At 43.9% G+C, this 56,350-nt stretch carries 39 protein-coding genes and 1 pseudogene; 16 read left to right on the top strand and 24 right to left on the bottom strand.

What is annotated here, in order from left to right:
* From EI162_RS02150 to leuC, 7 genes and pseudogenes are all read right to left on the bottom strand, one after another.
* Positions 1–481 (bottom strand): annotated as a pseudogene (locus tag EI162_RS02150) (RNA-guided endonuclease TnpB family protein); the annotation flags it as partial.
* A 355-nt stretch (positions 482–836) separates the two neighbouring features.
* The gene (locus tag EI162_RS02155; RefSeq protein ID WP_192522791.1) at positions 837–2,051 is read right to left on the bottom strand and encodes a L,D-transpeptidase family protein; all 1,215 of its coding nucleotides are present in this window, start codon (positions 2,049–2,051) and stop codon (positions 837–839) included.
* Between the two features lie 414 nt (positions 2,052–2,465).
* Positions 2,466–3,569, bottom strand: coding sequence for a 3-isopropylmalate dehydrogenase (gene leuB / locus EI162_RS02160; RefSeq protein ID WP_192522792.1), 1,104 nt, complete (start codon positions 3,567–3,569; stop codon positions 2,466–2,468).
* A gap of 140 nt (positions 3,570–3,709) precedes the next feature.
* Positions 3,710–4,447 carry a hypothetical protein gene (locus tag EI162_RS02165; protein WP_192522793.1) on the bottom strand — a complete coding sequence of 246 codons (738 nt, stop codon included), beginning with the start codon at positions 4,445–4,447 and terminating at the stop codon, positions 3,710–3,712.
* Between the two features lie 140 nt (positions 4,448–4,587).
* Positions 4,588–5,238, bottom strand: a complete 651-nt coding sequence (leuD, locus tag EI162_RS02170; protein ID WP_192522794.1) for a 3-isopropylmalate dehydratase small subunit — start codon at positions 5,236–5,238, stop codon at positions 4,588–4,590.
* A 46-nt stretch (positions 5,239–5,284) separates the two neighbouring features.
* Positions 5,285–5,698 carry a hypothetical protein gene (locus EI162_RS02175; RefSeq protein ID WP_192522795.1) on the bottom strand — a complete coding sequence of 138 codons (414 nt, stop codon included), beginning with the start codon at positions 5,696–5,698 and terminating at the stop codon, positions 5,285–5,287.
* A gap of 75 nt (positions 5,699–5,773) precedes the next feature.
* Complete coding sequence (leuC, locus tag EI162_RS02180; protein ID WP_192522796.1) at positions 5,774–7,192, bottom strand: 3-isopropylmalate dehydratase large subunit; 1,419 nt, start codon at positions 7,190–7,192, stop codon at positions 5,774–5,776.
* Positions 7,193–7,574: 382 nt separating this feature from the next.
* On the opposite strand from leuC, the gene EI162_RS02185 reads away from it, so the two are divergent.
* A complete protein-coding gene (locus EI162_RS02185) occupies positions 7,575–8,438 on the top strand; it encodes a LysR family transcriptional regulator (protein WP_192522797.1) in 864 nt (287 codons plus the stop codon).
* A 484-nt stretch (positions 8,439–8,922) separates the two neighbouring features.
* Positions 8,923–10,422, top strand: coding sequence for a sodium/proline symporter PutP (gene putP, locus EI162_RS02190; protein WP_192522798.1), 1,500 nt, complete (start codon positions 8,923–8,925; stop codon positions 10,420–10,422).
* A gap of 92 nt (positions 10,423–10,514) precedes the next feature.
* Here putP and EI162_RS02195 read toward each other — a convergent pair whose 3' ends face one another.
* The 7 genes from EI162_RS02195 to EI162_RS02225 all read right to left on the bottom strand — a co-directional run bounded on the left by EI162_RS02195 (position 10,515) and on the right by EI162_RS02225 (position 27,211).
* Positions 10,515–12,092 carry a surface lipoprotein assembly modifier gene (locus tag EI162_RS02195; RefSeq protein WP_192522799.1) on the bottom strand — a complete coding sequence of 526 codons (1,578 nt, stop codon included), beginning with the start codon at positions 12,090–12,092 and terminating at the stop codon, positions 10,515–10,517.
* Positions 12,093–12,218: 126 nt separating this feature from the next.
* Positions 12,219–16,688, bottom strand: coding sequence for a transferrin-binding protein-like solute binding protein (locus tag EI162_RS02200; protein WP_192522800.1), 4,470 nt, complete (start codon positions 16,686–16,688; stop codon positions 12,219–12,221).
* Positions 16,689–17,346: 658 nt separating this feature from the next.
* Positions 17,347–21,075, bottom strand: coding sequence for a transferrin-binding protein-like solute binding protein (locus EI162_RS02205; protein WP_192522801.1), 3,729 nt, complete (start codon positions 21,073–21,075; stop codon positions 17,347–17,349).
* 291 nt (positions 21,076–21,366) lie between these two features.
* The gene (locus EI162_RS02210) at positions 21,367–22,752 is read right to left on the bottom strand and encodes an OmpP1/FadL family transporter (RefSeq protein ID WP_192522802.1); all 1,386 of its coding nucleotides are present in this window, start codon (positions 22,750–22,752) and stop codon (positions 21,367–21,369) included.
* Between the two features lie 483 nt (positions 22,753–23,235).
* Complete coding sequence (locus tag EI162_RS02215) at positions 23,236–24,717, bottom strand: outer membrane protein transport protein (protein ID WP_192522803.1); 1,482 nt, start codon at positions 24,715–24,717, stop codon at positions 23,236–23,238.
* Positions 24,718–25,235: 518 nt separating this feature from the next.
* Positions 25,236–26,726 carry an OmpP1/FadL family transporter gene (locus EI162_RS02220; RefSeq protein WP_192522804.1) on the bottom strand — a complete coding sequence of 497 codons (1,491 nt, stop codon included), beginning with the start codon at positions 26,724–26,726 and terminating at the stop codon, positions 25,236–25,238.
* Positions 26,727–26,950: 224 nt separating this feature from the next.
* Entirely contained in the window at positions 26,951–27,211 is a 261-nt protein-coding gene (locus EI162_RS02225; protein ID WP_192522805.1) for a SlyX family protein, read from the bottom strand.
* Positions 27,212–27,369: 158 nt separating this feature from the next.
* Between EI162_RS02225 and EI162_RS02230 the strand changes: the two genes are divergently transcribed.
* From EI162_RS02230 to EI162_RS02255, 6 genes are all read left to right on the top strand, one after another.
* The gene (locus EI162_RS02230; protein ID WP_192522806.1) at positions 27,370–29,310 is read left to right on the top strand and encodes an ATP-binding cassette domain-containing protein; all 1,941 of its coding nucleotides are present in this window, start codon (positions 27,370–27,372) and stop codon (positions 29,308–29,310) included.
* A 504-nt stretch (positions 29,311–29,814) separates the two neighbouring features.
* Entirely contained in the window at positions 29,815–30,399 is a 585-nt protein-coding gene (petA, locus tag EI162_RS02235; RefSeq protein ID WP_192522807.1) for a ubiquinol-cytochrome c reductase iron-sulfur subunit, read from the top strand.
* 7 nt (positions 30,400–30,406) lie between these two features.
* A complete protein-coding gene (locus EI162_RS02240) occupies positions 30,407–31,627 on the top strand; it encodes a cytochrome b (protein ID WP_413038364.1) in 1,221 nt (406 codons plus the stop codon).
* Entirely contained in the window at positions 31,627–32,334 is a 708-nt protein-coding gene (locus EI162_RS02245) for a cytochrome c1 (RefSeq protein ID WP_192522808.1), read from the top strand. Before EI162_RS02240 ends, EI162_RS02245 begins: the two co-directional genes overlap by 1 nt.
* Positions 32,335–32,541: 207 nt before the next feature.
* Entirely contained in the window at positions 32,542–33,156 is a 615-nt protein-coding gene (locus EI162_RS02250; protein ID WP_192522809.1) for a glutathione S-transferase N-terminal domain-containing protein, read from the top strand.
* Positions 33,157–33,293: 137 nt separating this feature from the next.
* Positions 33,294–33,731: a ClpXP protease specificity-enhancing factor gene (locus tag EI162_RS02255; RefSeq protein WP_192522810.1), complete on the top strand. Its 438-nt coding sequence runs from the start codon at positions 33,294–33,296 to the stop codon at positions 33,729–33,731.
* A gap of 105 nt (positions 33,732–33,836) precedes the next feature.
* Here EI162_RS02255 and dcd read toward each other — a convergent pair whose 3' ends face one another.
* The 7 genes from dcd to EI162_RS02290 form a co-directional block, all read right to left on the bottom strand.
* Positions 33,837–34,412: a dCTP deaminase gene (dcd, locus tag EI162_RS02260; protein WP_192522811.1), complete on the bottom strand. Its 576-nt coding sequence runs from the start codon at positions 34,410–34,412 to the stop codon at positions 33,837–33,839.
* Between the two features lie 162 nt (positions 34,413–34,574).
* Positions 34,575–35,675, bottom strand: coding sequence for a DUF2804 domain-containing protein (locus EI162_RS02265; RefSeq protein WP_192522812.1), 1,101 nt, complete (start codon positions 35,673–35,675; stop codon positions 34,575–34,577).
* 116 nt (positions 35,676–35,791) lie between these two features.
* Positions 35,792–37,015, bottom strand: coding sequence for an iron-sulfur cluster carrier protein ApbC (apbC, locus tag EI162_RS02270; protein ID WP_192522813.1), 1,224 nt, complete (start codon positions 37,013–37,015; stop codon positions 35,792–35,794).
* A 178-nt stretch (positions 37,016–37,193) separates the two neighbouring features.
* Complete coding sequence (mgtE, locus tag EI162_RS02275; RefSeq protein ID WP_192522814.1) at positions 37,194–38,543, bottom strand: magnesium transporter; 1,350 nt, start codon at positions 38,541–38,543, stop codon at positions 37,194–37,196.
* Positions 38,544–38,741: 198 nt separating this feature from the next.
* Positions 38,742–39,542: a 3-hydroxybutyrate dehydrogenase gene (locus tag EI162_RS02280; RefSeq protein ID WP_192522815.1), complete on the bottom strand. Its 801-nt coding sequence runs from the start codon at positions 39,540–39,542 to the stop codon at positions 38,742–38,744.
* 241 nt (positions 39,543–39,783) lie between these two features.
* Positions 39,784–40,413 (bottom strand): 3-oxoacid CoA-transferase subunit B, encoded by a 630-nt coding sequence (locus EI162_RS02285; protein ID WP_192522816.1) that lies wholly within the window; start codon positions 40,411–40,413, stop codon positions 39,784–39,786.
* A gap of 178 nt (positions 40,414–40,591) precedes the next feature.
* On the bottom strand, positions 40,592–41,305 hold the full coding sequence (locus EI162_RS02290) for a CoA transferase subunit A (protein WP_192522817.1): 714 nt from the start codon (positions 41,303–41,305) through the stop codon (positions 40,592–40,594).
* A gap of 318 nt (positions 41,306–41,623) precedes the next feature.
* On the opposite strand from EI162_RS02290, the gene EI162_RS02295 reads away from it, so the two are divergent.
* The 6 genes from EI162_RS02295 (at position 41,624) to EI162_RS02320 (ending at position 50,490) form a co-directional block, all read left to right on the top strand.
* Positions 41,624–43,039, top strand: coding sequence for a GntP family permease (locus tag EI162_RS02295; RefSeq protein WP_192522818.1), 1,416 nt, complete (start codon positions 41,624–41,626; stop codon positions 43,037–43,039).
* Positions 43,040–43,450: 411 nt separating this feature from the next.
* On the top strand, positions 43,451–45,541 hold the full coding sequence (gene metG, locus EI162_RS02300) for a methionine--tRNA ligase (protein ID WP_192522819.1): 2,091 nt from the start codon (positions 43,451–43,453) through the stop codon (positions 45,539–45,541).
* 743 nt (positions 45,542–46,284) lie between these two features.
* On the top strand, positions 46,285–47,289 hold the full coding sequence (locus tag EI162_RS02305; RefSeq protein ID WP_413038365.1) for an ABC transporter substrate-binding protein: 1,005 nt from the start codon (positions 46,285–46,287) through the stop codon (positions 47,287–47,289).
* Between the two features lie 106 nt (positions 47,290–47,395).
* Entirely contained in the window at positions 47,396–48,439 is a 1,044-nt protein-coding gene (locus EI162_RS02310; protein ID WP_192522820.1) for an ABC transporter substrate-binding protein, read from the top strand.
* 286 nt (positions 48,440–48,725) lie between these two features.
* Positions 48,726–49,625: an ABC transporter permease gene (locus tag EI162_RS02315; protein ID WP_192522821.1), complete on the top strand. Its 900-nt coding sequence runs from the start codon at positions 48,726–48,728 to the stop codon at positions 49,623–49,625.
* A gap of 70 nt (positions 49,626–49,695) precedes the next feature.
* Positions 49,696–50,490: an ABC transporter ATP-binding protein gene (locus tag EI162_RS02320; RefSeq protein ID WP_192522822.1), complete on the top strand. Its 795-nt coding sequence runs from the start codon at positions 49,696–49,698 to the stop codon at positions 50,488–50,490.
* A gap of 24 nt (positions 50,491–50,514) precedes the next feature.
* On the opposite strand, the gene EI162_RS02325 is transcribed toward EI162_RS02320, so the two are convergent.
* Together EI162_RS02325 and EI162_RS02330 are read right to left on the bottom strand one after the other, a co-directional pair.
* Positions 50,515–51,192 carry a response regulator transcription factor gene (locus tag EI162_RS02325; protein WP_192522823.1) on the bottom strand — a complete coding sequence of 226 codons (678 nt, stop codon included), beginning with the start codon at positions 51,190–51,192 and terminating at the stop codon, positions 50,515–50,517.
* Between the two features lie 72 nt (positions 51,193–51,264).
* Positions 51,265–53,415, bottom strand: a complete 2,151-nt coding sequence (locus EI162_RS02330; protein WP_192522824.1) for a PhnD/SsuA/transferrin family substrate-binding protein — start codon at positions 53,413–53,415, stop codon at positions 51,265–51,267.
* Positions 53,416–53,587: 172 nt separating this feature from the next.
* Here EI162_RS02330 and EI162_RS02335 point away from each other — a divergent pair, with 172 nt between their 5' ends.
* Positions 53,588–54,964, top strand: coding sequence for a cytochrome c (locus EI162_RS02335; RefSeq protein ID WP_192522825.1), 1,377 nt, complete (start codon positions 53,588–53,590; stop codon positions 54,962–54,964).
* On the top strand, positions 54,964–55,902 hold the full coding sequence (locus tag EI162_RS02340) for a c-type cytochrome (protein ID WP_192522826.1): 939 nt from the start codon (positions 54,964–54,966) through the stop codon (positions 55,900–55,902). Before EI162_RS02335 ends, EI162_RS02340 begins: the two co-directional genes overlap by 1 nt.
* Positions 55,903–56,049: 147 nt before the next feature.
* Here the strand turns inward: EI162_RS02340 and EI162_RS02345 are convergent, their stop codons facing one another.
* A complete protein-coding gene (locus EI162_RS02345) occupies positions 56,050–56,307 on the bottom strand; it encodes an IS30 family transposase (protein WP_263972250.1) in 258 nt (85 codons plus the stop codon).
* Positions 56,308–56,350 lie beyond the last annotated feature (43 nt).

The raw sequence follows: 56,350 nt of genomic DNA on the forward strand, positions 1-56,350 counted from the left end.
CTTGCACCAACTCACAGGTGTTGATGTTGTATAGGGCTAAATTATAGCTATCCCACACATCAATAGTGAGTTTTTTACCTTTAGCGAGGCTTAGCTGAATGGTAGATTTAAGGCTTTTTTTACCTGATTGACGGGTTGCTAGGTGTTTAATGGCGGTCTTTTTAAACGGTATCCAACCTAAGTTTCTGCGTTTGGCTTTAGGATTATTGGTACGCCAGTTGAGTTTGGCTTTTTTAAACTGCTTACGAGATTTGGTATGGATTTCCGCCACTGCTTGCAAGGTTTGGCTGTGCAGATTTAGGTATTCACCCGCACCTTTGGTGTAAGCTGCTAAGTCGTAGGCCGAAAAGAATTTGCCGGTACGTTGAAGGTGCTTAAAACTAAGCTCATTGACGTAGTTCCAGACAAAGTTAACCGACCCAGCCAAGATATTTAGCTGATTGGTGTGTTTGTCTTTGATGCGTAATTTGAGCGTTTTCATGGGGTAATTATGGTCTCAATGAGTGTGGTTATCAAGGTGGTGTCAATGCGAGATGACAACGGTTGACGCCTGATATCCACGCCATAGAAGGACGTGGTTTTACGGCGCTTTTTGATAAATGGGGATTTGTCGAACAGCTTCTTTATCGCTGATAGCTTATATACACACAAACGCTTGAGTGGTTTAACTGATAATAATAATGAAAATGCCAACCTGCTCATTATTGCCTATCAATATTTTAGTTTTCTAATACCTGTTTTTACCATAAAAAATACCGCTACACATATGAGCGGTATTTTTGTGTCTGGATTTTATGGCTTTTTAAGACAACAATCTAAAAATAAAAATCAAAAATTTATTGGAATTCCACAGTCGCACCATCTTTGATAACACCTAAGAGCGATAACGCATCCCAGTTGGTTAAACGTATGCAACCTGCTGACGCTTGGCGGCTAATGCGATCAGGGTCTGGTGAACCATGAATACCATACGAAGGTTTACTCAGACCAATCCATACCGAGCCTACTGGGTTATTAGGCCCTGGTGGAAGAATAGATTTGCTACCATCATCAGCTGTATAAGTATAGTTGGGCTCATGGACTTTCACTTCGACCGTATGAGTGCCTGTTGGCGACGGCGTTGCGGTGCTACCTACTGTGGTCGGATAGCTGGCAATCAAATTGTCTTGGTCATCATAAGCATATAAAGTTTCAGTGGCTTTATCAGCGACTACTCGGCTGACAGGCTTGGTATTAGGGTTACCTGGATTATAAACAGTGATGGTCTCGCCCGCAGTAAAACTGGCGTTAGGGTTCAGTGTCTTGAGATATTTCTCGCTGATGTGGAATTTCTCCGCCAGCCCCTCTGTAATACGCTCATAATACATCCCATCGAGCTTGGCTTTTGCATCAGTATCAGCAGGTATCTTTGTGGTTTTGATATTGACGTCCGACTCACTTAGCTGATAACTCACTAGAACTGGTTGTGCTGTAAGCTGCTCATCCTTAGTCAATACTTGCCATGTCTCGCTATTTAACGTATCAGTCACCGCTAAACCATTTGTTTTTTGAAATGCTTGCATGGCTTTTCTGGTATTTTCACCCCAATAACCATCAATATGACCAACACCATTATGATGCCAATTTAATAATGCTTGCAATTTTGTACCCGTACTGCGGTCAATCTCGCTACCTGCTGTCCAAGTAGCGGCATTAACTTTTTGGGCAACTTCTGGCAAATTGTCTGTCGTATATTTTATCGTAGGTAGTAGTTTATTCAGTGACGTTGCTGTCTGGCTATCGCCTGTTAGCTTTTGACTGACCTCATTGGTCACCGGACTACTGTCTTTTATCGCACTGCCGTCTTTTATCGCACTGCTGTCTCTTATCGCACCCCTGTCTTTTATCTCACTGCTATTTTTTACCATATTAGTAGCGACGTTACGATCAATACTCATGCTATCCGTAGTATTTTTACCATCAGTGGTTGCGGCCACACTATGACCCATAAAAACTGCCGTTGATAGACCAATAACAGCTATCGCTCTGCTAATCTTCGTTAATTTATACATATTATGTCCCTAATGTTTAAAAAAAAATTTTATAAAAGTAATTCTTCTTTTATGATTTGGCCGTCAAGGCTTGTTATTTTGAGTTTTAATGCTTTAATAGCCGATTTTGCTAGGATAAGGTTTTTACCACTATTTTTTTGCAGCAGTCATTTATCTTTCTAGTCGTTTATGTGCTGTTAATAATGTCATATCCCCCTGTGAGGATATAACAGCTTTATGTTAATAAAACCCTTGTCCTGCGGTGTCTGTGTTAAAAAAGGTACTTTTTTGGGAGTATCTGGTTTAGTGTGTTACCGTTAGCAAATTTTTCAATCAAGCACAAAAAAACCCATAACTTTCTCAGCAAGTTATGGGTTTATCACTATAAGTATTTAAAAAATCAGCTCATATTAACGCAGTGTCTAGCGGTGTCTATTAGACCAGTTTGGCCAATACCGCCTGACCTATTTCTTTACAGCCCACTTGCTTGAGGCCAGCTTCACTATTATCCAAAATATCTACAGTGCGTAGACCGTCGTCTAGGACGTCGCTTACCGCTTGCTCAATCGCTTGCGCGGCTTCTTCTTGCTTAAAGGTATAACGCAGCATCATGGCAACCGATAAAATAGTTGCTAATGGATTGGCCTTATCTTGCCCTGCGATATCAGGCGCTGAACCATGACATGGCTCGTACATCCCTTTACCAGCTTCATCAAGACTTGCTGATGGTAGCATACCGATAGAGCCTGTGAGCATCGCCGCTTCATCAGATAAGATATCACCGAACATATTGCCCGTTACCATGACATCGAACTGTTTAGGGTCTTTGATCAACTGCATGCACGCATTGTCAGCATACATATGCGATAAAGCCACATCGCTATAATCTGCTTGCTGCATCTCAATCATGGTTTGCTTCCACAGCTCGGTAACTTCTAAGACATTTGCCTTATCCACTGAGCACACTTTTGCTGCCGTACCTGCTGCTTGCGCCCGTGTTTTCGCCAAGTCAAAAGCCACCTTGCCGATACGCTTAATCTCGCTAGTACTATACACCATAGTGTTATAGCCTTGCTGCTCACCGTTTTCTAGGGTACGGATACCACGTGGCTCACCAAAATAGATACCGCCAGTCAGCTCACGAACGATCAGCAAATCTAAGCCTGAGATAATCTCAGGCTTGATGCTTGAGGCATTGGCAAGCTGCGGATAAAGCTTCGCCACACGCAGGTTAGCAAATAGACCTAACTCACCACGGATTTTAAGCAGACCACGCTCAGGACGCTTACTGCGTTCGATACCATCCCATTTTGGACCACCAACGGCTCCTAATAACACAGCATCTGCTGCGCGGGCACGGGCTAACGTCTCATCTGGCAAAGGCTCGCCAGTTGCATCGATAGCCACACCGCCAATCAATCCAGACTCCAGTGTCAAATCTAACGCAAACTTTTGATTGACCGCATTGAGCACATCAATGGCTTGAGTCATGATCTCAGGGCCGATACCATCGCCCGCTAATGTTAAAATCGTTGCCATACTGGTCCTTTTGAATAGTTTTTATTAACTTAGGTGGTTTTTTATTGATTTATTATCGCCAAATATAGCTAATGGCTTAAAAAAATGCTTTAAAAATCAATGTTTTAAAAACCAATGTATCGATGACGACACTTTAGCTCTTATACTTTAGCCTTTTTGGCTTTAGAGGTCGCTGGTACTGTCTTATTCATACTGGCTTCTACAAACTCACCCTGATGCTCGGTGCCCAGCTCTTTACAGAATCGGCGCTGTACCTGATTACCTTGTAATAGCTCAATACATAAAGGCTCAGGTGATGCTGTGTCAAGCAAGCTACCAGAGCTTTCACGAGACTTTTCTTGATAAGCGCGTAATTGGTATGTACCTGCCTCGACAAAATCATGAATCATCGCAAAACGTTCGACATAACCCACGTTATTCTCTGGATAAAAATTGACATGTATTTCACGCTTGGCAGGTTTTACTCGAGCATAATAATTGGTCAGTCCTGGCATACCAGATGCTGATAATGGCACAATTTTTATCGAGTTTTTATTGGCCAATGGGGTCATATCCATCTTTATAGACTCTTGCGAAATAGGCGCTTGCGAACGCTCATTATTAACCTCTTTCATCGCGACCAGCATACTAGCATTGAAGGGTTTGTGTGTATCAGGCGCAATCACCAGAGTGCGGTCTATTTGTACAATCTCACAGTGATAAGTGCCTATACAAGCAAGATTTACTTCACCATCGACAGCTTGAATATTCCCTGCCCACACCTTTGCTTCCTCGGCTTCATCTATTTTCTGATAACCAGTTAATAGCTGACAGCCTGATAGCAATAAGCTTGCAGTAACAACAGTACTGGTCCATAAAGCATAACGTTTTTTATTCATAATGGCGGCTACTATTCATAAGAGAGATAATAAAAGTTTGTCAAAACTACCCTTCATTTTAGCCAGTTCACCGCCATAACTCAACGCTGCATTGCTACTGTTGAGCGATTTTATGAGCAGCGACCTATATATTGGTCAAACTAAGCGTGTACTTCATTAAATATCCATGGTGTTTTTTGCATCATTTTATGCTCATAACCTTTAATAGCATCACTATGCTGTAAAGTCAGGCCGATATCATCGAGACCATTTAGCAAGCAATGCTTACGAAAGTCGTCGACCTCAAAGGCATATTCTTCACCCGTTGGTGTAATGACCACTTGACGCTCTAGATCTGCTGTTAGCTCGTAACCTTCATTAGCAAAGGTAGCTTTCATTAAGGTATCAACGATTTCCTCGTCCAATGCAATTGGGAGCATACCGTTTTTAAAGCAGTTATTATAAAAAATATCTGCAAAACTTGGGGCGATTACCGTACGAAAGCCGTATTCAGACAACGCCCAAGGCGCATGCTCACGACTAGAGCCACAACCAAAGTTTCTACGCGCCAGTAAAATATTAGCACCTTTATACCGTGGCTGATTTAAAACAAAATCTGGATTGATTACTCGCGTGCTGTTGTCTTGACCCGGATAACCTTCATCAAGATAACGCCAATCATCAAATAAATTGACACCAAATCCAGTACGTTTAATGGATTTCAAAAACTGTTTTGCAATAATTTGATCGGTATCGACGTTTGCGCGATCAAGTGGGCAAACGATACCCGTTTGGGTGTTATAAGCTTGCATGGTTTTTCCTTAAAATATCGATTACTAACGTAAATTTCCTAGCTGCTTAATGAAGCTCAAAAGAGCGTGCCATTTGTTTAACAATACTTGTCATTTTAGTTTTTTCACTCTCAGGATAGTTCAGATGTAATACTACTTCCTGACCATTATTAACCTTAATAACATGATAGAAAACTTGACCATCCTCTCTATAGCCACTTACCGTATAGGTTTTATCTTTTAACCGCTCGTAAGTAACTGTCATGCCTGTTTTATATCGATGCTGCTTTTCTTTCAGATAATCACTATCTGTATAAAAGAAGACATTTGGTGTATTACTCCCAAAGACCAAAATAGTGGCATTGGAGTTGGGCAACTTAAAATGACGACCATCACCATTATCCGCTTCTGGCAACCATTTCAATTGATTTGGCACATCGACACAATAGGCAAATCTTCCATTACAGTAATCACGAGCCATCGCTAGCTGAGAGCTGCTCAATAAGCAAAATAAAACAAGCAGCCTCTTCATCTTTGTGCTCTATACAACTGTAAATTAAAACGTCCGTACATCTACAAAGTGACCCGCTAGCGCTGCCGCTGCCGCCATCGCTGGACTGACCAAATGCGTACGACCGCCAGCGCCTTGACGACCTTCAAAGTTACGGTTTGAGGTCGAAGCGCATTGCTCCCCTGGCTCAAGCTTATCGGCATTCATCGCCAGACACATTGAGCAGCCCGGCTCACGCCATTCAAAACCCGCCTCGGTAAACAAAACATCCAAACCTTCTGCCTCTGCTTGCAACTTCACTTGACCAGAGCCTGCGACAACGATGGCTTCTTTCACAGTATCGGCAACTTTACGACCTTTGATGACCGCGGCGGCATCACGCAAATCTTCGATACGCGAGTTGGTACATGAGCCAATGAAAATACGATCCAGCTGGATATCGGTGATTTTTTGACCAGCTTCTAGACCCATATAGGTATAAGCGCGTAACCAGCCCTCTTCTTGCGCTTCGTCTGCAGCTTGGTCAGGGGTTGGCACTGACTGGGTGATATCGACGACCATCTCAGGTGATGTGCCCCAAGACACTTGCGGGGCTATTTCGCTACCATCAATCTCAACGATGGTGTCAAATACTGCATCATCATCTGAATAAAGTGTGCGCCAGTAAGCTTCTGCTTGCTCCCACTGTTCAGCGGTTGGGGCATATGGACGACCTTTGACGTAATCAATAGTAGTGTCATCAACCGCAACCATACCGACGCGAGCACCTGCCTCAATCGCCATATTACAGACAGTCATCCGTCCTTCCATGCTCATATCTTCGAATACTTGTCCAGCAAATTCGATGGCGTGACCTGTGCCGCCAGCCGTGCCAATATGCGCGATAATAGCCAGCACCACGTCCTTTGAGGTCACGCCAGCACCAAGCTTGCCGTTAACGCGGACTTGCATGTTTTTCATTTTTTTGGCGATCAAGCACTGAGTGGCCAATACATGCTCAACCTCTGATGTGCCGATACCATGTGCCAAGCAGCCGAGCGCGCCGTGGGTCGCGGTATGCGAGTCACCACAAACGACGGTCATACCGGGCAAGACCAAGCCTTGCTCAGGGCCGACTACGTGCAAGATACCTTGACGGGCATCATTAATGGTAAATTCAGCGATATTAAATTTGGCACAGTTGTCGTCCAATGTCACTACTTGCAAGCGTGACACCTTGTCTTTAATACCAGGTACACCTTCTAGGCGCTCTTTGGTCACTGTTGGCACATTATGGTCAGGGCTGGCGATATTGGCTGACAGCCGCCATGGCGCTCGATTGGCCAACTCCAAACCTTCAAAAGCTTGCGGGCTCGTCACTTCATGTAGCAGATGGCGGTCGATATAAATCAGGCTCGAACCATCATCACGCTTAGTGACTTCGTGAGCGTTCCAAAGTTTGTCATATAACGTTTGACCAGCCATGTTGCTATCCTCATTGGTTGCTAATTGCTTAGTTTTTCACTTACTTGTATGTTTCGCCTGCTTCTGTGTCTCGTATTCTTACTAGGACGTGAGCTAGAATTTGGCTCAACGCTGTTCATAATATAAACATCGCTTGGCATAATTCTATAGTTATTACTGAATAACGGTTAAAAAATAAGCTTTATATCGCGACTTACGCCGTAAATATAATAAATATGTCACAATACGTCTCGATGTCTTGTGATTATAGCAGGCTAATTCTATAATAATAATTGATGATTTCTTTCTAGACACAAACTTTTATTTCTAATACATTATTTATCATATCCGCCAACTTTTATTTATAGCTCGCTAAGTAACCCAAGTTACTAAGGAAACTCGTTTGAACACCACAAATTTGACGACATTCGTCACCGTTATGCACACAGGCAGTATCTCAGGCGCAGCAGAAAAGCTGTTTATCACTCAGCCTGCCGTCAGTAAACGCATCAAAAATTTGGAAGATGAGTTTAACATTACTTTGTTTGATACGGTAGGTCGTGGAATTGTCCCAACCCAAGCGGCTAGTGAGATGCTCCCTCATGCCAAGCGCTGGCTTGAAGACTATGAAAACTTCAAAATAAACCTGCAGCACTCTCAGCACATTGTGTCTGGTAAGCTGGTCATCGGCACCAGCCACCATATCGGTCTGCATCACCTAGCGCCTGTACTCAAACACTTTATTCAAGCCTATCCTGCCGTCCAATTAGAAGTTCACTTTGTCGATTCAGAAAAGGCGCATAAAGCCGTGCTGGATGGTGATTTATCATTGGCCTTTGTCACGCTGCCACCAGTTTATGATAAACGCTTGACCTATCACACGCTGTGGTCAGACCCACTTTACTTTATGACGGGCACGCTATCGCCTTTAGCGACCAAATCCAAAGTGACTTTAGAGCAATTGGCACGTTACCCTGCTATTTTGCCATCAGCCAATACCTTTACCAGTCAAATTACCTTGGCTGAGTTTGCCAAGCACAACCTAAAGCCTTATGCCACGATGAGCACCAATCCACTCGAGTCTATCCGTATGTTAGTTTCTGTGGGACTCGGCTGGTCAGTATTACCTCAAACCATGATCAGTCAGGACTTAGAACGTATCGACATGGCAGACAACATTGAACTGCAGCGCTATTTAGGTGTGGTCATCAATCCGAAACTGACACAATCTAGCAGTGTTACTGCCTTACTTGCTCCTATTGAATAAAAGTCATTAGAGTCTTCTAGACCGTTTCCAAGAGCGCCTTGCATTTTAAAAAGTACTGAATTCGCAATTAAGGCGCTCTTACGTTATAATACGCCTGACGTTATTTCTATAACAAAAACTTACTATAACCACACTGATATACATATATTGAACACTTCGAGTAAGATATGATGGCTAGCAGTAGGGTTTTATTTAATGGTTTTAAATGATTGGTTATATAGGCGGCTGATATTAGTATTTAATTGGCAGATGCGAGCAATCAAGTTAAGCAGGTAATGCTCTTATTGCTCAAAGCACTACTGATAAGTATTGGCCCTAAAACAGCATCAATCATATAAAACTAACAGAAGATATTGAATAAAAGCCATTATGTCCTACTTAATGGCTTTTTTTGTCTTTAGATATTGTTTTGGGTATCGTCTTGTAAGACTTAATTTTCTCGTTAAAAATAATGACAGCCAACAACATTGGTTAAGGATTTTATATGAACGGAGTTTCTAGTGGCGTGCTGGTATCACTTGGCGCCTATTTTTTGGTAATGATTGGGATTGGCATTTACGCCTACTTTAAACAAGCTAATGATACCGAAGGCTACATGCTTGGTGGCCGTAGTCTCGGCCCTGCAGTGACTGCACTGTCAGCAGGCGCGTCAGATATGTCGGGTTGGTTATTATTAGGCCTACCAGGTGCCATGTATGCTGACGGTGTTGTCAGTGCTTGGATTGCCATTGGTTTGACATTGGGTGCGTTTTTAAACTATATCATCGTGGCGCCGCGCCTTCGTGTCTATACCGAAGTCGCAGATAACGCCATTACTTTACCCGATTATTTTGCCAACCGCTTTGAAGATAAGTCGCACATGCTGCGCGTCATCTCAGCCGTGGTTATCATTTTATTCTTCACTGTTTATACCGCGGCAAGTTTGGTCGGCGGTGGCAAACTCTTTGAAAGCTCGCTCAACCTCTCTTATAGCACAGGCCTTTGGGTAACGGCTGGTGTGGTCGTCGCTTATACGCTATTTGGTGGCTTCTTAGCCGTTTCAATGACTGACTTTGTACAGGGCATCATTATGCTGTTTGCAATGGTCATTGTACCTATCGTTGCTTTGACTGACCTCGGTGGTGTTGGAGCAACAACAGATGCCATCAGAGCCATCGATCCAAGTATGTTAGATATTACTAGTGGTGTTACTTTTCTTGGTGTCGCCTCTTTGCTCGCTTGGGGACTTGGTTATTTTGGTCAGCCACATATTATTGTCCGCTTTATGGCGATTCGCTCAGTAAAGGACGTCCCAACTGCGCGTAACATCGGTATGAGCTGGATGATCATCAGTCTTATCGGTGCTTGTGTAACAGGTATTGCTGGTCGCGCTTATGTACAAAAAACAGCGATGACATTAGACGATCCTGAAACAATCTTTTTGGTATTTACCCAATTCTTGTTCCATCCATTGGTGTCTGGTTTCTTATTAGCAGCTATTTTAGCCGCCATTATGAGTACGATTTCGTCACAACTATTGGTGGTATCAAGCTCACTAACTAAAGACGTTTACAAATTATTCTTTGATAGAGAAGCACCAGAAGCTCGCCAAGTATTGGTCGGTCGTATCTCAGTAATAGTCGTTGCCGTAGTCGCGATTTTACTTGCTTCTAACCCTGATAGCTCTGTATTAAGCCTAGTCTCTAACGCTTGGGCAGGGTTTGGTGCTGCATTTGGACCGTTGGTTGTCTTCAGTCTAACCTGGCGCGGTATGAACCGTAACGGTGCTGTTGCTGGTATGGTTATCGGTGCATTGACTGTTATCCTATGGGTCTATGGTCCTTTCGAGATGAATGGTATGCCATTAAACAGCTGGTTATACGCTATCATTCCAGGCTTTATTTTAAGTACTATCGCCATCTTTGCGGTGAGTATTATGACAGGTGGGCCAAAAGCATCTGTTACTGCGAAGTTTAAAGAAATGGAAATGAACTTGAATAAGTAAAAAGTTACTATTTATTGTCTTATAAGTACAAAAAAACCTCGCTATAATTTGGCGAGGTTTTTTATTATGCGCACATGGCAATGGACATGTTTTTAAAAGCTTTTGGTTAGTAACACGGTCGCAGATTTTTCATCACGATCATCATAGTAAGCAAAATTACTTGAGGTGGTTTCATAATCAAACACTAAGCGCGGGGTCAAACCATATACCGTAAAGTCGCGTTTCCACACTTGCAAACCTAAGGAAGCGGTTTTGTCTTTTCTGGTTGAGCCAGGCTCACCGCCTACCGCATTGTAGTAGCCTTTCCATGCACCGCTTCCTTCTGGGTAGGCATCTCCAGGATTGTCATATTTTTTTATTCCATAGCCTGCTGTCGCTAATGTCGAGAGACCACGCTTCCATTCACGTCCCCAACCAGCATTCACAGAATTACGATCGTAACTAATAATACTCGACTTGGGTACATCATTGTTATAATTACCAAGCCCACCATAGAAATATTCTTTAGCATCTTTAATATAAAAAGCATTCAACCCCAAGAATCGGCCATCTGTTTTGCGATTTGAATTGCTATCATCCTCAAAGTTTTCTTTAGAAACAATGCCTGTAGCTGACAGCTTCAATTTAGGCTTGACCCAGCGTGAGCCACTGACCGTTACCCCTTTACGTAAACTGTAAGGCTCTTCATCATAGTAACGTTTGGTTACAAATGGCGTCACAGAAACATCGTTTTTCGCATCATCATAGCCGACACCAGCAGAGGCTGTGAATAGATAATCGTTGTAATCAGTTTCATCCCAATAGCCTTTTAACGAGGCATTACCACCTATCGTTGCATAAAAGTTATCAGGTAAGTTAAAGCGTTTATTTGCACTGCCGGACACCTGTATACCGTTGGCAGACTTTTGCTCAATCGAGCGCCCTAAGTCAGATTGAATAGATGACGATGGTGCATCATTAATATTACTATCCCTTACATAGCTGGCAGAGGCATTGAATCGCCATTTTTCTGAACTATTTATTTGAGACAATGAGTTTTTCACTCTGACCATGACAGGCGCTGGCAAATCAACAGACTGTAGTTTTAAAAGCTGATCTTTTGCCGCCGCATATTGCTTATCTGCTTGCATGGCGATGGCCATATTCAAGCGTACTGGATGGAAGTCTGGATCTTCCGCTAACATACCGCGATAAATAGCGATGGCTTGTTTGTTTTTCGCTTCACTGCGATAGACGAGTGCATCAGCAAACTTGATAAGCATTGGATCGTTGATCTCTAACGCTTTGTAATGGGGAAGTATCTGCTTGACGGTCACCATATCTTGCGCAGCTAATGCATCATTCAAAAACTTGCTAAACGCTGATGGATTGGCTTTTAAGGCTTCTAAGTTATAAGCAGTTGCAGCGGCAAGTTGTTGACGGCTTCTGATAGCATTCTGTGCCTCTGTATCAGAGACGCTGGTAGAAGGTGCAGTAGGATTAGAGACTGACGTTTGGTTCTCACGTTTGAGCAGCTCAGTAGCTTGGTCGAGATCAGGTCCTATCTCTGGTGCGTCTGGTGCGGCTGGGGTGTCTGGAGCAGCTGGAGCAGCCACAGCTGGCATAGAAACCGCCATCATCGATAGTAAAATAGCGGCTGTGAGAGGTTTGCGCATATATTGATTATTCATGGGTATCCTTACCTAAGTACGATCTATAAATTTCCAAACATAAGTATCCTAAGGGATTTTAGTCGTTTAAGCGAGAAAAAAAGCGCCCTAGGACGCTTTTTCTTTACTCTGTACAGTCACAGCGATTTATTGCTTTTCGGCACCAAAGGTTCCTTGGAATTTAGTACCGGTTCCAGCAACAGTCCCTTTACCCCCTTGGTCTGCAGCATCTTGATAAATACCACCTAAGAACTGTGCATCTTCGCCGTAGAAACCACCAGCGGTATCGATACCATTTTTATTGCCAGCAAAGGTGTTGCCTGTGATGTCTGCATCGATTTTTATTTCATTGCCAGCAGGCATATATTTATAGTCACCATCATCAAACGCTAATGTACCATCAACTGAGCCATTAACGAAGTCAACATTGAAAGCAGAAGTTCCATTCTCTGGCGCAGTAGAAGCGTTATCATCCAGATGAATATTTTCAATATAAGTCGCCATACCATGATACTGAGCTGTACCATCGTTGACATTCTTCAGGTTATCCATACCTGCTTGAGAAGTCAGATAGCCTTCTACATAGACGTTGGCAGCGCGTGAGACATCGCCTGCAGCTGAATCGAAGTTACCATAAACATGACCAACCTGCATTTGTGAATCAAAGTTCTCATAAACAGCGTTATATTTATAAGTTGGATTAAAAGTACCTTTACCTGCATCTACTTTGATTTGGCCACTTGAATTGGTCAAGGACACTTCAATAGGTGTTAGTACAGAGTCAGGCTTGACCATATCGGCACGAACCACACCAGTATTGAAGCTCTTGAAGTTATCACCTTTACGATTATCCACTGGTACTTCAGAACCATTTTCCGTTTTCAGTTCAGTCCAAGCAGATTTATCATCGCGAATTTCAACATAGCCGATAGCATTATCAAGCTGACCTTGGCCAAATGGTAACGTTTTCTCTTTACTACTCAGTGCTGTAGACTGAAACCCTGTCATTTTCGACTCTGTTGGATCTGGCACTACTTCGACCGATGGATCTAGCTTGTTGGCGCCATAAGTGCCTTTGATATAGTTGGTACCTTTGGTTTCTCTTTCGTAGACACCACCTAACAGCCCAGCACCTTTTCCGAAGAAACCACCGACAGTATTGACAGCCGCGCTTTCCTCACTAGCAAAGGTGTTATCAGATATAGTTGCTGCAATATCAACTTGCTTATCAGCAAAATCTAGCTCACCTTTTACTGACTTGGCTACAAAATCAACGTCGAATTTAGAGCTACCATCGACTGCTATTTTCCCACCTTCTACGTAGGTAGCTACCCCTTTATAATTGGCCTTACCTTCATTGACGTTGGTTAATTTATCCATATCTCCAAGGTTGGTGGCATTACCTTGTACGTAGGTAGCAGAAAGATTTCTGTCAAAAGCTATACCATTTTTGACTCTACCGTCGACATGGCCAATTTGCATTTGATCATCGAAGTTTTTATAGACTGAGGTATAATTCAAATCTCGATTGTAAATGATCCCTGTTCTGGAGCCTTGGACATTAACATTGCCTGTATGTACTTTAAAACCATTTTTGTTATTGTCATAAACCTCGTCTTCAGCGCCATTATTAACACCTCTTAGCTCAACGTCTATCGGTGCTAGAACCGCTTTTGAGTCTATCTCATTAGCTCGAATTCTTAGAGTATTGTAGCTAGCAGAGTTATTATCAAAGATTCTATCTGAGGCATCTAAAGAAGTACTCTGAACACCAGAAATCTTAGAGTCTGGTGCACTAAACTGATTGGCAGCTTCTAAAGCTTTTTCTTCTGCCGCTTCAGCTCTAGCGATCGCTTCATCTCTTGAAGTTTCAGCACTAGCCTTAGCTTTTAAGGCATCTTCTTTAGCCTTGTCTGCTTCAGTTTTGGCAGTTTCTGCTGCAGCCTTAGCGTCCTCTGCTACTTTTTGAGCCTGTAGCGCTTTTTCTTTAGCTTCTTTTTGAGCTTGAGCATCACCTATTGCTTGTTCAGCCGCTTTTTCTGCCGACATTTTAGCCTGTTCAGCAGCGACTTGTGCGGCTTGAGCAGCAGCTCTTGCCGCCTCTGCAGTCTCTGCAGCTTGTAACGCTGCGGCTTCCGCGACTTCTGCGGCTTCTGCGCGGGCCAATGCAGCGGCTAGACCACCATCTCCTGTACCAGCATTCGCTAAGGCATCTTCAGCGGCAGCCAAGGCGGCTTGAGCTTTAATAGCATCCGCTTTGGCTTTGTCAGCAGCGGCTTGAGCTGCATTCGCTTGGGCATTAGCATCGGCGATAGCAGCTTGAGCGTTATCAGCATCGGTTTGAGCGTCTGCTGCCGCTTGTTCTGCTGCGGTTTGTTTGTCACTCTTGGCACCATAGGTACCCTGAGCGCCATTACCTTCGTAGACACCGCCTAGGTACTGTCCATCACCGCCAAAGAATCCACCTTCGGTGTTATAGCCAGCATTATCATCAGCGGTACCTGAGAATTGGTTGCCATTGATGCCAGCGGTTAAACCAATCTTACCGGCCTTATCAAAGGTGAGATCGCCTTTGACGTTTTGAGCCACAAAGTCAGCAGTGAATACTGATTTGCCAAATTCGATATCATTACCAATGCCTAGCTGACGATGAGTGGCATCACCTGTGTAACCAACTTTACCGTCGGTTGGCATGTTCGCCGCTTGAGTTGCACTACCAACGACAGCGACGCCATCTACAGGAATTTCAGTGCCTTGGAGTTCTGCGGCACCATCGATGTGAGCAATGCGCATGTCATCACCATAGTCTTTATACACTGAGGTATAAGTTAATGGCAACTCTCCTAAAGCAGTTGTAATAGAAGTACTGTCATCATGGCTTTTGAACCCATTAGCAAGCTCGGTATCTCCTGCACCTGAAATATTGACATCAACTTTAGGTAGTAGATCTCCAGAAGCTACGTCAGCACGAGCTATGACATTATTTTCACCAATCTCAAAATCACGGGTCGTTACTATAAAGTCACTTGGTAAACCCGCAGCTGTTGTACCTACATTAATAGACTGAGCACCTGACTTCTTAGTTTCAGGAGCATTGTTGATTTGTGCGGCAGCTAACGCATCCTTGGCGGCTTGCGTTGCTTGGTTGGCAGCAGCTAACTGTGCTTCGGCGGCGGCAGCGGCATCAGCTTGAGCTTGCTTGGTAGCAATGATTTTAGCATTTGCTGTGTCTAGTGCCGCTTGGCGACGATCCACTTCTGCCTGCAGGGCTTCGGTGTTGCCACCACCTGAGGCCAGTGCGTCTGCTAGGGCTTTTTCGGCGGCAGCTAACTCTTCTTGTGCAGTCGTTAACTCGCCTTTGGCTTTATTGGCTTCGGCTTGGGCTTTTTCTGCCTTTTTCTTTTCAGCTTGGGCTTGGGCTTGGGCAGCCGTTGCTGCTTGCTCTGCGTTTTGTTTGGCTAGTAATGCTTCCTCAGCTTTCTCAGCTTCTAATTTAGCAGTAGCTTCCGCTGCTTCTATACGTGTTTGAGCAGCGGCGGCATCTTCCTCTGCTTTTTCAGCACGTGCCTGAGCGTCTGCCGCCTCTTTTTTGGCAGCATCAATTTGGGTTGCGGAGGCAGTTTTGACAGCGTCAAGTTTGGCTGCAGCTTCTTTAAGGGCAGCATCTGCAGCATCCGCAGCAGCTTTTGCAGCCACTTTTGCAGCAGTAATTGCTTTAGCTTCTGCAGTTTCGAGTGCGTCTTGGGCATCTTTTGCAGCTTTCTTAGCCTCAGCAATCTGGCTCGCTGATGCTTTTTCTATATCTGCAACCTTCTTATCAGCCTCAGTCCTAGCAGCTTTCGCATCTTTAACTGCTTTTGCTGCTTTTTCTTCTGCTGTCTTAGCATTAGCTTGAGCCTTTTTAGTTTCAGCTTCTGCGGCTTTGGTTTTTACTTGCGCTGCTTTTTTCGCCGCTATTTCAGCTTTTAGCGATGCTTCGACCTCTTTAGCCTTGGTTTCTGCTACTGTTGCACGATTATCTGCTGCTTTGGCTTTTTCTTCAGCGGCTTTGACTTTAGCGACTGCATCGGCTGCTGTTTTTTTAGCATCGTCCACTTTTGTCTTAGATGCCTTCGCAGCGGCTTCGATTTTCGTGACAGCCTCCACTCGAGCTGCTTCTGCGGCGGTTTTCGCTTTCGCTGCCTCTTCTTTTGCAGCATCAATTGCTTTTCTTGATGCTTCTGATGCTTTCTCTGATTCTTTACCAAAACCTGCCTCTGCTGCTTTTAAAGCTGCCTCTGCTACTTTGGTTTTTGCTTCTGCTACTTTAAGCGCTTCTTCTGCAGCTTTGGTTTTTGCTTCCGCAGCTTTAATCGTTTTTTCTGCTTCAGTAGTAGTACCAACCCCACCTCCATCAGATCCACTACCGCCTGAACCTTCACCCTCAGCCACTCCTCCAGTTCCGTTATTATCTACTGGGATTGTAGGAGTGGGTTTAGGTGTAATAGCGTTATCTCCACTGCTAGAGGAGCATGAAGCCAAAATAACGGTAGTCAAAATAACCACACTGGCCTTGAGTGGGGTCTTTAGTGTTTTTGCTGTAGATACAGCCGATACTGAATAACGGTTAGGTGACATTCGTCTTCCTCCATGAAGAATTAGTGATATTCTATTATTTAACCCTTGAAGCACAACATAAATCCGGTGCTTTGAATAGATAAACAAATCGCCTACAAAAAGTCAAACTTTATTATTCAAATATTTCTATAGGTAACTTTTAGTTACTAATTAGCTTAAAAACACCTCTTAACCAAGATAAGATGTATCGAAATTATGGACTAAAAATATAGTTTACATCAGACACTATTTTAAATTAATAAATATCCTTGATAAGAATTAGCCCAACAAACCCTTAGAATATCGAATAAAAACAACTGTATACTGAATTAAATAAGCTATTAATCTTTATAGTTATATATCTAAATAAATGTTTTAAATTAAAAAACAGTGTATTGAGCTTGCCTATTTTAGTAAAAACCAACCTATATACTTATAGAATATCTTTTTAAAATTTTGCTCTATCCAGCATCAAAAACCATAGAAACCCTCCTGAAGTTTGATAAATATCACATACTATTACTAAAAACCTGACTTTATAGACAAACATTAGTTTAAAAATACACGGTATATCGTTTTAATCGTTTTATTCTGATAGCTTTGATGTATGAAACATAATTTAAGGCATAAAAAAAAGCACCCTAAGGTGCTTTTCTTATTCAAAAGCTTTCATATTAATTTATTGCTTTTCAGCGCCAAAGGTACCTTGGAAGGTTGTTCCGGTTCCAGGAGTAGTACCCGTTCCTGGTACGCCGTCTTCACCATCAAGTTGAGCTTCTTGGTAGATACCGCCTAAGAAATTAGCATCCTCGCCATAGAAACCACCTGAGGTCTCAACATTACCCTCTCTACCAGCAAAGGTATTACCTTCAATATTAGCCTTAATATCAATATTTTTGTCAATATCAGCAAAGTCTAATTTGCCTGATAAAGAGTTATTGACGAAATCAACGTCAAAATTAGATTCGCCATTGACCACTGGATTGTTTATAGCGCCTGAACCTAAATGAATATTATCCATATAGGTCGCGACACCAGCATATTGAACATTACCATCGTTGATGTTGTTATCAATATTATACTGAGCTTGCTGTTGCATGTAGTCCATATCAGCTTGAGCAGTACTGTTGCCCACTACGTAAACGTTGGCATAACGTGATTTCACACCACCGAATGGATTCTCTTTACGAAGATCTCCGTAAACGTGACCTATCTGCATCTGTGAATTAAAGTTCTTATATACAGAATCATAGTCATATTTTAGTTCAATATCACCAACAATAGATCCAACTTCCTCGAAAGTGACCGTATTCTGACCATCAGATTTCATGAAACCACTATCAGCATCAAAAGCGATATCACTGTCTCTAACGGTTGTAATTGTAGCTGTTTGCTTGAATTTGTTAGGTTTAACAATATCAAGACGGGCTTCAAACTGATCATAGCCTGGCAAGTTATCTATAGTATTATCTTCAACTATGGTCGGCGTCATGTCTTCGCCTTCACCAGTTGTCTCAGTAAAAGTTTCATTGTCTGTAACAAACTGACGGAAACCAATCGCATCCTCAGTACCCAATCCTGATTCGCTACTAATGGTGTTACTCATAACGCCAGTCACATCTTCGTTAGCTGGATCACCAGGATTGACAGGGGGTTCTGGCAACTCTGGCTCTACTGGGGTATCTACGTCGGCTGGTGTACCATCTTTCTCAGCGCCAAAGGTACCTTGCGACTCATTACCTTCGTAGATACCACCGATGTAATTAGCATCTTCACCGTAAAAAGCGCCTTCTGTGTTGTAGTCACCTTTTTTACCTGAGAACTCATTGCCATCAATAGCTCCTTCCAGCGCAATATCACCCGCTTGAGCAAACTTCAGTGTACCGTCGACTTTTTTGTCAACAAAGTCAGCGGTAAACTCTGAGCTACCATATTCAATCTCATTGTCTAAACCGACTTTGCGATTGGTGGCGTCACCTGCATATTCAAACTTACCCTCTGTCGGTAAGGTCGCTGTCTTATTACCCACTACAGCTACCCCATCTACAGGGACTGTAATTGCTCCACCTCCTGCACTGACGGCACCGTCAATATGAGCAATGCGCATCTCACCATTTTCACCAAAGTCTTTATAGACTGAGGTGTAAGCTAGATCGCCTTCTGCTAATACAGTGGCTGTATCCTCGTGAGATTTAAAGCCGTTGGCTGTGTCAATATCATTTTCTCCAGAAACCTTAATGGCTATAGGTTCTGGAACTACACCTTCAAGCGCTAAGTCGGCACGAGCATCGACATCAGAAGTACTACGGATAGCAAAGTCACGAGTTGTTGTTGCTTTAACGCCTTGACCTAGACCGCTTGCATCGACAGATAGATGCTGAACCCCTGATTTCTCTGTTTCGGCTTCAGACTTATATTCATCTGGATTGTTTATTGCATCTAACTTATCTTGCAACTCTTGAGCTTTCTTTTCCGCTGCTGCTGCTTCTGCTGCTGCTGCTGTCGCTCTATCCTCGGCTGCCTTAGTATCTCCTTCCGCCTCCTTTTGAGCGGCTTTAGCTTTTCTAGCTTCTTCTTTGGCTAGGTCTGCTGCTTTGTTAGCTTCGGCTACATCTTCTTTTGCAGCTGACTTTGCAGCTGCCACTTTGGCTGCTGCATCTTTTTCAGCAGCTTCTGCCTCTGCTTTAGCGGCGGCAGCGGTGTTTTTAGCAGCTGCTGCTTCTGACTGAGCTGCCGCGACTTTATCTTGTGCCGCTTTCACTTCTTCTTGTGCTTTTTCTGTAGCTTCCTGGATTGCAATTTTTGCATCTGCTTCGGCTTTCTCAGCTGCTTTCTCAGCCGCTTCTGCTCTATCTAAAGCATCTTGAAGTGCTTCATCATCACCGCCACTACCTGCATTATCCGCAGCTTCTTGGGCTTTCTTTGCAGCTTCTTGGGCTTTTGCAGCGTCAGCCTGGGCTTTTTCTGCAGCGGCTTGCGCTTGTGCCGCTTGATCTTTAGCATTGGCTAAGGCTTCTTCTGTAGCATCTGCCTTTCCAGCCGCTTCTTTAGCATCTTCCTCAGCTTTAATTTGAGCGTCAGATTTCGCTCCATAAGTACCTTGAGCGCCGTTACCTTCGTATATACCGCCTACGTATTGACCATCGCCACCATAGAATCCACCGTCGGTATTATAATCGTCTTTGCTCCCTGAGAACTTATTACCATCAATGTCTGCTTCTAAACCAATGTTCTTATCACTAAAGGTTAAGTCACCTTTGATATTCTTGGCTACAAAGTCAGCGGTGAATACTGAGGTACCAAATTTAATATCTTTATTTTGACCAGTTTCACGATAAGTTGCATCACCCGTGTAACCAACTTTACCTTCTGTCGGCATGTTCTCAGCTTGGGTCGCATTACCCACCACAGCAACACCGTTGACTGGTAACAAACCAGCAGCAGCACCATCAATATGGGCAACTCTTAAGTCATCGCCAAAATCTTTATAGGTTGAGGTATAAACTAGATCGACTTCACCTAATGAAGAAGTATTAACTTTGGTCGTATTTTCAAAAGATTTGAAGCCATTAGATTCCGCTACTACATCGTCGTTATCACCACTAACTTTTAATGCTACCGGATCAGAAACTAAGCCACCTGAAGCTTCATCTGCGCGTGCATCTACTTGGGTTTCATCTGTGATATCAAAGTCACGAGTAGTAGTCGTTAATGCCCCCTGGCCTAAACCAGACGCATCGATACTGATGTGTTGGACACCAGTTTTCACAGATTCTGGAGCATTTTTAATCTCTGCATCCTGTGCTGCATCCTGTGCAGCTTGTTGGGCTGCTTGGGCTGCTGTCGCTTCTGCCTCTGCTTTTTGCTGAGCAGCTTGTGCAGCGGCTTCAGCAGCTTGCGCGTCTGCCTTTGCTTCTTCTGCTAGCTTGGCTTTGCGGTCGGCTTCTTTTTGTAGGGCCTCTGAACCCCCACCATTTGCTAAAGCGTCTTCTAACGCTTTTTCTGCTTCTTCTTGTGCTTTAATAGCTTCTGCTTTGGCTTTTTCAGCCGCAGCGGCGGCAGCTTCAGCCTCTTGCTGAGATTTGATAGCCGCATCTGCTTTTTCTTCAGCTGCTTTTTCAGCGGCAGCTATTTGCTCAGCCGCCTCTTTCTTCGCAGCCTCGGCTTCTTCTCTTGCTTTTTTGGCTTCCTCTTTAGCCTTTTCAGCCTCAGCTTTTGCTTTTTCTAGTGCTGCATCAGTCGCGCCAGGTATTGGGCTGAAGACATCATCAAGATTATAAGAAGGATCGTCAGTTGTATTACAGGCGGCGAGTATCATTGATGTTAAAAGCACAACACTGGCTTTTAAAGGGGTTTTGAATTTTTTAGCTGTCGATACAGCTGAGATTGAATGACGGTTAGGTGACATTCTTCTTCCTCCATGGATGATTGATAGATATTCCTTTATCTACACATTGCCACATTAGTATTTGGGCAATATATATAGATAATAAAACTCAGTTCACTAAGTCAATTTATCAAAATCGAATAACCATTCGTAAAATATAACGCAAGCGTTCATTTTTAAATTATTCGATATTTTTATGCATAATTACTTAGTATCAATAAAATTTTTACGCTTGATAACACTTACCTAACCCATTGGTTAAGTAAGATCTCTTCTAGTATTTATGGTAAAACAACATAGCCAGGTGATAAGTTACTGGCTTTGATAAGAGAGTTTTACACCAGCGATATAACCATCATTGTCTTCGGCTTTACTGACGATACTACCGTTGGGTAGCTGACCTGTTGCATCACCAAATTTCAGATATTTGCCACCGACTGACACGGCCCACTCAGGAGTCACGTTGTATTTCACACCACCACCCAAGCTATAATAACCGTCAATAGTACCCAATGAGCTGACAGGATCGCCTGCACCAGAGTCATAACCAACTGTTACGGAACCCGCTAGCTTTTCATTAAAACGTTTGGCCAAACCAACATCTACTTTCCATTGGTCTTTGTCATAGGATAAAAGTGGTAAACCGTCTGGGTCAGCCGCTTTAGAATAAGCATTATAAAGCGGAGGGACGATAGTGAAATCGCTCCAAGGTACCCAGCGCACATCTACAGTACCTAATAGTTGATACTTCTCACTTAGACCAGTTTGAATATTTAAATTCACTGACTCAGGTGTGGTTACAGTCGCATCGGTCGTTGCATATTCACCAATAGACTGGCCAAGTTCAGAGTCTGGGTCAATATCAAGCTTACCTAACGCTATATCTTTTAGCGGTGATCCTAGTAATGGTACTCTTTCGCCCACTGGGGTTTTATGCTTAATTTCTGAGCGATAAGTTAGTGCCGCATTTAAGGCAATTTCAGGTTTACTATAGGCTAAACCCGCTACCCAACCGTAGTCAGTGTCAGGGTTTACATTGGCATCATAGCCTGTCAATGGGCCGTATGCCTGACCTCGCAGATGCACATCTGCTTTCACTTTTTGCATCACTGGACCACCATATACTTGGAAGCCATTAGCTTTGTAACCAAGCAGCCCTGTCCACGTTTCCGTATGCACACTGACGTTGGTGTTTTTGTCATAGTCTGGATCTAATACTGAAGGGTTGATGACTTCATTAGGAACAGATGTCCCTGACGATGAGTCAGCAATGGTATCTTTGCCTGCTTGAGAAACAAAAGCATTATCCCCAGAGTATTCTACTTCTGCACCAAAAGGCTCGTCATAAAACACACCGATACTGAAATTTTCATTAATGTCAGTTTTTACCCCGTAGCGCATAAAACTATAGGAATCTGGAGTAGCGTTGCCAGTTGACACACCTTTTTCGTAAGCCGCTTCTGTAGAAGTGATACCATTACGAATCTCGTCAGTTGGGGTAACGATAGCACCGGCATTGTCATGTGCTGAAACATCAGTATCGATATAAGCAAAATCAACTTCGGCATAAGTACCAGGGTTAAAGAAGCCTTTGATTTCTTGGCCTGAACGATCGAGGCCAGCGGCTTGTGTTAGTGATGCAGCAGATAGGGTGATAAGGGCTAGAGTGAGCTTAGAAATAGGGAAATTTTGCGACACGTGACATCCTCCATGAATAAAAAAACTGGCAAATAGCTTAGTTACTACAATTTGTCATAACAACTGAAGCTGCTGCAGTGCAATCCTTTGCCAAACGACTTAACTATTGAATGTAATCATCGCTTACGCGACCTTACTTTCATTGTTATCAGACATTACCGCTATGTAAGACAACGTAACTGATTTCAATATCATAATTAAAGTTTGCCACTATAGCAACACCCTTTACGGTTTTGAGAAGACAGATTTATGTTAAGTTAGCTATTACTATAAGGATGGTGATGGGTGATATCTTGCTACTAACTAGACTGGATTAAGCATTTTTTTATTATAAGAACTGACATAAATACCTGATTATTAACATTATTTTTTCTATATATACTTTAAACGAAAAAAAAGCAGCCTATGATAGGCTGCTTTTTTTATTATATATACAAACTTAAAATAACAACAGTTGTTCACTGACTGTTCGGTACTCTCTTACTACTTGATATCTTGATAAGAGAGTTTCACACCAAGAATATAGCCATCATTATCTTGGAAATCACCTACGATCTGCTTAGTCGGTAATTGACCTTTAGCATCACCGAACCATAAGTATTTACCACCGGCTGATACTGCCCAGTTTTCAGTGACATTATATTTTGCCCCCAAACCCACACTATAGTAGCCATCGATAGGTCCTAATGATGTCGTTGGATCACCTGCACCACTATCCCAACCCACTGTACCACTTACCGCTAAAGCTGGTGCTAGACGCTTGGCAAGACCAAGCTCTACTTGCCACTGATCATCATCATAATCCACTAATGGAAGGCCGGTATCATCTTGGGTCGCGTTTTTGCTAATTTCGTTATACAGCGGTGGTACAATTGCAAAGTCACCCCATGGTACCCAGCGAACTTTTGCCGTGGCTAAAGTGGTGGGGTTAATACCTGTTTGGAAGTCAAAGTTTACTGATTTTGGGGTAGTGATTTCCATGGAAGTCGCTTGATTTGCGGCAGCTGGATCACCCGCTAATAAACCTGCTAATGGATAGGATTCAGCGATCTTCATATTATGATCAATCTCTGAACGATAGGTCAAAGCTGCTTTTAAAGCAATTTCAGGCTTGCTATAAGAGATACCTGCTAAATAACCATAATCTTGATCAGGACTGATATGCGAGGTGTAACCTGTGGCAGGTCCGTATGCACTGCCGCGTAATTTTACATCTGCTTGAATGCGCTGAGCGACTGGACCGCCATAAACTTGAAACTCTTTATTAGCACCAAACTTGGCACCTAGAATCGCGGTGATACTTTCAGAGCGCACTTCTACATTTGTGCCTTCGGTATTGGCAAGCTGACTAGCAGCATAACCGTTTAGTCCTTCTAAGGGAGCTAGCTGTTCTTCACCAGCCGCAATTTGTGCTTTACCAGCCTCAATTGTTGGACGTAGAGCGGGTTCGAGTGCTGGGTTTGCTGCAATGGCTGCTTCAGCTTGTTTAACCTGTTCTCTACCTGCTGCGAGATCATCTTGAATAGACTCAACATAAGTATCTAAACCTTCAGCGCTAGTAATTGTTTGCCCTGGCACTTTTCCGTCTAGTTGTGTGGCAATAAGATCATCAATTGCTTCAGTTGGAGCGCCAGTAAAATTATTATCGCCATTATAGGCAGCAGCAGCGCCAAATGGTTCGTCGTATAACACACCGATACTAAAAGTATCGTTAATATCTGTTTTTACGCCATAACGGAAGAAGTCGTAAGATTCGGCAACATCACCTGTGTCATTGCCGTTATTATCAACACCACTAACATCGGCATCGATATAGGTATAGACGGCTTCAGCGTAGGTACCATCTTGTAAGAATGCAGTGACATCTTGACCTGAGCGATCAAGACCAGCAGCATTAGTCATGCTAGCGACAGAAAGAGTAGCGATTGCTACGACAAGAGCTTTTACATGAAAAGTAGCGCGCATTGTGTATCTCCAAACATCCTCGTTGTTTAATCGTCTTCATCATCAATGTTTAGCTTTGTTGCTTAAAACATAAGACTATGTAAACGACGTCCTAAGATGAATAGTAATGACTTTTTAACACTAAAACAACAGTTAAAACACTTTATTTATTATCAATAATTTTATTATAAAGTCGTCAAAAATATCTTTGATAAACAATAGTTTACGTTATTAAGTGTTCATACTGATTACCATACTTTATTACCCAACTTATATCCAATAATAATCAACTTGACCCGAGCAATATAAGACACATAAAACAGATATATGAGTACATTTTTAATTTATAGTACGCACAAAAAAGCGACCCCTAAGGATCGCTTTTTGCTACTCATTCATCAACTTAAAAGTATAGTCATACCATTCACAAAAATTAGAGTAGCAAGGAAAACGAATGTAAGTGCTACGCATTGTAGACTAAACAAGTTTGACACAGCTAATCGTACTTTTTGGGTTTGGTATTAAAATGATAGCCAGTATTACTTCGCTTGATAAGAAAGCTTTACACCAAGAGCAAAACCGTCGTTGTCTTCAAAGTTACTAACGATATTTTTGGTTGGGATTTGGCCTTTAGCATCACCGAACCATAGGTATTTACCACCAGCAGAGACTGCCCAGTTTTCAGTGACGTTATATTTAGCACCAAGACCCGCGCTATAGTAGCCTTCAATAGGACCTAGTGACGTTACTGGATCACCAGCACCACTGTCCCAGCCGATATTACCAGTCACTGCTAACGCTGGCGTCAAACGTTTAGCAAGACCTAACTCTACTAACCACTGATCTTTATCATAGCTTACCAACGGCAAACCAGTGTCATCTTTGGTCGCGTTTTTGCTGACTTCGTTATATAGCGGTGGTACGATTGCAAAATCACTCCACGGTACCCAGCGTACTTTTGCTGTTGCTAGCGTGGTTGGGTTGATACCGGTTTGGAAATCAAAGTTTACTGACTTAGGCGTGGTGATATCAATCTTATTACCCTGTACTGGTTCTTTACCCAGTGCGCCCGCCACAGGATATGTCTCATCAATATTTAAACTGTGGTCAATCTCAGAACGATAAGTCAAAGCAGCTTTTAGCGCAATTTCAGGCTTGCTATAAGAGGCGCCTGCTAACCAACCATAGTCTTGATCACGGCTGATATGGGCTGTGTAACCAGTCGCAGGGCCATAAGCAGTACCACGTAATTTTACGTCGGCCTGAATTTGTTGTGCTACTGGACCACCATAGACTTGGAAGTTTTTGTCTTGGCCAAACTTCATCCCAACGATACCCGTGATACTTTCACTGCGTACTTCAACGTTGGTACTTTCGCCTTTAGTAGCAAGCTCTGCTTCGGCTGCAGCAACTGCGGCACCAAGCGATTGGGCTTGACCTGCCAGCGTTTCTGCTTTTTCTTTTGCCGCTTGCGCTTGAGCAGCAAGTTCTTTAGCCGCTTGCGGTGTGGTAGCAGCTTGCGCTTGTTCTGCTAAATCTGCCGCCAAACCGCCTGCTTGCTGGGCACCTTGGGTCAACTGACCAATCTTTTCACCAGCGTCTGCTTTACTGCTAGCGGCACCGCCTGAAATGGCATTAATAGAAGCTTCAAGATCACCTTGCGCTACAAAGTTGTTATCACCACTATAGTCAGCCGCCGCACCAAATGGCTCGTCATATAAGATACCAACGCTAAACGTGTCGTTGATATCTGCTTTTACACCATAACGGAAAAAGTCATAAGATTCGGCAACGTCATCAACTTTATTACCTTGTTGATACGCGTTTTTATCATTACCAACATAAGCATTATCGTGACCACTAACGTCGCCATCGATGTAAGTGTAAACAGCTTCAGCATATAAGCCGTCTTGTAAGAATGCGGTGATATCTTGGCCTGAGCGATCAAGACCAGCAGCACTAGCGACGCTAGCAATAGAAAGAGCTGCAACAGCAACTGTGAGAGTTTTTAAATGAAAAGTTGCGCGCATTATATATCTCCAAACATCCGCATTGTTTTACTGCTATGCCTATGTTCGCTAAGCAAGCAGTATCCGAGGTGGAGGATAGTAAAGATTTTCGCACAGTAAAACAACTGCAAAAACACATTATTTCGCATTTATGACTAAACAGTCACCAGACAGTACCTTTATGTTTAAATGTGGATATTATTTTACCTAGATTCAAATAAAACGGCTTTATTTTTCATTACCTATCAATAATGCGGCGGTCTGTCTGCCATCACATCAAAAGGGGCGATACCGCTTTCTGTATCTTGATTTTCAACTTGTTCATAAAGTAGCTGCAACTGGCGTTGCAGTGTCTGAATATCTTTATCTTGCCGCGCAATGACGGTATCAAGTCGCTCTACGGTCATCTCTAAATGCGCCATACTCATTTGTAACTCAATGACTTGTTGGGTTTGTAAGTCTGCGTGCGCAGTCGAAACGCTGTCTTGATCGTTGGATTGGCTCATATTCTTCTCTACGTTGTGGTAAATACAATCATTATAAAATCTATAAATAGTATGGATAAAACCATTTACACGCACTACAGTCACGTGGTGGCATGTTATACTGCTGGCAATTTTGCAACAACCCCTTACCTCACTATTATATAAGCTTAAGATACTCTATGGCACTGATACATTTAAAAGATATTCATCTAGCCTTTGGCGTCGCTCCAGTTCTTGATGGCATTGATTTTTCGATCAATGCTGGTGAACGCGTGTGTTTAATTGGTCGCAATGGCGAAGGTAAATCCACCTTATTTAAGCTGATTAATGGCACATTACAGCCTGACAGCGGTGAAATTATCACCAACAGCAGTATGCGCGTGGCGATGCTCGAGCAAGATGTTCCTGAAACCAGTGGACGTATTTTAGATATCGTCATGGGTGGTAGCCGCCGCACCGCTGATTTGCTGATTAACTATAATAAGCAAGTCGACCTATGCGCCAACGGTGATATGGATGCCTGCGAGCATATGGCAACGCTGCAACATGATATCGATGCCGTCCATGGCTGGGATTTAGAACGTGATGCCACCCGTCTGATTACCACGATGGGTCTGGATCCAGAAGATGACTTATCATCATTATCTGGTGGTCGTAAGCGCCGTGTGTTATTGGCGCGCTCTTTGGTCACTAAGCCTGACGTGCTACTACTTGATGAGCCGACCAACCATTTGGACGTTGAAAGCATCGAATGGTTAGAGCGCTTTTTATTAGACTGGCAGGGTTTGACCTTGTTATTTGTCACCCATGATAGAGCGTTTGTAAATAAGCTTGCTACCCGTATCGTTGAGCTAGATCGCGGTCAGTTAACCAGCTATGACGTCACCCAAGGCGCAAAAGGTTACGCACGCTATCAAGAGCTAAAAGAACAGCAATTATTGGCTGAAGAAAAGAACAATGCCAACTTTGATAAAAAACTGGCGCAAGAGGAAGTGTGGATTCGCCAAGGTATCAAAGCGCGTCGTACCCGTAACGAAGGTCGCGTGCGTGAGCTAAAAGCACTACGCGAAGAGCGTAGTGAGCGCCGTGAGCAAGTCGGTAATGTCAATATTACCATGGGTCAAGGCGAGAAAAGCGGCAAGCTGGTCTGTAAAGTTAAAAATCTACACCTACAGTACGATGACCATGTGCTCGTAGATGACTTTAGCACCACGATTATGCGCGGCGACAAAATTGGTATCGTCGGTCCCAACGGTGCTGGTAAAACTACCCTTATCAAAGCCCTACTCGATATGTCAGACGATGATGTGATCAAGACCGGTAACGTTGAGCTTGGCACTAACCTAAAAATCGCTTTCTTTGATCAGCTGCGTGATCAGTTAGATCTAGAAGCCAGTGTGGCGCAAAACGTCTCAGAAGGCTCAGACTTCGTCGATGTCGGTGGTCGTAAGACACACATTATGAGCTATTTGCAAGATTTCTTGTTTGCCCCAGAGCGTGCACGTACGCCCGTCAAGGCATTGTCAGGGGGCGAGCGTAACCGCGTCCTCCTTGCCAAGCAACTATTAAAGCCTGCTAACATTCTGGTACTCGATGAGCCAACCAACGATTTGGATATGGCGACACTTGAGCTATTAGAAGAATCTGTCAGTAGCTTTAACGGTACGATATTACTTATCAGCCATGACCGCTCGTTTATGGACAATGTCGTCACCTCTACTTGGGTGTTCGATACCGATGCAGACGGTAAAGGCATCGTCAAAGAGTACGTCGGTGGCTATCAAGAGTATTTGGTGCAAAAAAACCGTGAGGAAGCAGCAAAGGCGGCCAAAGCACCTGTTAATAACGCCACAAGTAGTAAAGGCGCTAACAAACCAGTAACAGCGAAGCCTAGTAAAACAGTGCAAAAGCTGAATTATAACGAGCAACGCGAACTCGATAATTTACCAAAAGAAATCGCAGCGTTAGAAACAGAACAAACGCAACTAGAAGAAAAACTCGCTGACGGCTCATGGTTTACCCAAGATATAGACGCGGCTACTGCTGCTAGTGAGCGTTTATTGACGATTGAAGAAGAGATGATGAACAAGCTTGAACGCTGGAGCACGCTCGAAGGCTAAAATCAAACAGTGAGCCTTTATCTTGATAACATCGTTACCGTATTTTAATTTTTTTATAAGCAGTTAGTGATTTGACTCAGTTTTAAAAGACATGAAGTAAACACTACTTTGCAGTTTGAAGTAATGTTTATGGATTTACAGCGACTTACAAAGCGGTTAGATACTGAAAGTTAGTGAACATTACCTTAATTTCAAGTATCATTCGCTATTGCTGAATATCCTTATTAATTATAAGGTCATAAAATTTACTATCTTTAATACAGAAACTGATGTTAGACATTGATAATACAGCTGTTTTGACTTGATTGTCATGTTCAACCTTAGAGTATGTTCTATTAAGGTTGCTTTATTTTTAACGCAATAATTTATTTTATCACCGAAATAGCTTAGAATAGCAACAATTAGCAAAATTAGGCACAGCTAAAGTGGCTTGATATTGTATATTTTCTAAGCCACAAACCCAGTGTGGGATAATCCCATTTCATTCACCTGGAGGAAGTATTAATGAGCCAAGCCGAAGGCGTTAATGTACAACGCCGTAGAGTTCTTATTGCCTCAACTGCCGCAATTGGTGCAGCTGGGGTAGCTGCTGTGGCAACACCTTTTGTCCGTTCTTGGTACCCAAGCGCTAAAGCTGAGGCTGCAGGGGCTGCAGTGACCCAAGATATTGGTTCTATCGATGCAGGACAGATGATCGTTGTCAAATACCGCGGTAAACCCATCTTTGTGGTCAAACGCACAGAAGAGATGCTAACGACCTTAGAGTCGGTAAAACCATTACTGTCAGACCCTGATTCTAGTGAATCATTGCAACCTGAATACTGTAAAAACCCAGAGCGCTCTATCTCGCCAGAAGTATTGGTGGTAGAAGGCGTCTGTACCCATTTAGGCTGTGCACCAAACTACCGTCCTGATGTGGGCGCGGCTGACTTGGGTGGTAATGATTGGTACGGCGGATTTTTCTGCCCTTGTCACGGTTCTAAATATGACTTGGCAGGTCGCGTCTATAGTGGCGTTCCTGCACCGCTTAACTTACCTGTCCCAGATTACAATATGGATGGTACCATCTTGACGATTGGGGAGGCTTAATATGAGCATGGGTAAAAAGTTAATGCATTGGGTGGACGCGCGCTTTCCAGCGACTGAAACCTATGAATACCATATGTCAAAGTACTATGCACCAAAAAACTTTAATTTTTGGTACTTCTTTGGCGTGTTATCAATGGTGGTATTGGTCAACCAGTTAGTCACTGGCATTTGGCTGACGATGATGTACAACCCAAGTGCCGAAGGGGCGTTTGCGTCTGTTGAATACATCATGCGTGATGTCAAAGGCGGCTGGCTCATTCGTTATATGCACTCGACTGGCGCATCTGCGTTCTTCGTGGTTGTCTATCTGCATATGTTCCGCGCCTTGCTATATGGTTCATACCAAAAACCACGTGAGCTTATTTGGCTTATCGGTATGGGTATTTACTTAGCGTTGATGGCAGAAGGTTTCTTCGGTTATCTACTGCCTTGGGGCAACATGTCATTCTGGGGTGCACAGGTTATCCTAAACCTACCTGCGGCGCTACCGGTCATTGGTGACGGCCTTGCAGAATGGGTACGTGGTGATTACATCATCTCAGGTATCACGCTTAACCGTTTCTTTGCCCTTCATGTGGTCGCTATTCCGCTAGTATTAGTAGGTTTAGTATTCATGCATTTAGTGGCACTACATCACGTGGGTTCGAACAACCCTGATGGTGTTGACATTAAGAAGCTAAAAGATAAAAACGGTGTACCATTAGATGGTATCGAATTCCATCCATACTATACTGTGCATGACATGGTCGGTATTGTGGTCTTCTTTATCTTGTTCTTTGCAGTGGTGTTCTTCTTCCCAGAAGGCGGCGGTTTCTTCCTTGAGCCACCAAACTTTGAGACAGCAAACTCACTGAAAACACCTGAACATATTGCACCTGTATGGTATTACACTCCTTTCTATGCCATCTTACGAGCCGTTCCTAATAAGCTGGGTGGTGTGATTGCAATGGGTGGTGCGATTGCCGTACTGTTCTTGATTCCGTGGCTCGATAGATCACCTGTGCGCTCTATACGTTACAAAGGTATTTTATCTAAGATTGCATTGGTTATCTTTGCTATTAGCTTTGTAGTATTGGGTTACTTAGGTGCGACACCAGCGACGCCAACAGCAACTATTTTGGCACGTATATTTACTGTCCTGTATTTCTTGTTTTTCTTATTAATGCCATTCTATACGGCTATTGAGAAGTGTAAACAGCCACCAGAACGCGTTACCGGAGGTCACTAATGAGCACGCTAATTAAATCCCTAGCTGGTCTAGGCTTAGGCGCGGCATTAACCTTGACTGCTGGTACGTCGATGGCAGCTAGTTGCGGTACTTTTACCAATGCTGATGGTGTTGTAGAAGATCTGGCTTGTAGCAGCGCTCCTATTGATTTTACCAATAAGGGCTCGCTACAAAACGGTGCGAAGACATTTATGAACTACTGTGCGGGTTGTCACTCAGCCGAGTACGTTCGCCATTCGCGCATCGCTAAAGACTTAGAAATACCGCCTGAACTGGTTGAAAAGTATCTGATGGTGACCACCGATCAAATCGGTGATCATATCAATGCTGAGATTGACCAAGAGGTACAAGCATCATGGTTTGGTGCAGCGCCACCAGACTTATCGCTTGAGACTAGGCTACGTGGTGATGACTGGGTTTATACTTATCTATTATCATTCTATGAAGACCCAAGCCGTCCTTGGGGCGCTAACAACTTAGTGCTGAAAAACGCTGCCATGCCTCACGTTTTGCATAACATGCAAGAAGAGCTAAGCGCAGAAGAATTCGAATCTGAGGTTGGCGACTTGGTAAACTTTATGGCGTGGATGGCTGAGCCTGTTCGTCATGATCGTCAAGTTATTGGTTTCTTTGTTATTTTATTCTTGCTCGTTTTATTAATTCCCGTTTACTTATTGAATAAAGAATTCTGGAAAGATGTAAAATAAATAGACGATAAAAAGCCAGAAATTGATTCTAAGATTAGGCACTACTTCGGTAGTGCCTTTTTTATGTTTTCGATATTTTTATATAATCAGTTTGACATAAATCATTAGCTGGATAGCAGGCTCATACGCAATGTTTACGTACCTTGCCTTGATAAACAGTGCGACTTTGTTTACGATAACAGCCTTTACTGTTAACACTAGGCTTTCATGATTGATGCGAATGACATTCCAAGTAGTCAGCTAATTTTATACGCTGATGACGGCTACGACAGTCATGTGGTACGCCTATTACTTGAAGAAAAAAAGCTGGCTTATTATTTGTCACGGCTGCACTCTGAGCGTCCCGAAGACTTAACTGAGCTAAACCCTTACCACACCTTACCTGTCTTACAGCAGCGCGAGATTGCACTTTATGAGACCAACGTCATCTTTGAGTACTTAGAGGAGCGTTACCACGCTAACAAATTGCTGCCTGATACACCGCAAGAGCGTGCGCAATTTCGGCAATTGGCTTGGCGTATTCAGCATGATTGGTTGGTGCTGGGCAAGCGCTTATTGATGCATCCAGACAGCTTTAACAAAGCACAAGCGGCCATCGCTAAAAAGCAACTAACCGACTCATTAATTACTTTGTCACCTTTATTTGCTCATAAGCCTTATTTTATGGCAGATGAATTTGGCTGGTGTGACGTGCTTTTAGCCCCCCTATTATGGCGACTTGAGGAAATGGGTATCGAGCTACCACGTGCGATTAGCCGTCCATTGTTTGACTATCAAACGCGAGTCTTTGAGCGTAAAAGCTTTCAAAAAAGTGTGCGTTAATTAGGGCATGTCCTTAATCTGAGCATTAAAGCTTAAATGGGCTAAAAACGACGAAATCTTGCTTATAGATAACAGCTAACGAAGCACTGAAAAATATCTTTAAATTATTACAATTCATTAGTATAGGAAATCATTAGATGAGTGAACCCATATCTATTACCCCAACCCGTCCCTACATGGTGCGCGCGCTATATCAATGGATAGAAGACAATGCGCTTACCCCGTATCTAATGGTTGATGCCACCGCTGAAAACGTACAGATTCCAAGAGAACATGTGCAAGATGGACGTATCGTGCTAAATATCGCCAGCCGTGCGACTGGTAATATGAGTATGGAAAATGATTATATTCACTTTAGTGCGCGTTTTGGCGGGGTATCACAAGAGATTTGGGTACCACTGACTGCGGTAATGGGCATCTATGCCAAAGAAAATTCGCAAGGCATGTTTTTCGATCCAAAAGAGTATGAGGGTTATCAACCAGAAGAAGATTCGACAGTGACTGCTGATAAAAGCCCCACTGCCGCACCTAAGCCTAAACGCGATAACAAAGCGGGTTTAAAGGTTTTAAAATAACAAAATTTACCGCAATAAAAAAGCTGGCCGTATTTAATACGTCCAGCTTTTTTATTGCTAATCTAGCAGGTTTATCGCCTTAGCTGTTCAGTAAAATACAGGGTTTTAAGTTCTAGGCAACGTCACCCCTTTTTGTCCTTGATATTTACCGCCGCGGTCTTTATAACTGGTCTCACAAACATCATCGGCATCACTTTGGAAAAACAGCATTTGTGCCACGCCTTCGCCCGCATAAATACGTGCTGGTAGATTGGTGGTATTACTAAACTCTAAAGTCACATGCCCTTCCCATTCAGGCTCAAGCGGCGTCACGTTGACGATGATACCGCAGCGCGCATAAGTAGATTTGCCAAGGCAAATTGTCAGTACGTCACGTGGAATGCGAAAATACTCCATCGTACGCGCTAAGGCAAATGAGTTTGGCGGAATGATACATTCGTCACCGACGATATCGATAAAGCTTTTCTCATCGAAGTTCTTTGGATCAACGACCACTGAATGCACGTTAGTAAAAACTTTAAACTCAGGGGCACAGCGTACATCATAACCGTAGCTTGAGGTGCCGTAGCTCACCAAACGCTCGCCAGCATCATTAAAGCGCACTTGACCTGGCTCATACGGCTCAATCATGCCATGCTCTTCAGCCATTTTACGAATCCAGCGGTCAGATTTGATAGACATTGTTGTTCCTTAGCAGATATAAAATAGGGGTGATAATTTGAATGATATTTTGATAGTAACGATTATACGGAATTGATGGCGCGATTTATAGACTTAGCCACACTTTAAAATCAATAGGTCAGCTAACTCATTTATTGATTGAAAATGTATCTTGCTCATAAGCTACCATTTGGCAAAATGATCTTCAGCCAGTCCTAATACCTTATCCAATAGAATGACTTCCTCGCCAATACGTATCTCACCGCTATATTCACCAATCCATTGCTCAAAAATACTGGCAATGACACCAAAGTTATCGGTTTTTTTATAAACGCGGATAGGCGTAAACGTTAACTCAATATCGACATGACTCCAGCCTAGGTTTTGATGATAGATACGCCATGTATTCTGCACGGTCGGAACCAAATTTTGACGTGTAAACATAACCGGTGGTAAATAAACTATCTGCCCATCAAGCCAGCAAGCATTTTCACTAGCACCTGTTTCATTGACGCCCATCGCTAGGTTTAGGGCAAAATGCCGTCCATCTGCTAGATAACTATTGATACAGCTCCAAAACCAATTGGTCTCGTGACGCATATAGCCTAGCGTCCAATCCAGATTGGCGATGGTCGTATCGGTAAAGTCTATTTGCTTGGGCTGCGTATTAGGAGCATCCACGTGAAATTGTGAATCGGCTTTGATGGATAGATGACCCGTGACTGCTGTGAGTGGCTCTTTTTGAGTGAACGTCCAGCCACGCCTACCAGTCGGTGTGCAGACTACTAACGGCTGTGCTTGCCGTTGCAGGGTGGCATCGAGAGCAATGTATTGGCTGTCTAATGCTACTTTAATCTGTGAAGGCGTAAAATCCAAAGTCAGTGTAAGATGCTTATGAGCAAACGTCATCTGTCCTTGATAGCAATCACCTTCCAAAACTGTATGACGCGTCAAAGGTTGTAACGCTTCACAAACTTCTAGCTGCTCAGTATCATCATTATAAAGGTAAACAAAGCCACTGGTTGCCAGCTTAATCGTCGCCAATGCCAGACAAATACGATAAGGTGGTTCAATAATTTGAATAAAGCAGAATTGATTGGCTTTTAGGTTTTTGCGCCACTTGGGCAGTGATTTTTGTGAGATAAGATGGCTGTGGTAATCCAGATAATTGATATCTTTCACTTGAGCAAAAACGCCAAAACTAGGCTGACCGTTTTTAATAAGTTGGTCGAGTACAATGGGTTGCAAACCATTCATTACTTGCTCTTTATCATATTGCTTCATCGTTTTAGCATCCTAGCCAAAATTCATTTAAATAGCCACCGATCCTTGGTAGCTAATCATTGGTAGATAACGATATTTTAAAGACTATCATGTCAGTTAAAACTGCTTTCTAATGATCAAAAAATACGCTTATCATCGACAGGCTTGGCAAACTTATTGATATTGGTTTCGATGTTCTTGGCAATGCTGAGATAGTACGGCGCAAATTCATCATCCGCTAAAACGCTCGGCTCACCTTTATCCACTTGCGCACCGATACCACTGGCTAATGGCAGCTGTCCCAATAGCGGTACATGATATTGCTCAGCGATTTTTTCGCCCCCGCCTGTACCAAAGATGGCTTCGGTATGGTTGCAATTACTACAAGTATGCAGCGCCATATTTTCGACCACACCAAGTACCGGAATGTTGGTTTTGTTGAACATTTCGATACCTTTTTGGGCATCCAGTAGCGCAATATGCTGTGGTGTGGTCACAATCACCGCACCTGTGACTGGGATACGCTGTGCCAGTGTCAATTGAATATCACCGGTACCGGGCGGCATATCAATCACCAAATAATCTAGCTGCGGCCAGTTGGTTTGGTTATATAGTTGCATCAAAGCCCCAGTGGCTTTTGGTCCACGCCACGCGACAGGCGTATTATCACCATCCAGCAGACTACCAATCGACAGCATCGCCATACCGTGGGCATTGATAGGAACAAACTGCTCGTTTTCTAGCTCAGGCTTTACACTGGCCACGCCTAGCATCGTTGGCATACTGGGCCCGTAAATATCAGCATCTAGCACACCAACGCGGTTGCCCAGCTTTTGTAATGCCAGAGCGATATTGACGGTCGTGGTTGATTTACCGACACCACCTTTGCCAGATGCGACAACAATAATATGGCGGATACGCGGATGTGAAGTTAGTGATGCTTGGGTCGGTGCAGGCTTCGTAATTGGCGGTTCAGCATTGGTATTGCCATTAGCATTTGCCGACGATTGACTTTGACTGTCCATCGCATTGGTGGTCTTTGGCATCTGTTTTGGTAAGCTCGAGCCTGCGCCTTTTTCTGGAGCAGGCAGACGTACATTCATATGAATGGCTTTGATACCATGCGGGTGTAATAAGTGCCCAAGCTCTTGCTGGATAGTCTCAGGATCACTGTCTTGTGGCAGGCGTAAATCCAAAGTCAACTGGTCACCCGTACGTTCAAGCCCAGTTACCATGGTAGCAATACTGGTCGTACCCACATGATAACCTAACAAAACCCTATCAACGGCGCTATCAAGTGCGGCTTGCTGCTCTGGAGTCTCAGGTTTCGAAGCTGCTCTTTTTTTTATAAAGTTAAACATGGCTACCTCTCTTAATGATTGAGTCTGGCAAGTACAAAGAATACGTTTTCAACTAAGATTTTAACGAAAACACGTATTTTAAATACATTTTAACCAAACGGCTTATATATATACAGTGTAGCTCAATGAGAGGTATAAAAAAACCACACTGTGAGTAGGTCTGAGGCTAAAAATCCTACTAGCCTATCGGTAAAAATTTCGAAGCAATAAATAAGTAAATAAGCACACCCGAAGCATCACTTATCGAAGTTATCAAAGGCGCACTAGCAGTGGCAGGGTCAAAGCCTACTTTATTGAGTATAAACGGTAAGCTCATACCAATCACGCTGCCAATCATAACCACAGACATCATACTCAATGCTAGTACTAGAGAAACTGTTGCATCACCGCGCACATAACCGATAAGGGCAATAGCCACCGCCATCGTCCCACCCAGCAATAAAGCAACCAATGCTTCTCGGCCCAATAGCGAGAACCAGTCACGCATCACTACGTCACCCGTTGCTAGTGCACGCACCATCAAGGTCGCCGACTGCGAACCGGCGTTACCACCACTATCAACCAATAGAGGTAAGAAAAACACCAATACTAAATTGGCGGCAATGACGTCTTCAAAGTTGGCAATACTTAGCCCGGATAGCAAGTTACCAAATACCAAGAACACCAGCCAAAAAACCCGCTTACGATATAGGACGGTAATACTGACATCTTTTAAGCGACCAACCATCGTCGTGACACCGCCTGACTTATGAAAGTCATCGGTCGCTTCATCGCTGGCCACGTCCATCGCATCATCGTGGGTGACGATACCTACCAAGGCATCATCATCGGTAACAGGCAACGCAATCAAGTCATAACGCGCAACCATTTTCGCAACGTCTTCCTGATCGTCGTTCACATCACAAGAGATGACAGAGCTGACCATGATGTCATTAATTAACTGTTCTGGTGATGCTAAAATAAGCACTCTTAATGACACCACACCTAATAGTTTACGGTTGTCGTCAATCACATAGGCATGATAAATAGTCTCGGCATCTGGAGCCTCTAATCGTAGCGCTGCCAGTGCCTCAGCGACATTCATCTCAGCACCTAACGTCGCATAGTCGGAGCTCATTAAAGCCCCAGCAGTACGCTCTGCATACGAAGCCAATCTGCGAATATCTTCACGCTTTGCTTGGGCTAAGGCGGGCAGTAAAACATCGCGTTGGTCTTGACTGAGGCGCTTATATAAATCCGCACGCTCATCCGATGGCATCTCTCCTACTATCTTCGCTAACACTGCTCGCGGAAACACATAGGCCAGTGCAACCTGGATATCGGCGTCTAAATAGGCAAATATCGTCGAGCGATTGGGCAGATGTTCCAATAATTGCCATGCCAATTTAGGCTCAATAAGCGCGATTATATCGGCGATATCGATAGGACGTAGCGTCTGAACATCATTAACGGCTTGCTCAAAATGCTGTTGTTCGATAGCACGGCTTAGTTTCGCTGCAAAACTCAACGCAAGATCTTCATTAGTCATTATGTTACTCCGTGCGCCCGAAACAATGCAGCAAGCGCTCACAAAAAAGAGCCAATACTATTGGCTCAGGTTAATATAAAGCTAAATCCTACTGGATTGGTCTTTTTTTATCAAGCTTTAGGCTTTTTTTAGCTGCTTAATAAACAGTAAACCAATGAAAAGCTTGTTAAAACCATCAAAAACAGGAAAGACGCCGCGCTAATTCATAAACCAGCCGTGACTGGCAACGATAGATTGTCCAGTAAAGACATTACTTGGGAAAGCCGCTAAAAATAAAGCCAGTTGAGCAATATCATCCACGGTGGTAAATTCTTTGTCGACGGTATTGGCTAGCATAATGTCATTAACGACTGATTCTTCACTAATGCCTTTTTCGGCGGCTTGTTGCGGGATTTGTTTTTCGACCAAAGGCGTTTTGACAAAACCTGGACAAACCACATGCGCGCGCACATTATGTTCAGCGCCTTCTTTTGCCAATACGCGGCACAGTCCAAGTAGTCCGTGTTTGGCCGTGACATAGGGCGCTTTATATAGCGACGCTTCATGCGAATGCACCGAACCCATATAGATAACTGTACCGCCCTTATCGCCTTTATACATGTGCTGCACGGCGGCTTTGGTGGTTAAAAAGGCACCATCCAAATGAATAGCGAGCATTTTTTTCCAATCATCAAAAGCCATCTTATCAATCGGATCAATGATTTGAATCCCAGCATTGGAAACGAGAATATCAATACCACCAAAACTATCTACTAGCTTTTGTACACCGTCGTTTACTACCGCCTCAGAGGTGACATCCATGGCAATTGCAAGCGCCCGTCCACCAGCAGCTTCAATAGCATCAACGGTTTGCTGCGCTGCTTCAATATTGATATCGGCAATACCAACGGCTGCCCCTGCTTTAGCATAAGTTTCAGCAATATCGCGGCCGATGCCGCTTGCCGCGCCTGTGACTAAAGCGACCTTACCGGTCAAGTCTTGTTGTAATTGCGTCGCCATGATTTATCCTCTTTATTGTTTTATCGACTAATCGAATAGACATACAAACACTATTATCTGTCAAGCAATCACTATCAAGCGCTATAATCGGTTCAAAATAAAAGCGATACGATTGTAATGAAGTAATTAGCAACGTGTTATCGCTATAAACTTTTCTTGCGTGCTGTTCGCAGGCGTGACAGAGGCGACAAAAACTTATAGCCAATAACACTATATCGGTTTTAAAGTGACTCCACTATAACTATTGAATAATGGTGACTGGCGTTTTTTCTTGCAGCTCGTCAAAGCTCACACCTTCTGCCAACTCAACCAGTTTCAATCCTTTATCAGTGACGTCTAATACTGCAAGCTCGGTGATGATACGATCTACCACGCCCTTACCTGTCAACGGCAACTTACAGTTGGCAAGAATTTTTGGATCGCCGTGTTTGTTGACTTGCTCCATCAATACAATGACGCGCTGCACGCCAGCGACTAAATCCATCGCCCCGCCCATACCTTTGACCATCTTTTTAGGTATCATCCAGTTAGCAAGGTCACCCTGCTCTGAGACTTCCATTGCCCCCAATATGGCCAGATTGACATGACCGCCACGAATCATCGCAAACGACTCTGAGCTACTAAAGTAACTAGAGCCAGCCTCTGCCGTCACGGTTTGTTTGCCCGCATTAATCAAGTCGGCATCGACATTTTCTACCGTTGGAAACTCGCCGATACCTAATAGGCCGTTTTCTGACTGTAACCAGACATCCACATCTTCAGGAATATAGTTTGCTACTAGGGTAGGCAGGCCTATCCCTAAATTTACGTAATAGCCGTCTTGTAGTTCTTGTGCGGCACGCTGTGCCATTTGCTCTCTATTCCATGCCATGGTGATTTCCTTATTATTATAACTACTCCTAAAAATATGATTAGCGGCGTTAAACTCACTTAGTCTACTAAATGTAGCACTTTCACTCGTTTCCCTTGCTACTCAAATTTTTAGGAATAGTATTACGATATTCTATTATTAATTTAACACTTTAAAAATATTTTCTTCAAACCATTAACTAAGCACCTTCAACTGCTTTGGTCGTGGTTTTTTCGATACGCTTTTCAGGGCTGCTATTTAAGACAATACGCTGGACAAAGATACCGGGCAAATGAATCTCATCAGGGTCGAGCATGCCATTCTCTACGATTTCCTCTACTTCGACGATGGTCACTTTGCCAGCCATCGCACAGTCTGGATTGAAGTTACGGGCGGTTTTGTTAAAAATTAAATTGCCCGATTTATCTGCCTTTTTCGCCTTAATCAAGGACACATCAGCACGTAATGAATGCTCAAGCACATAGGTGCGGCCGTCAAAATCACGGGTTTCTTTGCCTTCAGCGACCAGTGTACCAACGCCTGTTGCGGTGTAGAATGCTGGAATGCCCGCGCCGCCTGAACGTAGCTTTTCGGCCAATGTCCCTTGCGGGGTCAGCTCAACGTCTAACTCACCTGCCAAGTATTGACGCTCAAATTCTTTGTTTTCACCGACATAAGAGGAAATCATTTTTTTGATTTGGCGGGTTTGTAATAATAATCCTAAACCAAAGTCATCAACACCGGCGTTATTACTGATACAGGTTAAGTCTTTCACACCACTATCGCGCAGGGCAACGATTAACGATTCTGGGATACCACATAGACCAAAACCACCGATAGCCAGTGTTTGTCCATTACTGACGACACCTTTTAGGGCTTCTTCGGCACTGCTATATACTTTTGATTGACTCATGCTTATCTCCTTGCAAGTCTCATTTTTGTTATTTAAGTTAGGGCATGTTGAATTCATTGCCAGTGATCTAGTCAGCCTTTATCTTTTAATTTTATATTAATACATTCCCTATCGATATATCATATAAAAGATACTTATGCTAACTTAACATATTATTCTCGCAGCGACTAGAGAATAACCATAGGGAAATGGGAGCGGTGCTTAGTGCTTGCGCTACTCGATAATAGCGATATTAATATCGCTTTCGTATTCATTTATTGAGCAGTAGCAGCAAACATTAATTATTCGCGATTTAAAACCGGCCAAGGAGAGGCTCTCATGTTTAGTACATTTGCTATTATCATTACTTTATTACTATTGATGTCCTTCGCTTATCGCGGTTATTCCGTACTGATTTTGGCACCGATTATGGCGATGTTAGCCGTATTTCTGTCAGGCGACTTTTTAAGCAGCATTCCCGCCTATACCGATGTCTTTATGGGCGCATTGAGTGGGTTCTTGCTCAAGTTCTTCCCTATCTTCTTACTAGGGGCGCTATTTGGGCGTTTGATGGCTGACTCTGGCGCGGCGACAGCGATTGCCCGTACCGTGGTCGAAAAACTCGGTGCCAGTAAAGCCATTCTAGCAGTCATCTTAGTCTGTGCCATTTTAACCTACGGCGGCGTGTCGTTATTTGTCGTCGCGTTTGCCATTTACCCCATCGCCAAAGATTTGTTTAAAGCGGCTGATATTCCTAAACGCTTGATACCAGCAGCGATTGCCTTGGGCTCATTTACCTTTACCATGACCGCGTTGCCAGGCACACCCGCCATTCAAAATGCGATTCCGATTCCTTATTACAATACCAACGTCTTTGCCGCGCCTATTTTGGGTATTATTGGCGGTACGGTTATGTTTATCGGTGGTTGGTTATGGTTACAGTCACGCGCCAAAAAAGCCAACGCCGCAGGTGAAGGTTACGGTCAGCACGATGAAGGCGATGTGGGCGGCGTTGGGGCAATCAAAAAAGAATCTGAGACGCTCAGTACGCATCACACCTCATTTACCGTCGCTATGATTCCGCTGGTATTGGTCATCGGTTTAAACGCCTTACTGACTTACGCTGTCTTTCCATCAATGGATTTTAGCGGCTTACAAACTCAGTTTCCTGACCTAAATATCGCCGGCTCGCTTGGTCTGTGGTCGATTATCATTTCACTGGTCGTGGCTTGTGTGGTGTTAATCGTACTACGTATTGGTCATTGGAATAATCTACAAAAAACCATCAACCGTGGTACTTATGACTCTATGCTACCGATTTTCAATACGGCATCAGAAGTAGGTTATGGTGCAGTGATCGCCTCATTGGCAGGCTTTCTTCTTATTCGTGACAGTATTTTGAATCTCAATCCTGACAATCCGCTTATCTCAGAAGCCGTCGCGATGACCACGCTGGCGGGTATTACTGGCTCATCGTCTGGTGGTTTGAGTATCGCCCTGTCAACCTTGGGTGAAGACTATCTAAGAATGGCGGTAAATGCAGGTATCGATCCAGAGCTAATGCACCGAGTCGCCGTCATGGCAGCTGGCGGTTTAGATACTCTGCCGCACAGTGGCGCGGTCATTACCTTATTGGCGATTTGTGGTTTGACTCATAAGCAGTCTTATCTAAACGTGGCCATGGTCACCATGGTGATTCCACTGGTCGCCGTGGCGACGGTCATCACTTTAGGCACGATGTTTGGGTCATTTTAATTTGATTGCATCAGTCAAAAATGTAGCGGGTTAAATCTAGGGCTATAAATGCTAAAAATGCATCTCTTTTGTTTTGAACTGACGATACAAAAACCCACTGAGTGATTGCTTGGTGGGTTTTTTCATGGCTTTTTTATGATAAATAAACTTACCTAGAATCTATGACTTACGGCTAACAATTCAATGACAATCTATATGCGATATAGAGGTCATTAGCGGATTAATTACTGAGGAATGTCACAAATTTAGCCGAATTACGGTATCATAGGCACACTTTTTGAATTTTTGCTTTTTTTAGAAGTTTTTAGACCTTTTTAGCATTGATAATTTAATATTAATAATATCGCGTCTGCTGGTCGTAAATGGCTTACGACGTTTGATAACCAACCCGTTTATATAAAAATATAGGTGATGAAAGTGCGTGAGATTCTAGTAACCAGTGCGCTGCCCTACGCCAATGGCTATATCCATTTGGGGCATCTTGTAGAATATATTCAGACCGACATTTGGGCACGAGCGATGAAAGCGCAAGGCCATCAGGTCACTTATGTCTGCGCAGATGATGCACACGGTACGGCTATCATGCTCAAGGCAGAAGCCAATGGTGTGACGCCAGAGGAACAGATTGCCTCGGTCAAAGCTTCACATGAAGCGGATTTTGATAAATTTTTGATAAATTTTGATAATTATCACACCACCCATTCAGAAGAAAACCAGCATTTCTCTGAGCTGATTTATCGTCGTCTAAATAACGCTGGGCATATCAGTACTAAAGACGTTGAACAGTTATTTGACCCTGAAAAGCAATTGTTTTTGGCCGATCGTTTTGTCAAAGGCACTTGCCCTGAATGTGATGCACCAGACCAATATGGTGATAACTGTGAGGTCTGCGGCACGACCTACGACGCAACTGACCTTAAAGAGCCGCACTCAACGTTATCTGATGCCACACCAGTACTTAAAACCTCTAAGCACTATTTCTTTGACTTGCCTGGATTTGAGCAATTCTTAAAGGATTGGACCCGTAGTGACAACCGCCTACAAGTATCGGTCGCCAACAAGTTACAGGAATGGTTTGATGCTGGGCTGACCAGCTGGGATATTTCTCGTGATGCGCCCTACTTTGGTTTTCAAATTCCAGATACGCCAAGCGATGAGCCAGACAAATATTTTTATGTGTGGTTAGACGCGCCAGTCGGCTATATGGCCAGCTTTAAAAACCTATGCGATAAACGCGCAGGTACTGAAAACGCGCTCGATTTTGACCGTTATTGGGCACAAGAAAACGAGCATAAAACCGAGGTTTATCACTTCATTGGTAAAGACATCGTTTATTTTCATGCGCTATTTTGGCCAGCGATGCTTGCTGGTAGTGAGTTCCGTACGCCAACGGGCGTCTTTGCGCATGGCTTTTTGATGGTCAACGGCGAAAAAATGAGTAAGTCACGCGGCACCTTTATCAAGGCTGAGACTTACGCTAAGCATTTACACCCTGAATACTTACGTTATTATTTTGCCAGTAAACTGTCTGACAAAGTCGAAGATATCAACCTTGATTTAGAAGACTTTATGCAAAAGGTCAACTCTGACTTGGTCGGCAAAGTGGTCAATATCGCCAGTCGTAGTGCTGGGTTCTTGGTGAAAAAATATGATGGCATGCTCACAGAAGTGTGTGCAGAGCCGCGCTTGTTAGAAGATATTACTAAAACGGGCGATGAAATTGCGGTGGCTTATGAAAACCGTGAGTTCTCGCGTGCTATGCGTCTAATCATGCAGTGTGCCGATAAAGCCAATGAATATATCGATGAAAAGAAACCGTGGTCACTGACCAAGCAAGAAGGCACCGAACAAGAAGTTCAGGACGTCTGCTCGGTCGCGATTAATATCTTCCGTCAATTGATGGTGTATCTAGCGCCTGTATTGCCTGAGCTGACCGCTAATGCCAAAGAATTTTTAAACGTCGATGACTTAAGCTTCGCCAGTCGTAATGAGTGGTTGCTGGGCCATAAAATCAATAAGTTCAAACCACTGATGCAGCGTATCGAAGAAAAAGACATCGCGGCCATGGTTGAAGATTCAAAAGCCTCATTGGCGCAAGCAGATGCATCTGCTGATACAACTTCTCAGGTGATAGAAACTGACGCCAGTACAGAGCAAGCCGACTATCAAGTCGATTATATTGGTATCGAAGACTTCGCCAAGGTGGAAATGAAAGTCGCACACGTCTTAGAGTGTAATTACGTCGAAGGTGCAGATAAACTGTTGCAATTCACCTTAGACGTGGGTGAAGACAAGCCGCGTAATGTATTTAGCGGTATCCGTAAGTTTTATGAGCCTGAACAGCTGACCGGTAAAAAGGTTATTTGCGTCACCAACCTTGCACCGCGTAAGATGAAATTTGGTGTCTCAGAAGGCATGGTACTCTCAACTGGTAATCCAAAAACCCAATTGACGGTGGTTACTTTGCCTGATAGTTGCGTGATTGGCGATGTCCTTGCTTAAGAGACATTTGATGAGCTGGCTTAACTAGTGTGGCTAATCTATTAAATATAGGGGAATGATATTGGTATTGCTTAGGTTGTTAGCAGATATCCTCCTTTATTTAACATTAGGCTTGCTAGTTTATTGGTATTTTACCGAAGACATAACCGCACTATTTAGCGCTATTGCTAGTGGCATTATCAGTGCTTTGTTGTTTATCATTACCTCAGATATCAGACAATCGCGGCGTAATCGAAATGCTGATGTTATATGGGATTGGTGGTTCTATGCTGATATTTTAGAAATACCTTTTTATTTCATTGGCTGGCTGTTTAAAAGATTATGGCGTATTTTTGATTAGCAAACTAATAACAGATTAAATAGTAAAAAAGATGTCCTAGTGGCATCTTTTTTATTGTGTAAAATTTATTAATAATTGATATCAAAAACATTTTACCAAAATAATTTATTCAACAAAAATTTATTTAAACTCCCCTTCATAAAAACAATGACAAACGCGTTTTAACAGTATCGCGCAGAAACCCCCTACCTCTAAGGCTATATCTAGTTCATTTTCTTATTGCCATAAGTTACATTACTGTCATAATATAGATGTAATGATCAATGGATTGATTACTTTGATGTTAGCCCGTTATCTCAGCATGCACATAACAGTGATTCGGGTAACCTGCACTTTCTAACCTATGAGCCAGAATAAAATGACCTTTGCTACTACTTTACGCTTCAGCCTACTTGGTGCTGCTATGAGCGCCACGCTTGGATTAATTGGCTGCTCAAATTCGACCGATACTGCCACAACGGATGAAAACTCTACCGTGGATTCTGATAAGCCCGCCAAAACAATCGCCATCACCCAAATCGTCGAACACCCTTCGCTCGATGAGATGCGCCGCGGTATTATTGATGAGTTAGCAGATAATGGCTATGTCAAAGACCAAAATCTAACGGTTAATTTCCAAAGCGCCCAAGGTAACACAGCGACCGCAGGACAGATTGCGAAGCAGTTTGCAGGTGACAACCCCGATGCCATCGTAGCAATTTCGACGCCATCTGCTCAATCTATCGTGGCGTCAACTAAGACGGTTCCGGTTATTTATACCGCCATTTCAGATCCTGTCGCGGCAAAGCTCATCGATGAAAATAATACGCCTATTCAAGCCAATGTGACAGGACTGTCTAGTGTATTGCCTATCGAGCCACAATTAGACAATATTCTAAAAATCGTGCCTCATGCAAAAACCATCGGCTACGTTTATAGCCCAGGTGAAGTCAACTCTGTTGTGGTACTTAATCAACTTAAAAAAGCCGCACCTGCACTTGGGCTTAAGATATTGGATGTAACAGCCAACCGTCCAACGGATGTAGCCATGGCGACTCGTAGCCTTGCTGGTCGCGTCGATGTCATTTACACCTCGTTAGATAACAACGTCGTATCCGGATTTGAAGCGATGGCTGGCGCTGCCAACGAGCTTGATATTCCCATCATTGCCTCAGACGAGTTTAGCGTGAGACGCGGTGCCACTGCGGCGCTTGGTGTCAATGATTATGACTTTGGTCGTACCACAGGCAAAATGGTTTATCGCGTATTAAATGACGAGGCGGTCAATACCATCAAGCCCGAAGTGATGAACACCTTAACCCTATATGTAAGCCCGAAACACGCGGCTAAACAAGGAGTTAGCTTGACCGACGACTTGTTAAAGAATGCCATCAATGTCGATAACAAAGCGCAAAATGCGACTAAATAACGTTGAGCTCTTTATATTTTAGCCCTGTATATACATAGTTTGCTTTACCTTTTATCTATTTATTAAATAATGTACGGACACATTATTATTTTCAGGAGTGAGACCCATGTTGTATCAAAACCGTTTTGGTCATTTCAGTTTTAGTAAAGCACTAATGTTAGGTGGCGTTTGCACGGCTGTCTTGGCGGGTTGTAATCAGTCAGCACAAGATACCAGCAACGCTGATACCGCTGCAACAGGTGGCGATGCTACAACAGCGATGAAGACCGTTGCTATTACCGCGATCGTTGAGCATCCAGCACTAGATGATGTACGTAAAGGCGTCATCGAAGAGCTAAACGAGGCAGGCTTTAAAAACGGTGAAAACTTAACCGTTAACTTCCAAAGCGCACAGGGTAACACCGCGACTGCAGGCCAGATTGCCAAGCAATTCGTCGCCGACAATTCAGACGTCATCGTGGCGATTGGTACACCATCAGCGCAGTCTGTTGCTGCGGCGACCAGCAGTATTCCTTTAGTGTTTTCCGCAGTGACTGATCCAGTAGCAGCCAAACTGGTGACCAAACTAGATGGTTCTGGTACCAATGTCACTGGTGGTTCTGATGCGCTTCCTTATGAGCCACAGATTGAACTGATGCGTCAAATCATTCCAAGTCTCAAAAGTATCGGTTACGTTTATAGCCCAGGCGAAGTCAATTCAACGATCGTTCTAAAAGCGCTGAAAGAAAATTTGACCCCACTTGGTATCAAGGTGCATGAAGCGCCTGCCCAGCGTAGTACGGATATTGCGATGGCCGCACGTAGCCTAGAAGGTAGGGTCGATATGATCTATACCTCAACCGATAATAACGTGGTTTCCGCCTACGAGTCACTGTACCAAGTCGCTAAAGAAAGTAAAATCCCACTCATTGCCTCAGATACCAGCTCAGTTGAGCGCGGTGCAGTCGCTGCATTGGGTGTGAACTATTATAATCTTGGTCGCGAAACGGGCAAAATCGTGGTACGTATTCTAAATGGTGAAGAAGCAGGTGCTATCCCTGTCTATACCCCGCAAATGCTCGATCTATATGTCAGCCCAAAACATGCCAAAGAACAAGGCATTACTTTGCCACAAGCTGTTATCGATAAAGCAAAAGAAGTGGTAGAATAACGGTCGCTTCTTATATCTTATCAGTACAAACAACACCCAGCTATTAGTCAGTAGGCTGGGCTTGTTTTTAAAGGCTATAAAATAAAGCTTTAAATAGCGATACTTACTGTCCCTTCATTGTGATGATAAGTTTTGCTTTACCCTAACCGCAGATTGCTTAATCTGTTAAATCCACTGCTTAGCCGTTTAGTGGCTAGATGATCTTGGCAATGACTTAACTTTTATTGTCACTCACCTATTCCTAGTAGCATTCGCTAGACGCTTGGTTATGACTTACTGATCTCTTATGTCTTTAATTGCTTTTTTTGGTGCGCTTGAAAGTGGTCTAATTTATGGCCTAGTTGCACTCGGTGTGCTTATCTCATTTCGTACACTCGACTTCCCTGATTTGACCGCTGACGGTAGCTTTCCATTAGGTGGTGCGGTCGCGGGTATCTCTATCGTCGCGGGTATCAACCCATGGTTGGCTTGTGCTTTTGGCATGTTAGCAGGATCAGTGGCTGGTATCGTCACGGCATGGCTGCACGTCAAGCTTGGTATTTTGCAACTGCTCGCCAGTATCTTGGTGATGGTGGCATTATACTCTGTCAACCTCCGTATCATGGGTGCGCCAAACTTACCGCTACTGGGTGAAACTACAGTATTCAGCTCATTGGTGACTGATGGAAATGGCTTCTGGATGCGCTGCGTTATCATTGGTGTGGTCGTGCTGTTTGCTAAGCTATTTTTAGATTGGTTTTATAGTACCGAAACCGGCTTATCCATGCGGGCAACGGGTTCGAATTTACGCATGGCGCAAGCACAAGGCATTAATACCTCGTGGATGACCATCATCGGTATGGCCGTCTCTAACGGTTTGATTGCCTTAGCAGGCGCCCTATTTGTACAGACCCAAGGCGGCGCAGATATTTCTATCGGTATCGGTACGATTGTCATTGGTCTGGCAGCGGTCATCATCGGTGAAACCATCATTCCTGCCAAGCGTATTTGGTTGATTACCTTTGCGGTCATTGTTGGTGCGGTATTGTATAAGCTATTTATTCAGGTTGCGCTATCGAGCGATACGCTACGTAGTATTGGCTTTGGCCCACAAGACTTAAACTTGATTACAGCACTACTTGTGGTATTGGCATTGGTATTACCAAAAGCGAAAACCAAGTTTTTATCTCGTAGAGTTCGCGCCTAGCTTGTAGAGGCTATTTTAAAGAGCTTATCTTAAAGATACCGTCTTAAAAAGATAATAAGGAATAACGATTATGATGCAAGCCACCGATTTACGCTTGACCTTTAACCCAAGCACGCCGATCGAAAACCCTGCTTTACGCGGCATTAGTTTAAACATTGCTAATGGTGAGTTTGTCACCGTCATTGGTACCAATGGCGCCGGTAAATCGACTTTCTTAAATGCGGTCAGCGGCACCACACGTGTCGATAGTGGCTCAATCTTATTAAATGGCAATGATGTCACCAAAAAAACTGCCCATCAACGCGCCCATTGGGTCGCTCGGGTATTCCAAGACCCAATGGCTGGAACGTGCGAAGCGCTAACGATTGAAGAAAACATGGCATTGGCCTATAAACGCGGTGGTAAGCGTGGTCTTAAATTTGCTCTAAACCCCAATAATCGTGACCTGTTCCGAGAAAAGTTGTCGGTACTAAAATTGGGACTAGAGAATCGTTTGACCGACCGTATGGGGCTATTATCTGGTGGTCAGCGTCAAGCAGTTAGTCTGCTGATGGCATCGCTGCAACCGTCTAAAATCCTGTTACTGGATGAGCATACTGCCGCGCTAGACCCTAAAACTGCCGCTTTCGTTTTAGAACTGACCGACAAGATTGTGACCGACAATCAGCTCACCACTATGATGGTCACCCACTCGATGCAGCAAGCATTGGCGCATGGCACGCGTACCGTGATGCTGCACCAAGGACAAGTCGTGTTAGATGTCGCTGGTGATACTCGTAAAGGAATGACCGTGCATGATTTACTCGATATGTTCGAGCAAACGCGCGGTGAAAAAGTCGAAGACGATAGCTTGATATTAAGCTAATGTGTAGATGTAAATGCATTAAAACTAAACCCCAAGCAACACCAGTTTTTGAATCAGCTCACTCACATGCTGTGATTGCATTTTTTTCATAACTTGTGAGCGATGCACTTCCACCGTGCGCACGGACACCTCTAGATGATCGGCGATGACTTTGTTGATATTACCTTGTAGCAACTCATGTGCCACTTGCCGCTCTTTATCGGTCAGCTGTGCGTAGAGCTTGCTTATGCCGTATAGCTTAGCCCGCTCGATGGTCAACGCTTGGGCGCGAGTAATCGCTTGTTGTAGACGGTGGCTATTGATGGGCTTTTCTAAGTAATCTGCCGCGCCTTGTTTGAGCATCATAACCGCATCAGAAATCTCTCCATTGCCGGTTAAAGCAATCAGCGCCATCGGACTATTATGAGTGTTTAAATGAGCGTGTAGCGCCTGCCCGCTCATCTCAGGCATCATCAAATCACTGATAACCACTGCTGGACTATAAATATCCACCTGCTGCAAAAAATCTACGGCACTCGGCCATACTTGTGTGACAAAGCCTAAACTGCTCAGTAGAAATTCACAAGATAGGCGTACGCTTTCTTCGTCGTCGATGATATGAATAATCAGGGATTCAGAGGCAGTATTCTGTGAACTATCCGATAAATTATTGAGGTTAACTTGCCAGCATGAATGCTCGTTTGGCACATTAGAAGAAGTCATACACTACCTTATTACTAAATAAATTCGCTAAGTTTATTGCGGTTTGTCATTGCGGTTTGTCATTGCGGTTTGTCATTGCGGTTTGCCATTGGTCTTTGCTACATATAACGGTAGATAAAAAGATACTTGTGCGCCTGTCGAGTTTGACGGCTGATACAAGGTATTGCTCTGCACCAGCTGGATTTTGCCGTTTAAGCTACGTTTGCATCGCTGTTGATGACTGCCGTCTACCATCTGAATGGTATCAAGCTCATGCTGTACATTGACATTACTAAGCTGCATCATACCGCCAAGCGATTTGCACAAACGCTGACATATCATCAAACCCAGTCCTAGGCCATCTGCTTTGGTCGACTTGGTGGCATATGAATGGAGTGATTTTTGCGGTGAGCGCCGCGCCTCTAGCTGAGCGGCCTCAAAGCCACCAGCATCATCACTAATATGCAATACCAACCACTGCTTGCCAGCATACGCCTCTGCTTGGCAGCGTAGCATGATATGGGTTGCGCCTTGCTGCTGTGCATTGGTCACAGTGTTAATCAATAATTGGTCTAGCAGTAACTTGGGTAAGGTTAAATACTGATAGTCACTTGCCAGCCAAAAGCTAATACCTGACGCTTTTTCGCCCAATAACAACACACATTGCTGATAAGTCGCAGCAATATCGACATTGACCTCACTCGCCTGCGACCGACCCGCCCAATGACGGATATTACCAATGACCGCCGCGACGCGCTCAGTTTCCGTTACAATCTGCTGAAGCGCATTTTCTGTGGTGGTATCGCTGTCTGGCTCTGTATTCTCATTTGACCTCACTTTATTTAAGCGGGCTTGTTGGCTACGAATCAATAAGCCTTGGGCATAATTCTGAATGGTCGCCAGTGGCTGATTGATTTCATGAGCAATTGAACCACTCATCTCACCGATGACAGCAAAGCGTTCCGACTGCCGCAGTTGTTGGTCATAGTCACGAATCAGCTGGTTCTGTGTCAGTATTTTTTGTCGACGACGCCACGCCAGCCAGCTCATCCAACCATAATTAATCGTGGATATCATGACAATAAAGACAATCATGCCCATCCATAAACGATGCGACTGTATCCAGTCTATAATATGGGAGCTGAGCTGCTTTTGTGCAGGATGGCGATTCATCTCATATAAGATACGCTCAGCATCGATACTAGACTCTGGTGGTAGCCAGCGCTGTCTTAAGCGCGCTTGGTCGCTACTTGAGGCTCCTGCACCAAACAAATTCTGATTGATTTGATGTACCAGCGTAGCAGGTGCTTGCTCTGTCGCTGCCAATGTCCAATTGGGATATATCTTCGTTGAAGACTGGCAATTTGACGTGGTGGCGACGGGATGAATCAAGCGGTATTGTTTTTTATTAATTTTGCCTTGCCGCGCCATCTCTTCCATCAAACACAGCGGCGCTATCGCAGCACTCACCTCGCCACTTGCCAAAGCATCCAATGTACGCTCTACCGGATAACCAACAAACTGCGTTTGATAGCGATTGGGCGCTATACCGTTTTGTTGTAATAAATGTGCCACCAACAGATAACCACCAAATGCATCGGCATCAACGGCGGCAATACGCCGTTGATGCAAATCTTGCAAACGATGAATATCACTGTCAGCGGCCACCCATAATGCGCTAGCGACCTCTTCCATGGCGCTAGGTTCTTGCATCTGATTGAGCGCATCCAGTTTATTTAACTCATTTAGCTCATTGACTAGATCAACGGTAGTAGATGATGGGCTTAGCATTTTTTGAGTATTAAAACCGATAACATCTGTATCGCTAGTATTGTTCAAATTAGCAGGCGTGTTGTTCGTCTGCAACGTTGCCAGCCAGCGCCACCTTGTGGTATTCATTTTTATAAACTGTACTTGCGGGCCAAGCACCAACGCAAACTGCTGCGCCTTAATCTGCTGTTGCCAATTCTCCAGTGCCAAAGGTACCAATACAACCGTGTCATCTGCCAGTTGACGATTCAGTTGGTCGAGCCAAGGTTGCCATACCTGTTGCGTGACCGCCTCACCTTGCGGCGCCAGTACGCCTAAGTAATAGGTCTCTGCTTGCGCTATGGATAGTGACCCGCCAAACCAAATAGTAAGCACCAGAAAAGCGCGGCATGTAGCAGCGATACTCATCAATGCTCCACTCTTACTGTTTTTGCGCATAAACACTGTCTGTCGTTTATCCTGCCAATTTTGCATGGTCAATAAAAGCCTTAACAATAATGTGGTTTTCCACAATACCCAAATGTTACGCATTACCTTATACTAAATAACAGTAGTGTAACTTTTAATTCGCTGGGCTCAAATCATTGATGCCAACTATATCATTTGACCCTGAGCTTAGAATACGTATCTTATGGAGGGCGGGCCCATGAAAAAGTGGCCAGTAATTATAATAATAGCAGCCATTATTGGGCTGATAATCGCGTTTGTCATTGGGCAATTATTGCCCAACATGCGCACTAGCAATAGCGATATCGACGTCAATATCACTGACCCTGCTCTAATCAAGCAAGGCGAGTATATCGCACGTACCGCTGACTGTGGCGCTTGCCACACCACGCTCGATGGCGATACCTATGCTGGTGGCCTGCCTATGCTGACCCCTCTTGGTGCGGTTTACTCCACCAACATCACCCCTGATAAAGCCACTGGTATTGGTAATTATACCTTTAATGACTTTAAAAATGCGGTAAAACACGGCGTCGCGCCAGGTAATAAAGCGCTATATCCTGCCATGCCGTACCCGTCTTACCAAATCATGCCTGACGAAGATATGGCCGCGATGTATGCCTTCTTTATGTCAGATGTCAAAGCCGTCAACCAGTCTAATCTAAAGAGCGAGCTACCACCAATAGCAAACTGGCGCTGGCCATTGGCTTATTGGCAAGTCCTATTTGACCGTAAGCGCGACTTTGTCCCTGAAACCGATGACGCACTATTGGCTCGTGGTCAATACTTAATCGAAGGCCCAGGGCATTGCGGCTCTTGTCACACCGAACGTGGCATTGGTTTCCAAGAAATTGCCTTAAGTAATGCAGATTCTGATGAATATTTAAGCGGTGCAGTCATCGATGGCTGGCGTGCAAAAAGTATCCGCGGTGAGCATCGTGGTTTAGGTACTTGGACAGTCTCTGAGCTAAATGACTTCTTTAAAACAGGTCGTACTGATACCACTGCTGCCTTTGGCGCAATGGCTGAAGTCGTCGAGCACAGCACCCAATATATGACGGACAATGACGTAAATGCCATGTCATCATATCTAAAAACACTGACTCCTGCACCCAACAAAGAAGTTACTCTGCCTGCTAAAGAAGACACCACTACTGAAAAACTATTGGCCGGTAATTATGACTCACGTGGTGCGCTACTCTATACCGAATACTGTACCGTCTGTCACCGTGCCGATGGTAAAGGGGTTCCTCGCATCTTCCCAGCACTCGATGGCAACAGCGCGGTTTACTCTAAAAATGCCGATTCTGTATTACAAATCACGCTAGGTGGTGGTCGTATGCCTGAAACGCCACATGACCGTATGGCTTTCACCATGCCAGAGTTTACCAACCTTGCCGATGCTGATGTAGCAGAAGTGGTCAACTATGTGCGTAACAGCTGGACCAACCAAGCCCCTGAAATCGATGTGGCTGATGTAGTAAAAATGCGCGCATTCCTCGCCAAAAAACCCAAAACAGGTACCGATATCGCTCCAGATTTAAGCGTTGATGCCACAGCACAAGGAGAAAAATAATGAATAAGTACTCCCATAAAGGGCTTAACCTTTCTCATACTCCACTTGTTGCCGTACTGACTGCTACCGTGCTCGCCATTGGGATTAGCGGCTGCTCTAAGCAGCCAGAACCTGTCGAACGTAATGCAACTGAGTTTGATCTGGTCACCACAGACGATGCCAACGAAGATATCGGCACGTATATCTTGCCACAAGATACTTCTATTTTAGATGAGCCAAATGCTGACAGCATCTTGTATGGTAAGCGCCTGCTAAACGAAACCAAACGTTTACTACCAGACAACGTTGGGGCGAGCATGAACTGTAATAGTTGTCACATCGCCCAAGGTAAAATCCCTCTTGGCGATCCGTACATCAACAGCTTTAATAGTTATCCAAAATTCATGCCACGTTCTGGCAAAGAGCTGGACCTCACCGCCCGTATCAATGGCTGCTTCCAGCGCTCAATGAACGGCACGGTACTCGAACGCGAATCCCCTGAAATGATTGCCATGTTGGACTACATGGAATGGTTGTCACAGAAAACCCCTAAAGCGCAAAAGGTGGATATTAATAATGCCGGTAAAGTCGACGAGTCATTAGTCGGTGACACAATACGCGGCGAAAAAATCTACGAAGCCCAGTGCGCGACTTGTCATGGTGACAATGGCGAAGGTATCAAAGACAGCCGTGGTGATATCATCTTCCCACCACTATGGGGTGAAGAGTCCTTTAACATCGGTGCTGGCATGGCACGTACTTATAAGGCGGCCGCTTTTGTCAAATACAATATGCCGATGGGCATCCAAACTCAAGGGCTGTGGGGTCATGGTAACGTACTAAGTGATCAAGATGCTGTCGATGTGTCTGAGTTCTTTACTCATCAACCACGTCCAGACTTTGCAGGCAAGGTACATGACTTCCCTTCTGGCAAAAAACCCAAAGATGTGCGCTATTGATACCTAAATCTTGCCATCCATTGGCAATGGATATAATCGCCCGCTTTTTTAATCATTAGCAATCCTTAGCAAAATGATAAACCTTCAAGAAAAGTAATTTTTCTTGAAGGTTTTTTTGTTACCTAGATTAACACACCAAGTGCAACGCTAAGTAATGGAATAAAACACCTGGTTTGGCGTTTTAAACCCCAATCGTTTTCTTGGTCTGTTGTTTAACCTGTCTTCAATATTTTGAACCTCATCATCAGATACTTGTCTAAAGTCACATCCTTTAGGCAAGTACTCTCTAATCAAGCCATTGGTATTTTCATTTGTTCCTCGTTGCCATGAGGCATAAGCATCAGCAAAGTAGAACCCACTATAGAGTCTTTGCTTAATGGCTTTATGATCCGCTGTAGTGGTCAACTAATTTAGGACACCTGATAAGAGGTTTTGATTAAAGTAACGT

It is taken from the genome of Psychrobacter sp. FME6 (genome assembly GCF_014861365.1).
Lineage (GTDB): Bacteria > Pseudomonadota > Gammaproteobacteria > Pseudomonadales > Moraxellaceae > Psychrobacter.

Excerpts from the sequence above, each read along its gene's own strand:
- putP (WP_192522798.1), top strand. The coding sequence starts at position 8,923 with ATGAACGGAGTTTCTAGTGGCGTGCTGGTATCACTTGGCGCCTATTTT.
- EI162_RS02200 (WP_192522800.1), bottom strand. The coding sequence starts at position 16,688 with ATGTCACCTAACCGTTATTCAGTATCGGCTGTATCTACAGCAAAAACA.
- EI162_RS02250 (WP_192522809.1), top strand. The coding sequence starts at position 32,542 with ATGATTGATGCGAATGACATTCCAAGTAGTCAGCTAATTTTATACGCT.
- EI162_RS02325 (WP_192522823.1), bottom strand. The coding sequence starts at position 51,192 with ATGACTTCTTCTAATGTGCCAAACGAGCATTCATGCTGGCAAGTTAAC.
- EI162_RS02330 (WP_192522824.1), bottom strand. The coding sequence starts at position 53,415 with ATGCAAAATTGGCAGGATAAACGACAGACAGTGTTTATGCGCAAAAAC.
- EI162_RS02285 (WP_192522816.1), bottom strand. The coding sequence starts at position 40,413 with ATGGCATGGAATAGAGAGCAAATGGCACAGCGTGCCGCACAAGAACTA.
- EI162_RS02220 (WP_192522804.1), bottom strand. The coding sequence starts at position 26,726 with ATGCGCGCAACTTTTCATTTAAAAACTCTCACAGTTGCTGTTGCAGCT.
- EI162_RS02165 (WP_192522793.1), bottom strand. The coding sequence starts at position 4,447 with ATGAATAAAAAACGTTATGCTTTATGGACCAGTACTGTTGTTACTGCA.
- EI162_RS02230 (WP_192522806.1), top strand. The coding sequence starts at position 27,370 with ATGGCACTGATACATTTAAAAGATATTCATCTAGCCTTTGGCGTCGCT.
- EI162_RS02320 (WP_192522822.1), top strand. The coding sequence starts at position 49,696 with ATGATGCAAGCCACCGATTTACGCTTGACCTTTAACCCAAGCACGCCG.
- EI162_RS02340 (WP_192522826.1), top strand. The coding sequence starts at position 54,964 with ATGAATAAGTACTCCCATAAAGGGCTTAACCTTTCTCATACTCCACTT.
- EI162_RS02315 (WP_192522821.1), top strand. The coding sequence starts at position 48,726 with ATGTCTTTAATTGCTTTTTTTGGTGCGCTTGAAAGTGGTCTAATTTAT.
- EI162_RS02240 (WP_413038364.1), top strand. The coding sequence starts at position 30,407 with ATGGGTAAAAAGTTAATGCATTGGGTGGACGCGCGCTTTCCAGCGACT.
- EI162_RS02205 (WP_192522801.1), bottom strand. The coding sequence starts at position 21,075 with ATGTCACCTAACCGTCATTCAATCTCAGCTGTATCGACAGCTAAAAAA.
- EI162_RS02155 (WP_192522791.1), bottom strand. The coding sequence starts at position 2,051 with ATGTATAAATTAACGAAGATTAGCAGAGCGATAGCTGTTATTGGTCTA.
- leuD (WP_192522794.1), bottom strand. The coding sequence starts at position 5,238 with ATGCAAGCTTATAACACCCAAACGGGTATCGTTTGCCCACTTGATCGC.
- leuC (WP_192522796.1), bottom strand. The coding sequence starts at position 7,192 with ATGGCTGGTCAAACGTTATATGACAAACTTTGGAACGCTCACGAAGTC.
- EI162_RS02175 (WP_192522795.1), bottom strand. The coding sequence starts at position 5,698 with ATGGCTCGTGATTACTGTAATGGAAGATTTGCCTATTGTGTCGATGTG.
- EI162_RS02280 (WP_192522815.1), bottom strand. The coding sequence starts at position 39,542 with ATGGCGACGCAATTACAACAAGACTTGACCGGTAAGGTCGCTTTAGTC.
- dcd (WP_192522811.1), bottom strand. The coding sequence starts at position 34,412 with ATGTCTATCAAATCTGACCGCTGGATTCGTAAAATGGCTGAAGAGCAT.
- apbC (WP_192522813.1), bottom strand. The coding sequence starts at position 37,015 with ATGTTTAACTTTATAAAAAAAAGAGCAGCTTCGAAACCTGAGACTCCA.
- EI162_RS02290 (WP_192522817.1), bottom strand. The coding sequence starts at position 41,305 with ATGAGTCAATCAAAAGTATATAGCAGTGCCGAAGAAGCCCTAAAAGGT.
- metG (WP_192522819.1), top strand. The coding sequence starts at position 43,451 with ATGAAAGTGCGTGAGATTCTAGTAACCAGTGCGCTGCCCTACGCCAAT.
- EI162_RS02195 (WP_192522799.1), bottom strand. The coding sequence starts at position 12,092 with ATGAATAATCAATATATGCGCAAACCTCTCACAGCCGCTATTTTACTA.
- EI162_RS02255 (WP_192522810.1), top strand. The coding sequence starts at position 33,294 with ATGAGTGAACCCATATCTATTACCCCAACCCGTCCCTACATGGTGCGC.
- petA (WP_192522807.1), top strand. The coding sequence starts at position 29,815 with ATGAGCCAAGCCGAAGGCGTTAATGTACAACGCCGTAGAGTTCTTATT.
- EI162_RS02310 (WP_192522820.1), top strand. The coding sequence starts at position 47,396 with ATGTTGTATCAAAACCGTTTTGGTCATTTCAGTTTTAGTAAAGCACTA.
- mgtE (WP_192522814.1), bottom strand. The coding sequence starts at position 38,543 with ATGACTAATGAAGATCTTGCGTTGAGTTTTGCAGCGAAACTAAGCCGT.
- EI162_RS02215 (WP_192522803.1), bottom strand. The coding sequence starts at position 24,717 with ATGCGCGCTACTTTTCATGTAAAAGCTCTTGTCGTAGCAATCGCTACT.
- EI162_RS02335 (WP_192522825.1), top strand. The coding sequence starts at position 53,588 with ATGAAAAAGTGGCCAGTAATTATAATAATAGCAGCCATTATTGGGCTG.
- EI162_RS02245 (WP_192522808.1), top strand. The coding sequence starts at position 31,627 with ATGAGCACGCTAATTAAATCCCTAGCTGGTCTAGGCTTAGGCGCGGCA.
- EI162_RS02295 (WP_192522818.1), top strand. The coding sequence starts at position 41,624 with ATGTTTAGTACATTTGCTATTATCATTACTTTATTACTATTGATGTCC.
- EI162_RS02305 (WP_413038365.1), top strand. The coding sequence starts at position 46,285 with ATGAGCGCCACGCTTGGATTAATTGGCTGCTCAAATTCGACCGATACT.
- EI162_RS02225 (WP_192522805.1), bottom strand. The coding sequence starts at position 27,211 with ATGAGCCAATCCAACGATCAAGACAGCGTTTCGACTGCGCACGCAGAC.
- leuB (WP_192522792.1), bottom strand. The coding sequence starts at position 3,569 with ATGGCAACGATTTTAACATTAGCGGGCGATGGTATCGGCCCTGAGATC.
- EI162_RS02265 (WP_192522812.1), bottom strand. The coding sequence starts at position 35,675 with ATGAAGCAATATGATAAAGAGCAAGTAATGAATGGTTTGCAACCCATT.